Below are 55611 nucleotides of genomic sequence, written 5' to 3' on the forward strand. Positions count from 1 at the left end.
GAGCCAGGATCAAACTCTCCGATAGAAAGTTCAATCTAGCTTTAAAACTTGTTGTTTCCGTAGAAACAATTTCTTGCATGGCGTTTCGTTCAGTTTTCAAAGATCGATTTGTTTCTTTCAATGTCGTTTTCAGCGACTTTATTAATGTATCACATCAACTCAATCGAAGTCAACAACTTTTTTGTTTTGTTTCGTGTCGGCCGTTTTGTTATCGGCGACTTTTATAACTATACAGGTTGAACTATTATTTTGCAATAGGTTTTTTAAATTTAGTTGGTATCTTTTTTTAAGATCCTAATGTACTTTGCTACCTCAACTGTTGGCGCTGTTCTTTTATACATTCCAAGAAGAAGTCGATACCTCTCTTCCATCGCTCGTTTAACTATCTTCTCAATCCGATCATCATCAAGATTCATCAGCATCTCCTCCATCTCTCGCTTAAGAAGATACTCCATTTCCTTAACTTCTTTATCACTAAGTAGAAACCCAATCATACAATAACCTCCTTCCTCAAACCATTATGACCATACCTTCAAACCTTTATGTGTTGTAGAAGGAGACTTTGTACATAGTTGTCTAATACAGTGCATATGAATGGGACAAAGGAGGTGCGAGATGAATTTCTTTTGGGTATGGAGAGGGAAAAGAATTAAACAAACTATGGTTATTATAGCAGCTGCATTCTTTGCAGCACTCATTTTATTTGTTGAAGGAAGAGATCTTGCAGTCTTTACTTCGAACGATACCCCTCTAGCAATCGATCAGGTGAAGAGCGAAGGGAAACAGTTGGCGTTAACATTTGATATAAGCTGGGGAGAGACAAAGGCCATTCCGATACTAGAAGAATTAAAGAAGCATAACATTTCAGCTTCTTTCTTTCTTTCAGGAGCTTGGGCAGAACGCCACCCAGAGATAGTAGAACAAATTGTAAAGGATGGTCATGAAATTGGAAGTCTTGGTTATCGATACGAAAACTATACCTCGATGGAAGATATTGAAATGCGTAAAGATATTATTCGTGCTCAAGAAGCAATTAAGAAGGTATCTGGCGTACACACAGAATTGATTAGACCACCAAATGGGAATTTCAATAAACGGGTTTTAGAAGTATCAAATAAATTGAATTACACTGTTATCCATTGGAGCTTAGACTCTAACGACTGGAAAAATCCTGGGGCGTCTGACATCATTACGAATGTCGTAAAAGATGCAAATTCGGGAGACATCATTCTTCTCCACGCATCAGATTCGGCAAAACAAACAGATACCGCTCTTCCAGAACTAATTGCACAGTTGAAAAAGAAAGGCTATGATTTTGTCACGGTGAGTGAACTTATATCGAATGCCAATATTAATAGTAAAGAAGTAAAATAAAGCAGCTCTGCTATTCACGCAGAGCTGCTTTAAATATAAATCGTGTATTTACGTGTTTTTCGTTTCAGTAATTCGATGCAATGTGAGTACTTGCCACACATTACTAACTAACAATGGAACAAAGATTAGCCAGACCCATTTTTGATCATCGCTTTGAAGTCCTGGTATCCATTCTAAAATGGTTACTACTACAATGAAGAATAAAGCTGGAATAAAAGCATGCTTATTTGTTTCTTTCCTTTTGATATAAGCCGTAACAAGTCCGACTACTAATAGTAGTAGAGCCACACCGATATACCCAAGCAAACTGTCTCCAGGTTCAGCAAATACTACATACCTGAAATAAACTAAATCGAATAGTGCTACCGCTATAAGAACGACCTGAATGGTGTTCCAAAGTTTAACTGATTTGAAAATCCCAAGACCGAAACGGTGTATTGTTAAGTATGCAAAAAAACCCATCTGACTAATCAAACTAAAGATACTGGATACTCCAAGAAGCCAGAGCATAACGATCAAGAACGAAACAAATTCTCCATTCCTTAAATCATCCCAATACTGCGTCCACTCCATAGCAAGACCTGTTATCATTCCTGCCGTTGATCCAATCAGAAGGGTTGAAAAGAATAAGTAAACAAGATTTCTTGTCTTCACGATCAAGCCCCCGATGTTAATAATGATACTTCTCTGTAGAATTGTACCAATGCCTTTTACAAAATGCCACCCTTCCTTCAATCTCTGGGTATAATTTCGAAAAATCGCCTAATATTAAGGATAATACTATCTGAAAGGAGCATAAGCGATATGAGTCCACGATTCAAACTGCTTACTCTCGGATTAGCATTCCTTCTGGTAACAGCCGGGTGCGCTTCTGGAGCTGCAGAGGGTTCCGAAGCCAACTACGAAGAAACGAAAAAAATGCTTGTTGACCTTTTGAAAACAGATGATGGAAAAAAGGCAATTCAAGAAGTGATGTCGGATGAAAAAATGAAACAACAGCTAATAATGGAACAACCATTTGTAAAAGAAACGATTCAAAAAGTACTAACATCAGAAGAAGGAAAGAAATACTGGCAAGAGTTGCTGAAAGATCCTAAGTTTGTTGAGAACTTCGCAAAAAATATTCAAAGTGAAAACGAGAAGCTCTTCAAATCACTGATGGATGATCCGGATTTTCAAGAAAAGATGATGGACTTACTGCAAGACCCTGAGATGGAGAAGCAGTATCTTCAACTTCTGGAGAGTACGCAATCTAGAAAACAAATTAAAGAGCTCATGACCGAAACTTTTGATAGTCCACTGTTCAAAGCGAAAATTCAGGAGATGATAATGAAAGCAAGCCCTGAACAAAGTAAAGAATCTGAAGGCAGTGGCAAAGAGGGCGAAGAAGAAGAATCTAGTAAAGAAAAAAGCGGTAGCGAAGAATCTGGTGGTCAGGAATAAGTAACGAAAAAGGACATGCTAGAGAAAGCATGTCCTTTAGTGTTATTCCGTTTTTGAAATGATTTCTTTCGCGATCTCTAAATACTGCTTACCAATTGGATGATCTGTTTGGTAAATAGAAGGCGCAAAGTCCTCTTCGTTATAATCAGGTTGACCGAGAGGGAGCTTACCTAGTAGGTCTGTGGAAAGTTCAGAAGCTAACTTCTCACCACCGCCCTGGCCAAATACATATTCCTTCTCTCCTGTTACCTTACTTTCGAAGTAAGCCATGTTTTCGACTACACCTAGAACTTCATGCTTTGTTTTCAATGCCATAGCACCCGCTCTAGCAGCTACGAATGCTGCTGTTGCATGTGGAGTCGTAACGATGATCTCTTTTGAAGCAGGCAACATCGTGTGAACATCAAGCGCCACATCCCCTGTTCCTGGTGGAAGGTCTAGAAGGAGATAGTCTAGTTCTCCCCACTCAACTTCACTAAAGAAGTTATTCAGCATTTTCCCAAGCATTGGTCCACGCCAGATGACTGGTGCATTATCTTCAACGAAGAACGCCATCGACATAACCTTCACACCGAAACGCTCAACTGGGTAGATCTTCTCCTGCACGACCTTTGGACGAGTCTCGATCCCCATCATATCAGGAACACTAAATCCATAAATATCTGCGTCAATTACGCCGACCTTCTTACCTAGCTTTGCAAGTGATGTCGCAAGATTTACCGTTACTGTGGATTTTCCTACGCCACCTTTTCCACTTGCTACTGCGATAAATTGTGTTTTACTTTCAGGTGATAACAATGGTGGCAAGTCAGGGTTAGCTGATGCACCTTCTGGAAGCTCCTCATCTGCTAACTGTTCAAACCGCAATCCCACCGACTCCGCGCCAGCTTCTTTTAGGATATTTACTATTTCTTGCTGCACTTTCATTTGTTCAGCAGATTCTGTTTGAGCAAGTGCTACTTTGACACTTACATAGCCTTCCTTCGTTTTCACATCACGAATTGTAATACTTTTATGTAAGATAGGATCTTGCACCTTATTTAATAATTCAACGACCTGATCTTTCGTTAACATTCGGGCACCACCTTCTTTGAATTCGATTACATTGCTAGTATAACATATCAATTGAGGCATTTAGAGAGTGGCGCCTTCATGGCTATCATATAAAAAACCAGCGCCTACTCTTCAGGCACTGGTTCATTTGTTGAGTATCGAACGATTCCCTGGTAAATCGAAGCAGCCACTTTGTTTTGGTATGTTTCTGTCTTCAATAATTCACGCTCCGTCGGGTTCGATAAGAACCCCACTTCCACAAGTGACCCCGTGATATCTGCTTCTCTCAGTAAATAAATATTATCTAAGTTCTTCGCAAGACGGTTTGTATTCTCAAGGTTACGCTTGATTTCGGATTGAATAAATATAGAAAGTGCTTTACTATCTTCGTTTGCTGGATTATAAAAAGTCTGAGCACCGCTCCATTTTGCTGATGGTATAGCATTAAGATGTATACTTATAAACATATCATTGCTAGAATCATTGATCATCTCAACGCGCTTTCTAAGATCTTCTGCTTTACGATTACTTAGACCCTTCGTACCTTCAGATGCTAAGTCAGTATCTGTCTCCCTGGTCATGATGACGAGTGCACCAGCTTCCTGGAGGTAATCACGCAACTTAAGAGAGATGTCTAATGTAACATCTTTTTCAACCACGTTGTTCCCTACCGCTCCTCCATCAGGACCACCGTGCCCTGGATCGATCACGATGACTTGACCGGATAACGGCAAGTGCCAGGCATCCCATGAATGGTCAATCGCGAATTTGTAGTTAATAATGAAAAGCAAAACAAGAACGCCAGCTGCAACCCCTAGCCGTTTCCACCACTTCTTCATACTCTTCCAACACCGCCCTTCACTCTGTCCTACTTTATTTATATGGGACGAGTGGGGGAAATAGTATTGAATCGTTTAATGTTTACGAAGTTAGTGAAGACGAAGACGACGTCTCATTACACCTTTTTCATAGCCTTTTTTCCACCAGTTTGAAACAAACACATCACACGCGATCTGGAGTGACTCTTCATACCCCCTACTTGACCGCCAAAAAGTCCAATATTCAAATAGTGCTTCAATCAATGCTTTCTCTAATATAAAACACCGCTCCTGCACCTTTCTCATCGGTTCACCCTGAGATGAAAACTTACTATACTCGGCACCAAGCAAGTATGCTTCAATAGCAATGTCGATGCACACGTTCTCTACATCTCCTTTATATAAGATAGCTTCAGAAAAAAACGGAGAAAACATCTCCTTAATGTCTTCAGTTAGTTCAGACAGGGAAACCTCAGTCAAAATACGGCGCTCAAACTCAATTCGTTTGTGGCGCTGTCGTTCTTTAAATACTGTAATAACGTTATCCAAGTCATCCACCCTCTCACAACTCATTACTATTTAGTGTCCAACGAGCGTGAAAGAGTATTCGAAAATGATACTGGTAATTCATTCAGTATTTTTGGAATTATTACCTTTTGAAAAAAGAGATTGAATAAATGACCATACAAAAAACCTCCGGCTGTTGAAAGCCAGAGGTTTTGAATAAAAGCTATTAACGCTTTGAGAATTGTGGTGCACGACGTGCTGCTTTAAGACCGTATTTCTTACGTTCTTTCATACGAGCATCACGAGTTAGGAATCCAGCGCGCTTAAGAGTGCTGCGGAATTCTGGATCAGCTTCAAGTAGCGCACGAGCAATTCCGTGACGGATTGCGCCAGCTTGTCCAGTGAAGCCGCCACCTTTAACGTTTACGAAGATATCGTAAGTGCCTTCAGTGCCAGTTTCAACTAGTGGCTGCTTAGAAATTAGTTTAAGTGTTTCAAGGTCAAAATAATTGTCTAGTTCGCGACCGTTAACTACCATGCGTCCATCACCAGGTAGTAGACGTACGCGAGCTACAGAGTTTTTACGTCGGCCAGTGCCGTTGTATTGTACTTGTGCCAAAATGGGTCCCTCCTTCTATTATCCTCTTAGTTCGTATTTTTCAGGCTGTTGTGCTTGATGGTTGTGCTCGCTTCCAGCGTATACATGAAGCTTTTTAGCCATCTGGCGTCCAAGGCTATTCTTTGGAAGCATACCTTTGATCGCAAGTTCAAGCATTTGCTCAGAACGCTTAGTACGCATTTCAAGAGCAGTTCTTGATTTCAAACCACCTGGGTGTCCGCTGTGACGGTAGTACATCTTGTCAGTAAGCTTCTTACCAGTAAGTTCGATTTTCTCAGCGTTAAGGATGATCACGTGATCACCAGTGTCAACGTGAGGTGTAAATGTTGGTTTATTCTTTCCGCGTAGGATCGCTGCTACTTCACTTGCAAGACGGCCAAGTGTTTGACCTTCAGCATCAACGACATACCATTTGCGTTCTACTTCGTGGCCTTTTGCCATAAATGTCGTACGCATGAGTTTCCCTCCTAAAGTCATTCCATGTATTTTAAAAACTGCCTAAAATTAATTGTCGGTTGTCAGTTAGATTTCTAAATCCGGGGCTAGTGGATGTAGAAATACCAAAGAATATCTTATAATATTCAGAGCCAAATGTCAAGTCTCTTTAAAGTTTTAACTTCTTATTTACTATAATAGACTTTCCATAAATATAGCCCTTGAGGTGCAGCCGTTTTTCCAGCAGCATCGCGGTCTTTTGCTTCGAGTATCTCAACCACTTCATGGATATCCCGCTCGCCTCTTCCTATTTCTAATAGCGTACCTGTTAGAATTCGAACCATGTTGTATAAAAAGCCGTTGCCTTCAAACAGAAATGTGACTTCATTGTTCGCCATGTCGATATCAATCTTGTATAGCTCTCGAACTTTGTCTTTCACTTCAGATCTTGCAGAACAGAACGATGTGAAGTCATGCTTTCCTATAAGGAGTGCTGCGGCTTCTTTCATAGTTGAAATAGAAAGAGGGCGTGACTCATGTAAAACGAAATTCCTCCTAAAGACATCTGGGGTAACATTGTTATCAACCCGATAGACATACGTTTTGCGTTCGACCCCGTACCTAGCATGGAAGGTTGAAGGTACTTCTTCAGCACGTAGTGTTCTTACGTCATTCGGAAGCAATGCGTTCAATGCTTTCGGCCAGCGATCAAGAGGGATAGATAGGTCCGTATCAAAATGCACGACCTGCCCTGCTGCATGCACCCCAGCATCTGTTCTTCCTGAACCCGTTACATGTACTGCTCTTCCTTTGTGAAGCTTCTGTAGGGCACGCTGCAGTTCTTCCTGAACTGTACGCCCATTAGGCTGGATCTGATAGCCGTTATAAGCTGTACCATCGTATGAGATTGTCAATTTAATTCTATTCGTCATGGCAGCCTCCCTTAGCTCCTAAGAAGGATCAAGGCAATAGAGAGTACTAGAAGGAATACGAATAAGAGACTATCCTTTGCTTCCCATTTCAACAACCGGATACTCGTTCTTCCTTCCCCACCTCGATATCCTCTTGCTTCCATAGCCATTGCAAGGTCCTCTGCACGCTTGAACGCACTAACAAACAGCGGAACGAGTAAAGGGACAATGCTCTTTAATCGTTCTTTAATAGGTCCACTAGAGAACTGCGCGCCTCGTGCAGCCTGAGCCTTCATGATCTTTTCAGTTTCTTCAAGCAGCGTTGGAATAAACCTTAGCGCAATCGACATCATAAGAGCGAACTCATGTACAGGAAGACCGAATCGCTTAAACGGTCCAAGAAGTGTTTCCAGTCCCACTGTGATATCGATAGGCGTAGTTGTTAGTGTTAAAAGTGAGGTAATCATAATGAGAAATAAGAGTCTCATGGAGATAAACACCCCTTGTTCAACGCCTCCCTGATACACCTCAATGAATCCTAAATCAAAAAGCAGCGGTCCTTCTTTTGTTAGAAACACATGCAGAAAGAAAGTGAGAATAATGATAAGAAGAATTGGTTTCAATCCATTATATATAAATCGTATCGGAATGCGAGAAACTACGATCGCGCTTATTGTGAATGCACCTAGTAAAGCATAGGTGATCCAATTATTTGCAAGAAAAACGATAATGACAAATAAGAACGTTGTTAATAGTTTCGCTCTCGGATCCAAATTATGCACATATGACTTACCAGGTACATATTGACCGATAATAATATTTTGCATCATCAGCTCTCCTCCTCTCTAAGAAGGGAGACAGCAGCTTCGACTGTTTCTTCTAGCGTAAATACGCTGTGTGGTAATGTGGTGTTAAACCGATCTTCAAGACGCTTAATAAATTGCACCGTTTCAGGTATATCGAGGCTCAGTGCTTTAAGTGCGTTTGCATCACTGAACACTTCCATCGGTGTCCCTTGCAGTGCAACAGTACCTTTTTCCATAATAACGATGCGATCAGAGTAGCGGGCTGCATCTTCCATGCTGTGAGTCACTAGAATCGTTGTAAGCCCCTCTTCTTGATGCAAACGATAAAACAACTCCATTATCTCTTTTCTACCACGAGGGTCGAGTCCTGCAGTGGGTTCATCCAGGATGAGAATAGAGGGCTTCATCGCAAGTACGCCTGCTATCGCAACACGCCTCATTTGGCCACCACTTAAGTCAAACGGTGAGCGTTCTAGAAATGAGTGATCTAACCCAACAAGTTCAATCAACTCTGCAGCACGTTTCTTAGCCTCTTCTTCTGATACACCGAAATTCAATGGACCAAAGATAATATCCTTTTCGATCGTTTCTTCAAACAACTGGTGCTCAGGGTACTGAAAAACAACACCCACATGTTTTCTTAACTCTTTAAGGCGTTTTTCTTTCTCTCCAGATTTAATGTGAAACTCGCCAATTTCAATACTGCCCGCGGTGGGCTTCAACAACCCATTCAGATGCTGAATAAGAGTGGACTTACCAGAACCAGTATGACCGATTATCGTAAGAAACGTTCCTTCTTTTATAGAAAGATCTACATCCTTCAGTGCAGTTCTCTCGAACGGTGTGCCTTTACTATATAAATGTTCTAATTCTTTGATTGTAATGTCCATATCGCGTCTACCAGATCCTCCTGTGATAGTGTGAGCGAATCAAGAGGATATCCTCTTTCTTTCAACGCTCGGTGCATCTGTAAAGGGAATGGCAAATCAAGACCAATTTCCTCTAGCATCTCACCCTTTTGAAAGATAGTAGCCGGAAGCCCTTCATCGATTATCTCGCCTTTATTCATCACGATCATCCGATCAGCTTTTGCTGCTTCTTCGAGATCATGAGTAATCGAAATGACAGTCATCCCTTCTTCTTCTTTCAACTCTCTCATCGTTTCTAGTACTTCTTTTCTCCCCGCCGGGTCAAGCATCGAAGTTGCTTCATCCAAGATGACGATGGAAGGTCTTAACGCCACTATGCCTGCTATCGCCACTCTCTGCTTTTGTCCACCTGATAGTCGATGAGGTTCCTGGTCAACATACTCGTCCATCTTAACCCTTTTGATGCTTTCGGTAATGCGTTCGATCATCTCAACACGTGGAACGCCATTATTCTCAAGACCAAATGCTACATCATCCCTAACCGATGTTCCGACAAACTGATTATCTGGGTTCTGAAAAACAATACCGACTCTTCTTCTAATTTCCCAAATGCTTTTCTCGTCTCTACTATTGTATCCCTCGACAAGAATGTCGCCCTTTTCTGGCTGTAACAATCCATTCAGGTGTCTAGCGAGCGTCGATTTCCCTGAGCCGTTATGACCCACAATGGCAAGCCACTCACCCTTCTCAACGGTTAATGATACATCATTAAGCACATAGGGCTGTTCTTCTTGATATCGAAATGACACATTTTGAACGGATATTAAATCGCTCATATTCGTTCCTCCTGACTCTCTGTCTCTACTAGTATGCCCATCGTCACTTTCAAATCATAGCTATATGCTGGTGCGAAAAAATGGCGGATCCATAATCCCCCGCCACTTTTTCCTATCAGCATGGAAAAAGGAAACATATTTTCTATCTAATAAAATAGCATATATGACTATTATGATTGACAAAATCATAGTAAAAAAAGCCCGGCATCTGCCAGGCTTTCGTAATGGCAACCAGCATGCTACCACTTTTTTAAATCGTATTGATGCTAATAAAAAAAACGCACTAAAAAAGGGCATAGAATCAGTATCCATAGTCGAGATCCTGTCCCGCCCTTTTTATAAAGTGCGATTTAGACTAGCTCAATGATGACCATTTCAGCACCGTCACCGCGGCGTGGTCCAAGTTTACGGATACGAGTGTAACCGCCTTGGCGCTCTGCATAGCGAGTAGCGATATCGCTGAATAGTTTTTGAAGTGCATCTTGGCCAGATTCTTTATCCGCGATTTCGTTACGGACGAAAGAAGCTGCTTGACGGCGAGCGTGAAGATCACCGCGCTTACCAAGTGTAATCATTTTGTCGATGAAAGAACGAAGCTCTTTTGCTTTCGATTCTGTCGTTTCAATACGTTCATTAATGATCAAATCTGTAACAAGGTCACGGAATAACGCTTTACGCGTATCACTTGTACGACCTAACTTTTGGTATGCCATGAAGTATTCCCTCCTTTGTTGTTTCTTAGATCAACAACTTTGTATATCTATTCTTCGTTGCGTAGTCCAAGACCAAGCTCTTCAAGCTTTTCTTGTACTTCTTCTAATGATTTACGTCCAAGGTTACGAACTTTCATCATGTCTTCTTCAGACTTATGAGTAAGTTCCTGGACTGTATTAATGCCAGCACGTTTCAGGCAGTTATATGAGCGAACTGAGAGATCAAGCTCTTCGATTGTCATCTCAAGCACTTTCTCTTTTTGGTCCTCTTCTTTTTCGACCATGATTTCAGCATTTTGAGCCTGATCTGTTAAGCCGACAAAAATATTTAAATGTTCATTTAAAATTTTTGCCCCTAACGATACCGCTTCTTCAGGTCGTATGCTTCCATCTGTCCAAACGTCGAGGGTTAGTTTGTCATAGTTAGTTACCTGGCCGACACGAGTGTTCTCAACCTGGTAGTTTACACGAGAAACAGGAGTGAAGATAGAGTCAACTGGAATTACACCAATTGGCTGTTCATCATTCTTGTTTCCTTCTGCTTGTACGTAACCTCTTCCACGAATTGCAGTAATTCTCATATGGAAGCGAGCACTAGCAGAAAGGGTAGCAATATGAAGGTCAGGGTTTAAGATCTCCACGTCGCTGTCATGAGTAATATCTCCAGCTGTTACCGTTCCAGGGCCTTGCACATCAACTACTAATGTCTTCTCTTCTTCAGAGTAGATTTTCATTGCTAGCTTCTTAAGATTAAGAATAATAGTAGTTACATCTTCGTGTACACCTTCAATTGTAGAGAACTCATGGAGTACTCCTTCAATTTGTACGGATGTCACAGCGGCACCAGGAAGAGATGATAACAGGATACGACGTAGGGAATTCCCTAGTGTAGTTCCATATCCACGTTCTAATGGTTCTACAACAAACTTTCCGTATTTAGCATCCTCGTTGATAGCTACCGCTTCAATTTTTGGCTTTTCGATTTCGATCATCCAACAAACCCTCCTTCAAAACGTCGAACTTCGGTTAGACATTGTGTCTAACCGAATAATCCCTTTAGGCGGTTCCATTACCAACAACCTAATTATGATTCGTCAACCGTCAACAATTTATACATTATCATTATTGACATGTTCATCAATTGTATACCGATAGATTGAATCTTTCTATAAGAGATTTTTCAAAACCAGGCATTCACCCGAAGGGAACATCTACGTTTGAACTCTCTATTAATTATACTCTACGACGTTTTGGCGGACGGCAACCGTTATGAGGTACTGGAGTTACGTCACGAATGGAAGTAACCTCTAGACCTACAGCTTGAAGCGCACGAATAGCAGCTTCACGACCAGCACCAGGGCCTTTAACGGAAACTTCGATTGTCTTCATGCCGTGCTCTTGAGCTGTTTTACCAGCTGTCTCAGCAGCCATTTGAGCTGCGAATGGAGTAGACTTACGAGAACCTTTGAAGCCCATGTTCCCAGAAGTTGCCCATGATACAGCATTTCCGTGAGTGTCAGTAATAGTTACAATTGTATTATTAAAAGTAGAACGGATGTGAGCTATTCCACTCTCAATATTCTTTTTGACACGCTTTTTACGTGTATTAGCTTTACGTTGTTTAGCCATTTGTTAGTTTACCTCCCTTACTTCTTCTTGTTTGCTACTGTACGGCGAGGGCCTTTACGAGTACGAGAGTTGTTCTTCGTATGTTGGCCTCGGACAGGAAGACCGCGACGGTGGCGAATACCACGATATGAACCGATCTCGATTAGACGCTTAATGTTAAGGGAAATCTCACGACGAAGATCACCTTCAACCTTAATTTTGTCTACTTCTTCACGGATTTTTCCGAGTTCTTCTTCAGTCAAGTCGCGAACGCGAGTATCTTCAGATACACCAGCATCAACTAGGACTTGTTTAGCAGTAGTTTTACCGATTCCATATACGTAAGTTAACGCGATTACAATGCGTTTTTCGCGTGGAACATCAATACCAGCAATACGTGCCATGGGTTGCACCTCCTTATATATTAACCTTGTTTTTGCTTATGCTTAGGGTTATCGCAGATAACCATTACTTTACCTTTACGGCGAATAACTTTACATTTTTCACAAATTGGTTTTACTGATGGTCTTACCTTCATTGTTTTTACCCTCCTTGTATTCGGAGATTAACTTTTTTATTTATATCGATACGTGATTCTACCACGTGATAAGTCATATGGAGAAAGCTCAACAGTTACTTTGTCGCCTGGCAAAATACGAATGTAATGCATGCGTATCTTCCCGGATACGTGAGCAAGGATCTTATGACCGTTTTCGAGTTCTACTCTGAACATTGCATTCGGTAGAGGTTCGATAACTGTGCCTTCCATTTCAATAACATCTTCCTTAGCCATCTACTTGCTCTCCCTCCTTTAAATCAATGACGTATTCATTCATATACTTTGAGATCGCGAAACGCAGCTTGCCATTAGTGACACGGCCCGTTTCCTCAAGACTTCGCTTTACCTCAGGGGATACATAATTCGTTAGCTCCAGGTGTGCGAGGTTCTTTCGCTTTGGACGATCAAATTTTCGTTTGTCGCCATCTGCGATGAAAACATAACGATCATTTATTACTTCAACAATCACGCTATATTGTTCAGCGTCTCTTCCCCGTTTGTTCCGCACGATCCGACCGATCTCGGGCACGGTTTCCGACTCTTTCAAGAACCATCACCTTCACTTAGGCCTTTGTTAAAATTTCATATCCTTCTTCTGTAACAGTAAAAGTATGCTCAAAATGAGCGCAATTTTTACCGTCAGTTGTTACTACAGTCCAGTTATCTGAAAGTGTTCGAACATAACGAGAGCCCATATTCACCATCGGCTCTACTGCAAGTACCATGCCTTGCTTGAGCCTCGGTCCTTTTCCTGGAGGACCATAATGAGGAATTTGAGGATCTTCATGAAGGTCCTGACCTACACCATGACCAACATATTCCCGTACGATCGAGAACCCTTCAGCTTCCGCATACGTTTGAATTGCATGAGAGATATCGGAAAGTCTTTTCCCTACCTTAGCCTCAGCCAATCCTTTATATAACGATTCCTCGGTAACTTTTAACAACCGTTCGTCTTTTTCTGAGATAGTGCCAACAGGATAGGTCCAGGCTGAATCGCCATGATAACCTTTATATTTAGCACCAATATCGATGCTAATAATATCTCCCTCCGCCAACACGCGATCTCCTGGAATACCATGTACCAACTCTTCATTTACAGAAGCGCAGATACTTCCAGTAAATCCATTGTAACCCTTAAAGGAAGGAATTGCACCAAGCTGACGAATAAACCGATCGGCAATCGTATCCAGCTCTTTTGTCGTAACTCCAGGCTTAATGTGCTTCTGCAGTTCTTGATGCGTTAATGCGACAATTTTGCCTGCCTCTCGCATGATATCAAGTTCGCGAGGAGTCTTGCAAATAATCATTACGACAACCCTCCGAGGAGTTGGTCGATGTCTTCAAACACCACATTGATGTCTTTGTTGCCGTCAATGGTTTTTAAATAGCCTTTGCCTTCATAAAAGGTCAACAACGGTTGCTGTTGCTGCTTGTTGACTTCTAGGCGTGTGCGCACAGTTTCTTCTTTATCGTCATCTCTTTGATAAAGTTCTCCTCCGCACTTATCACAGACTCCTTCTTCCTTTGGAGGATTGAAGACTGCATGATAGGTAGCTCCACAGTTCTTACAAACACGACGCCCAGTCAATCTCTTCATGAGTTGATCTTCTTCAACAGCGATATTAACAACGTAATCCAACTGTCTATCCAAATCGGAGAGAATCGTCTCAAGAGCTTCTGCCTGCGCTACTGTTCTTGGGAAACCATCAAGGAGAAAACCTTTTCCGCAATCATCTTTTCCTAAACGGTCTCGTACTATACCAATCGTAACTTCATCGGGTACGAGATTTCCGGAATCCATGTACTCTTTTGCTTTTTTACCAAGAGGTGTTCCTTCTTTAATCGCTGCTCGGAACATATCTCCTGTTGAGATATGAGGGATGCCATACTTTTCGACAATCTTTTCTGCCTGGGTTCCTTTTCCGACACCCGGGAGCCCCATTAATACTAGATTCATCTAATCCCTCCATACGTCACCCAATCGAGGATGAAGGAGGGGAAGAAAGTTCTTCCCAGTTTATCCTCAAGATTTAATAAAGCCTTTATAATGACGTTTAATTAATTGACTTTCAATTTGCTTCATCGTATCAAGCGCTACCCCAACAACGATCAGCAAGCTTGTTCCGCCGATTTGCAGCGTTTGCGGCAGTCCTGCTACGGTTGTGAAAAATACCGGAATAATCGATACAACTGCAAGGAATAGAGCTCCTACAAATGTTAAACGATAGAGAATTTTAGTAATGTACGTTTCAGTAGCATTACCTGGACGAATACCAGGAATATATCCACCCTGCTTCTTAAGATTCTCTGCCATCTTCTCCGGATTCACCTGGACAAACGTATAGAAATACGTAAAGCCAATGATGAGTAACGCATACACGACCATGCCAATAGGCTGTGTGTAATCAAAGATTCTGACGATCCAATCTGTTACCGAATTACTTCCAAACAACCTTGCGACTGTTGGAGGAGTAATGATAAGTGATATTGCAAAGATAACTGGAATAACACCTGCTGCATTTACCTTAATCGGTAAGTGAGTTGATTGTCCGCCAACTTGTCTGCGGTTAACAGTACGTTTAGCATATTGGATTGGAATTTTGCGAAGGCCTTGTTGAACGAAGATAACAGCTACAACGATTGCTAATGCTGCAAGAGCAATGATCGCAAGTGTAACGATGTTAATGAACAACTCATCCTGCGCTCCTTCAAACATCTGAGCGTACAACTGGTTAAGACCAGGAGGAATTGCAGCTACAATTCCGGCAAAGATGATGATGGAGATTCCATTACCAACACCTTTAGCAGTAATCTGTTCACCTAACCACATCAAAAAAGCCGTTCCGGCTGTAAGAACAAGAGCAATATTAAGATACGTCAAGAAACCTGCATCTGTAATCAGCTGTCCTCCAACCATATTGTTGAAACCGATAGATAACGCGATACCCTGGATCAGTCCAAGGCCGATCGTTCCATATCTAGTAACCTGCGTAAGCTTTTTACGTCCAGCTTCTCCCTGTTTTGACCATTCGGTAAATTTAGGGACAACATCCATCTGTAAAAGCTGCACTATGATTGAAGCAGTGATGTACGGCATGATTCCCATGGCAAAGATGGAGAAGTTTTGCAACGCTCCACCGCCAAAGGTGTTGAGTACTCCGAAGAGACTCATTTGATCTTGAAATTGTAATACTTCTCTGTTCACACCAGGAACCGGTATGAATGTTCCGATTCGGAACACGACAAGCATGAGTAGGGTGAAAATGACTTTGTTTCTAATATCACCTACGCGCATAATGTTGGAGATTGCTTGGAACATTAGATCACCTCAGTATTTCCGCCTGCCGCTTCAATCGCTTCTTTTGCTGAAGCTGAAAACTTGTGGGCTTTCACGGTAAGCTTTTTATCTAGCTTACCATTACCTAGAATCTTAATTCCAGCTTTTTCTTTGCTGACAACGCCAGTTTCTAGAAGTAGTTCTGGGGAAACTTCAGTTCCATCTTCAAAACGGTTTAACGATTCAAGATTAACAATCGCGAACTCTTTACGGTTCATGTTTGTAAATCCACGCTTCGGTAGACGTTTGAAGATCGGAAGCTGTCCTCCCTCGAAACCTGGGCGTACTCCGCCGCCAGAACGAGACTTTTGACCTTTTTGACCGCGACCAGACGTTTTACCGTTACCTGTTGCAATACCGCGACCAAGTCTGTTGCGTTCTTTACGAGAACCTTCAGATGGTTTTAGTTCGTGTAGTTTCAATGTGAGCACCTCCTCAATGTATAGATTTTTTATGCATCGATTTCGTTAACAGTTACAAGGTGAGATACCTTGTTAACCATACCGCGAATTGCAGGGTTGTCTGTATGAACAACCGTTTGATGCATCTTGTTCAGTCCAAGAGTCTTTACCGTCACGCGTTGGTCTTGAGGGCGACCAATCACACTACGTGAGAGGGTGATTTCTAATTTCTTAGCCATCTGTTATCCCTCCCTTAACCTAATAGCTCTTCTACAGATTTTCCACGAAGCTTAGCAACGTCTTCCGCACGCTTGAGGTTTTCAAGGCCGTTTAGTGTTGCACGCACCATGTTAATCGGATTGTTAGATCCAAGAGACTTCGATAGAATGTCGCCTACACCAGCAAGTTCTAATACTGCACGGACAGGTCCACCAGCGATTACTCCAGTACCTTCAGAAGCTGGCTTCAATAGTACGTTACCTGCTCCAAAGTGACCTGTGATTTGGTGAGGAATTGTAGTTCCAACAACAGGAACAGTGATTAAGTTCTTCTTCGCGTCTTCGATAGCTTTGCGAATTGCTTCAGGAACTTCCTGCGCTTTACCAGTTCCGAAGCCAACGTGACCGTTTTTATCTCCGACTACTACGATTGCTGCAAAGCGGAAACGACGTCCACCCTTTACAACTTTCGCTACACGGTTAACGGTAACTACGCGTTCTTCAAGTTCTAGTTTGTTAGCATCAATGCTACGCATGGGTTAACCTCCTTTTTATTAAAATTTCAGTCCTGCTTCACGAGCTGCGTCTGCAAGAGCTTTAACACGTCCGTGGTATAAATACCCACCGCGGTCAAATACCACTTCTGTATGACCTGCTTCAACAGCACGCTTTGCGATTGATTCTCCGACTTTAGTAGCAGCTTCAGTGTTACCGCCGTTGTTAACGTCAATTCCTTGTTCCATGCTAGATGCTGATACCAAAGTTACGCCTTTGACATCATCAATAAGCTGAGCATAGATGTTCTTGTTTGAACGGAAAACGTTTAGACGAGGACGTTCAGCTGTGCCGGTTACGTTACGACGAACGCGAGCGTGTCTCTTTTGACGCGCTTTGTTTTTATCGGCTTTAGTGATCATGAAATGTCACTCCTTTCCGCTAGGTTTTTACCTATTTACCAGTTTTACCTTCTTTACGACGAACATATTCGCCTTCATAACGGATACCTTTGCCTTTATAAGGCTCTGGAAGACGTACTGAACGGATGTTTGCTGCAACAGCTCCAACACGCTCTTTATCGATACCTTTTACTTGAACCTTCGTGTTAGAAGGAACTTCAACCTCAATGCCTTCTTCTGGTACGATCTCAACTGGGTGAGAGTAACCAACGTTAAGCACTAGTTTTTGACCAGACTTGCTAGCACGCCAACCAACTCCGATGATTTCAAGATTCTTTTCAAAACCTTTAGTCACACCTTCAACCATGTTTGCGATCAGGCTGCGAGTTGTTCCGTGTAGAGCACGGTGCTCTTTATTTTCTGAAGGACGAGCAACAGTTAGCACGTTATCATCGATATTTACTTTAATATCGGAGTTGAACGTACGTGAAAGTTCACCTTTAGGTCCCTTTACTGTTACAACGTCGTCTTTAATATCAATTGTTACACCACTTGGGATTTCAATCGGTTTAAGTCCGACACGTGACATAATTACACCTCCATTCCGCTTTTAAGAATTACCAAACGTAAGCGAGTACTTCGCCGCCTACTTGCTGTTGACGAGCTTCTTTGTCCGTCATAATTCCTTTAGAAGTAGAAACAAGAGCGATTCCTAGGCCGCCAAGTACGCGAGGTACTTCGTCAGCTTTAGCATATACGCGAAGACCAGGTTTACTGATTCGCTTTAAGCCAGTGATAACGCGCTCGTTGTTAGAACCGTACTTAAGAAAGATACGGATGATGCCCTGCTTGTTGTCTTCAACGATTTCAACATCACGTACAAAACCTTCACGCTTGAGGATTTCAGCAATGTTTCTCTTTGAATTAGATGCAGGTAATTCTAGTTTTTCGTGACGCACTGTGTTTGCGTTACGAATACGTGTAAGCATATCTGCAATTGGATCAGTCATGACCATTAGTAATTACCTCCTTCCCTATCTCGGGTTTACCAGCTAGCCTTTTTAACGCCTGGGATTTGACCTTTGTATGCAAGTTCACGGAAACAAATACGGCAAAGCTTAAATTTGCGAATGACAGAGTGAGGACGTCCACAACGTTCACAACGTGTGTATTCCTGCACATTAAACTTTGCTTGGCGTTTTTGTTTCGCGATCATTGATTTTTTCGCCACAATTTTCCCTCCTTACTTACTTTTGAAATGGCATACCTAGTTGTGTCAACATTTCACGGCTCTCTTCGTCCGTTTTAGCTGTTGTTACGATAACGATGTCCATTCCGCGCACTTTGTTTACATTATCGTAATCAATTTCAGGGAAAATCAATTGTTCTTTGATGCCTAGTGTGTAGTTACCACGACCATCGAATGCTTTCTTAGAAACACCTCTGAAGTCACGTACACGTGGTAGTGATACAGATACAAGTTTGTCTAAGAAATCGTACATACGAGTGCCACGAAGAGTAACCTTCGCACCGATCGGCATACCTTCACGAAGTTTGAAACCAGCGATTGATTTCTTAGCTTTCGTGATAACAGGCTTCTGACCTGCAAGTAATTGAAGCTCTTCTACTGCTGTATCTAGAGCTTTAGGGTTCTGCACTGCGTCACCCACACCCATGTTGATTACAATTTTCTCAACTTTTGGCACTTCCATAACGGAAGAGTAATTAAATTTCTCCATAAGAGAAGGTTTCGTTTCATTTTGATACTTTTCTTGAAGACGGTTCATCGGATAGACCTCCTTTCGCTACAAACTACTTATCGAGTACTTCACCGGATTTTTTTGCGATACGAACTTTTTTGCCGTTTTCCTCTTTATAACCAACGCGAGTTGGCTCACCAGATTTAGGATCTAGTGCCATTACGTTAGAAACATGGACAGCTGCTTCTTGTTCAACGATTCCACCCTGTGGGTTAGCCTGTGATGGTTTGGAATGTTTCTTTACAAGATTAACACCTTCCACGATAACTCTATCTTTTTTCGGGTAAGCTTCAAGGATCACACCTTGCTTTCCTTTGTCCTTACCTGAAATCACTTTAACTTTATCACCTTTTTTAACGTGCATAACGTCCTGCGCACCTCCTTACAAGGCATCTATTTTCAAACGATTAAAGAACTTCTGGAGCTAGAGATACGATTTTCATGTACTGGTTGTCACGAAGTTCACGAGCAACCGGTCCGAAAATACGAGTTCCGCGTGGTCCTTTGTCATCACGGATTACTACCGCAGCGTTTTCGTCGAATTTGATGTAAGAACCATCTGGACGACGAACTCCGCTTTTACTGCGTACAATAACAGCTCTAACAACTTCACCCTTCTTAACAACGCCACCAGGTGTTGCCTGTTTCACCGAACACACAATTACGTCACCGATGTTAGCTGTCTTACGACCAGTACCACCGAGAACCTTAATGCATTGCAACACACGAGCACCAGAGTTGTCTGCAGATTTCAAACGAGATTCCTGTTGAATCATTTAGATAGACCTCCCTTCGGACATGAGTAAATGATCCGAGTTCATTTAGATAATTACTGCTTCTTCAACAACCTCAACAAGACGGAAACGCTTGTCTTTAGATAGTGGACGAGTTTCCATAATACGAACTACGTCGTTGATCTTTGCAGAGTTGTTTTCATCATGCGCTTTAAACTTCTTAGAGTATTTCACGCGTTTGCCGTATAGTGGGTGCATTTTATAAGTCTCGACCATAACAGTGATTGTTTTATCCATTTTGTCTGAGACAACACGACCAACGTATACTTTGCGATTATTGCGTTCGCTCATTTCGCAAACCTCCCCTCATATTAACCGTTTGTGATTCCTAACTCTCTTTCACGCAACACTGTGTTAGCGCGAGCGATTGATTTACGGACTTCACGAATGCGGGCTGGGTTTTCCAGTTGACCTGTAGCGAGTTGAAAGCGAAGATTGAAAAGCTCTTCTTTGAAAGACTTCGCTTTCTGTTCGATTTCAGCAGTGGTCAAGTTACGAATTTCCTCAGCTTTCATTTGTGTCACCACCCACTTCTTCGCGTTTTACGAACTTAGTTTTAACAGGAAGTTTATGAGAAGCAAGACGAAGAGCTTCGCGCGCTACTTCTTCAGAAACACCTGCGATTTCAAACATGATTTTCCCTGGCTTTACTACAGCTACCCATCCTTCAGGAGCACCTTTACCGGAACCCATTCGAACTTCTAGAGGTTTAGCAGTATAAGGCTTAGATGGGAAAATTTTGATCCATACTTTACCGCCACGTTTCATGTAACGAGTCATAGCGATACGAGCAGATTCGATTTGACGGTTAGTGATCCAGCTAGCATCTTGTGCTTGTAGACCGTATTCGCCGAAAGCAACTTCAGTGCCACCTTTAGCACGTCCGCGCATTTTTCCGCGATGTTCTCTGCGGTATTTAACACGTTTAGGTAACAACATGATTTATTTTCCCCCTTCCTCTTTTTGCGTTCCTTTCGTTGGAAGGACTTCACCACGGTAGATCCAAATCTTCACACCAAGCTTACCATACGTAGTATCTGCTTCTGCAGTACCATAGTCGATGTCAGCACGAAGTGTGTGAAGAGGCACAGTACCTTCACTGTATGATTCAGAACGAGCAATATCTGCACCATTTAGGCGTCCAGATACTTCAGTTTTAATACCTTTTGCACCAGCTCTCATCGCACGTTGAATTGTTTGCTTCATAGCACGACGGAATGAGATGCGGTTTTCAAGTTGACGAGCGATGTTTTCAGCAACTAGAGTTGCGTCGATGTCAGCTTGCTTGATTTCGAAAATGTTAACGTGAACTCGTTTGCCTGTTAGTTCTGTAAGAGACTTACGAAGAGACTCAACTTCAGAACCACCTTTACCGATCACCATACCAGGCTTAGCAGTTTTCACTGTTACGTTTACTCGGTTTGCTGCACGCTCGATTTCAACAGCTGAAACAGATGCATCTTTCAAGCGCTTTTGAATATATTCACGAATTTTAATATCTTCGTGTAAAAGGTCAGCGTAATCTTTGTCTGCGTACCATTTAGACTCCCAATCACGGATAACGCCAATTCGAAGTCCTACTGGATTAACTTTTTGACCCACTCGTTATCCCTCCTTCTTTTCTGATACCACTACTGTGATATGGCTAGTGCGCTTGTTAATACGGCTAGCACGACCCATAGCACGTGGGCGGAAACGTTTCATTGTTACTCCTTCGTCTACAAACACTTGAGCAACCGTAAGATCGTTCGGCTCTAGTTCAAGATTGTGTTCTGCGTTTGCAATAGCAGAATTAAGCACTTTCTCGACTACTGGAGAAGCAGCTTTGTTTGTGTTGCGAAGAATGGCAATAGCTTCACCAACTTGCTTTCCCCGAATGAGATCTACGACTAAGCGTGCTTTACGAGGAGCAATACGCACGTGTTTTGCAACAGCTTTAGCTTGCATTCGTTGTACCTCCCCTCAATTTAACGTCTAGTTTTTTTATCATCTGCAGCATGCCCGCGATAAGTGCGAGACGGAGCAAATTCACCAAGCTTGTGACCGACCATGTCTTCAGTTACATAAACCGGTACGTGCTTGCGTCCATCGTATACTGCGAAAGTATGTCCAATAAACTCTGGGAATACTGTTGAACGACGAGACCAAGTTTTAATAACTTTTTTGTCGTTCTTTTCATTTAAGTCTTCGACCTTCTTCATTAAATGATCGTCGACAAAAGGTCCTTTTTTCAAACTACGACCCATTTGTGAACCTCCCTTGTTGATTAAGCTACGGCCCCTTGGAACCGTAGGTTAATCGCATTATTTTTTCTTCTTCTTACGACGGCGTACGATGTACTTGTCGGTATCTTTGTTTTTCTTACGTGTTTTGAAACCAAGTGTTGGTTTGCCCCATGGTGACATTGGTGATTTACGTCCGATCGGCGCACGACCTTCACCACCACCGTGTGGGTGATCGACTGGGTTCATTACAGAACCACGAACTGTAGGACGGATACCCATCCAACGAGAGCGTCCAGCTTTACCAACGTTAATTAGTTCATGTTCAAGGTTACCAACTTGACCAATTGTAGCACGGCAAGTAGAAAGAATCATACGAGTTTCTCCTGAACGAAGACGCACAAGTACGTATTTACCCTCTTTACCTAGTAGCTGAGCTTCTGCACCAGCAGAACGTACTAGTTGTCCACCGCGACCTGGTTTAAGTTCGATGTTATGAATTGTTGTACCAACTGGAATGTTGATTAGTGGAAGAGCGTTTCCTACTTTAATGTCAGCTTCTGGGCCAGACATAATTTCAGTTCCTACTTTAAATCCTTTCGGAGCAAGAATGTAACGCTTTTCTCCATCAGCATAGTTGATTAGAGCGATGTTAGCAGAACGGTTTGGATCGTATTCGATTGTAGCAACGCGTCCTGGTATTCCATCTTTGTCTCGTTTAAAGTCGATAACACGGTATTTACGTTTATGACCGCCACCTTGGTGACGAACAGTCATACGACCTTGGCTGTTACGTCCGCCTTTCTTGTGAAGCGGCGTAAGCAACGATTTTTCCGGCTGGTCTGTAGTGATCTCAGCAAAGTCAGATACTGACATACCACGACGACCGTTAGTGGTCGGTTTATACTTTTTAATCGCCATTCTCATTTCCCTCCTTCACAATTGTTCTTAGCCTTCAAAGAAGTCCAATTCTTTGCTATCCGGTGTAAGCGTCACGATAGCTTTTTTACGACGTGGTGTGAATCCGCTGTGGCGGCCAACACGTTTCTTTTTACCCATATAATTCTGAGTGTTTACTCCAGCAACTTTAACTCCGAAGATTTCTTCTAGAGCACTCTTGATTTGAGTTTTGTTAGCACGAGTATCAACTTCGAACGTATATTTTTTGTCTGCCATTACGTCTGTAGTAGCTTCAGTAATAACGGGGCGCTTAATGATGTCACGAGCGTTCATTACGCTAGCACCTCCTCTACTTTTTCCAAAGCGTCTTTTGTCATAACTAGTTTATCAGCTTTAAGGACATCAAGGATATTGATTCCAGCTGAAGTTACAACAGTAACACCAGGAATATTACGTGCAGATAATGCAACTGCTTCGTTATAGTCACCTGTAACGATTAGTGTTTTGCTATCTGCTGAAAGATTTGAAAGTACTGATACCATTTCTTTTGTTTTTGGAGCATCAAAAGAAAGGCTGTCCACAGCTACAAAGTTTTCTTCTTGTACTTTAGAAGACAATGCGGACTTGATCGCCAAACGACGAACTTTTTTAGGTAGCTTGTAAGAATAGCTTCTTGGTGTTGGACCAAATACTACTCCACCGCCAACCCATTGTGGTGAACGGATTGAGCCCTGACGAGCACGACCTGTTCCTTTTTGGCGCCATGGTTTAGCTCCACCACCGCGTACTTCTGAACGATTTTTTACGTCATGGTTACCTTGACGCAAAGATGCTTGCTGCATGATTACCGCATCATACATAACACTTTCGTTTGGTTCGATTCCGAAGATCGCTTCAGCGAGTTCTACATCGCCGACCTGTGCTCCGGATTGGTTGAACATTGTTACTTTAGGCACTTGGATATCCTCCCTTCTTACTTAGCTTCTTGTGCTTTATTTGCACTTTGGATAGTCACATAGCTCTTCTTAGCTCCAGGTACGTTCCCTTTTACTAGAAGTAGATTACGTTCAGTATCAACTTTAACAATTTCAAGGTTTTGAACTGTTACACGTTCGCCACCCATACGTCCAGGTAGAAGTTTACCTTTCATTACGCGCATCGGATCGATTGGACCCATAGCACCAGGACGACGGTGGTAACGAGAACCGTGAGTCATTGGTCCGCGAGATTGGTTGTGGCGCTTGATCGCACCTTGGAAACCTTTCCCTTTAGACGTACCAGTTACATCAACTACGTCACCTTCGTTAAAGATATCAACTTTGACTTCCTGACCAATTTCGTAACTACCTTCAGCGTTACGAATTTCCTTCACGAAGCGCTTAGGTGTAGTGCTCGCTTTTGTAGCATGGCCTTCTTCAGGCTTGTTGTAACGAGACTTCTTTTTGTCAGCAAATCCGATCTGGATTGCTTCATATCCGTCTGTGTCAACAACTTTCTTTTGAAGAACAACGTTAGGTTCTGCTTCAACCACAGTTACCGGAATGATATCACCGTTGTCAGCAAAGATTTGAGTCATGCCTACTTTTCTTCCTAAGATTCCTTTGGTCATTAGTCACACCTCCTAAATGTGTTTTTATAAGATTTATATAGCGTTCTATTAAAGTTTAATTTCAATGTCAACGCCTGACGGTAGATCTAAACGCATTAGTGAATCAACCGTTTGTGGTGTTGGCTCAATGATGTCGATTAGACGCTTGTGCGTACGCATTTCGAATTGCTCACGAGCATCTTTGTACTTGTGAACCGCACGTAGAACTGTATAAACAGCTCTCTCCGTCGGCAACGGGATTGGTCCGGATACTTTTGCACCTGAACGTTTTGCTGTTTCTACGATTTTCTCAGCAGATTGATCTAGAATACGGTGATCATATGCTTTTAAACGAATACGAATCTTTTGTTTTGCCATTATTTCCCCTCCTTTTTCGCCCATATTTTAATAGACAGTTCTCCGTGAAAATAACCCCAACACACTCGCCATGGCAAAGGGGCCGGGTGTGTCAGCAACCTTCCACTTCATCGCTGTTTATGACCAACATTCTCATTATACTAAAACCGCACTAGATATGCAAGGCTTTTGTCTAGATGAATAATACGTCGATCGCACACTTTTAATATTATAACGGGCGACTTCGAAAAATGCAAGCTACTCTGGTATTTTCACAATATTTCATATAAAAAAGCACCCGGTGTTATCCGGGTGCTTTAAGGTTATCGATACTACTCGATGATTGTTGCAACAACGCCTGCGCCTACAGTACGTCCACCTTCACGGATAGAGAACTTCGTTCCATCTTCGATTGCGATCGGAGCGATAAGTTCAACTGTCATTTCGATGTTGTCTCCAGGCATAACCATTTCAACGCCTTCTGGAAGAGCGATTGTACCAGTTACGTCAGTTGTACGGAAGTAGAACTGAGGACGGTAGTTAGCGAAGAATGGAGTATGACGTCCACCTTCTTCTTTAGAAAGAACGTAAACTTCAGCTTTGAACTTAGTGTGAGCCTTAACAGTACCAGGCTTAACTAGTACTTGTCCACGCTGAATGTCATCACGAGATACACCACGAAGTAGTGCACCGATGTTGTCACCAGCTTCTGCATAGTCAAGAAGCTTACGGAACATTTCTACACCAGTAACTGTTGTTTTCTTGCTCTCTTCGTGAAGACCAAGAATTTCAATTTCGTCACCGACTTTAACTTGTCCACGCTCAACACGTCCAGTAGCAACTGTACCACGACCAGTGATTGAGAATACGTCCTCAACTGGCATCATGAATGGCTTGTCAGTGTCACGCTCTGGAGTTGGGATGTACTCATCTACAGCGTCCATAAGTTCGAAGATTTTCGCTTCGTACTCTTCGTCGCCTTCAAGAGCTTTAAGAGCTGAACCTTTGATTACTGGAACCTCGTCGCCATCGAAGTCGTACTCTGTAAGAAGATCACGAACTTCCATTTCAACTAGTTCTAGTAGTTCTTCGTCGTCAACCATGTCACACTTGTTCAAGAATACAACAAGCATAGGTACACCAACTTGACGAGAAAGAAGGATGTGCTCACGAGTTTGTGGCATTGGGCCGTCAGCAGCAGATACTACTAGGATTCCGCCGTCCATTTGTGCAGCACCAGTGATCATGTTTTTAACATAGTCAGCGTGACCTGGGCAGTCAACGTGTGCATAGTGACGGTTTTCAGTTTCGTACTCAACGTGTGCAGTTGAGATTGTGATTCCACGCTCGCGCTCTTCTGGAGCACCATCGATTTGGTCGTAAGCCATAGCAGTACCGCTACCAGAACGCTTATGAAGCACTGAAGTGATCGCAGCTGTTAGAGTAGTTTTACCATGGTCAACGTGTCCAACTGTACCAATGTTAACGTGGGGTTTCGAACGGTCGAATTTTTCTTTTGACATTAGTGTTTCCTCCTTTAATTACCAAAGAATTATCTATGCCAAGATAGGCGTATGAATCAAATAATTCTCGCCTATCTTAGATTACAACAAATCTTGATTTGCTACAATTATTCGCCTGTAGCTTTTTTAATAATTTCTGCAGAAATTGATTTAGGTACTTCTTCGTAGTGATCGAAGGACATCGTGTAAGTACCGCGTCCTTGAGTACGAGAACGAAGTGTAGTTGCATAACCAAACATTTCTGATAGTGGTACGAACGCGTTGATAACCTGTGCGTTTCCGCGAGCAGCCATACCTTCTACGCGTCCACGACGGCTTGTTACGTCGCCCATAATATCGCCCATGTATTCCTCTGGAACTACAACTTCAACCTTCATCATTGGTTCAAGTAGTGCTGGGTTACAATGATCTTTAGCTTTCTTAAGAGCCATTGAAGCAGCTACTTTAAATGCCATCTCGTTAGAGTCAACATCGTGGTAAGAACCATCCACAAGACGTGCTTTAACGTCGATTAGTGGGTAACCTGCAAGTAGACCGTTGTCCATTGCATCACGAAGTCCAGCTTCAACTGCCGGTACATATTCACGTGGAACTACACCACCGACAATTTTGTTTTCAAATTCAAAACCAGCGCCTTCTTCGTTTGGTTCGAACTCAACCCATACGTGACCGTATTGTCCACGACCACCAGATTGACGTACGAATTTACCTTCGACTTTAGCAGCCTTTTTAATAGACTCACGATAAGCAACCTGAGGAGCACCAACAGTCGCGTCAACTTTAAACTCACGACGAAGACGGTCAACGATGATATCAAGGTGAAGTTCACCCATACCAGAAATAATCGTCTGGCCAGTCTCTTCGTTTGTTTCAGTTTTGAACGTTGGATCTTCTTCAGCAAGCTTAGCAAGTGCTACTGCCATCTTATCTTGGTCACTCTTCGTTTTTGGTTCGATAGCAACCGAGATAACTGGATCTGGGAAGTCCATTGATTCAAGGATAACTGTATCCTTTTCATCACATAGAGTGTCACCAGTAGAAGTATCTTTCAAGCCAACTGCTGCTGCGATATCCCCTGCGTATACAGTAGAGATTTCTTCACGAGAGTTAGCGTGCATCTGAAGAATACGTCCTACACGTTCACGCTTGTCTTTAGTAGAGTTCTTAACATAAGAACCTGCAGATAGCGTTCCTGAGTAAACACGGAAGAATGTAAGTTTACCAACGTAAGGGTCTGTCATTACTTTAAATGCAAGTGCAGAGAAAGGACCATTATCGTCAGCAGAACGAAGTACTTCTTCTTCAGAATCTTTTAGATGACCTTTGATTGCAGGTACATCTAATGGAGAAGGAAGATAGTCAAGAACAGCATCAAGAACTAGTTGAACACCTTTGTTCTTAAATGCAGATCCGCATAGTACAGGGTAGAATTCAACGTTACAAGTTCCTTTACGGATTGCAGCCTTAATTTCTTCCTCTGTTAGCTCTTCACCTTCAAGGTATTTCATCATTAGATCCTCTTCAAGCTCTGCTACAGCTTCGATCAACTTCGTACGGTACTCTTCAGCTTGTTCCTTGTATTCAGCAGGAATTTCGCGAGCTTCAGTACGAGAACCTAGTTCATCAAGGTAGTAGAATGCCTGCATCGAAATAAGATCGATGATACCTTCGAATTCATCTTCAGCACCGATTGGTAGCTGAACAGGATGAGCGTTAGCTTGCAGACGTTCATTAAGTGTGCCTGTGGAATATAGGAAGTCCGCACCTAGTTTATCCATCTTGTTGATGAATACGATACGTGGAACCCCGTAGTTTGTAGCTTGACGCCAAACAGTTTCTGTTTGCGGTTCAACACCTGATTGGGCATCAAGTACCGCAACTGCTCCATCTAATACACGTAAAGAACGTTCAACTTCTACCGTGAAGTCTACGTGACCAGGCGTGTCAATGATGTTAACACGGTGGTCTTTCCACTGGGCAGTGGTAGCAGCAGAAGTGATCGTGATTCCACGCTCCTGCTCCTGCTCCATCCAGTCCATCTGAGAGCCACCTTCGTGAGTCTCACCGATTTTGTGGATACGCCCTGAATAGAAAAGAATACGCTCGGTTGTTGTAGTTTTACCAGCATCGATGTGTGCCATGATACCGATATTACGTGTATCTTTTAAGGAGAATTCTCTTGCCATTAGTATTTCTCCTTCCTTTTATAAAGATAGTAGTTTGATTTAACTGGTGATTACCAGCGGTAGTGAGCAAACGCTTTGTTTGCTTCTGCCATTTTGTGCATTTCTTCGCGCTTCTTAACAGAAGCACCAGTGTTGTTAGCTGCATCCATAATTTCGTATGCTAGTCTTTCTACCATTGTCTTTTCACCGCGAAGACGGGAATAGTTAACAAGGTAACGAAGTCCTAGAGTTGTACGACGGTCTGGACGAACCTCAACCGGTACCTGGTAGTTAGCACCACCAACACGACGAGCGCGTACTTCTAGTACTGGCATTACGTTCTTCAACGCTTGATCAAACACTTCCATAGCTTCCGTGTTTGTACGCTCCTGAATAAGATCGAATGCTTTGTAAAGAACTTGTTGAGCTTTACCTTTTTGACCATCTTTCATAAGACGGTTGATTAGGCGAGTTACAAGCTTGGATTTGTAAATTGGATCTGGTAATACGTCGCGACGTTCTACTGGACCTTTACGTGGCATGGGAAAACCCCCTTTCTGATTTGTTGTTAAAGAAGTTATTACTTCTTAGCTGCTTTCGGTCTCTTAGTACCGTATTTAGAACGACCTTGCATACGGTCGTTAACACCTGCAGTGTCAAGTGCACCACGTACGATGTGATAACGTACACCCGGTAAGTCTTTAACACGTCCTCCACGGATAAGCACTACACTGTGCTCTTGAAGGTTGTGACCGATACCAGGGATATAAGCAGTAACTTCGATTCCGTTAGTAAGACGAACACGAGCGTATTTACGCAATGCGGAGTTCGGCTTCTTTGGAGTCATTGTACCCACACGAGTACATACACCACGTTTTTGTGGAGATGAAAGATCTGTATGAGTCTTTTTAAAGCTATTATATCCTTTGTTCAATGCAGGAGAGTCAGATTTCTTTGACTTAGAAACACGTCCCTTGCGAACAAGTTGGTTAATAGTTGGCATTTTGTTTTCCTCCCTTCTTAAGTGATTAGCAAGCCCACACATCCAGGTGGTTCATGTATAGATAAAAGGAAAGTTTTTGTCGGACAGTTAATACTGAACCAGACAAAAACGGTTATGCTTTTATCGTAACTGTTGCCGCCCCTACTTCGATGCCGCATGCCTTGCCAAGTTTCTTCATTGAATCAACCCGGTGTATAGGAATGCTCTTCTCTTTAGCGAGAGCAACAACCTTAGAAGTAACCCTGCGATCAGCGTCGTCAGCAACAAATACTTCCTTCGCTTCCCCAATCTGGAGGGCCTTTAGAGTTTGTTTCGTCCCGATTATTAATTCCTCTGCCTGTGATACTTTTTCATAAGACAAGTATATATCCTCCAAAGCAACAGGATTATCGGGAGCACCTTGGATATAATATCACCCTGCACTCCCGATGTCAACACTTCCCTGTTTATTCTTGATTCACTAAAGCACTTTCGTCTTGCTCAAGATGTTCTGTTGCTTCTTGTGCTTCACCAGCAACATTGATCCTGCGGTAACGCTGCATACCAGTACCTGCCGGAACAAGTTTACCGATAATAACGTTCTCCTTAAGACCAAGAAGTTCGTCACGTTTACCTTTTATCGCAGCATCAGTTAGGACACGAGTTGTCTCCTGGAAGGATGCAGCTGATAGGAAGGATTCAGTTTCAAGAGATGCTTTCGTAATTCCGAGAAGAACCGGACGTCCTGTAGCAGGCAATCCGCCCTTAACAAGAACTCTTCTATTAACATCTTTGAATTGGTGGATGTCAACGAGTGATCCAGGAAGTACTTCAGTATCTCCTGCATCAATAACGCGAATCTTACGCATCATTTGACGAACCATTACCTCAACGTGCTTATCACCGATTTCAACACCCTGCATACGATAAACCTTCTGCACCTCTGCTAGGAGGTATTCTTGTACGCCGTCGATACCGCTGATCGTTAGAAGTTGCTTAGGATCAATTGAACCTTCAGTTAGAGCTTGGCCAGCCTGAACCACATCGCCTACTCCTACTTTTAGTCGTGCACCATAAGGGACTGGGTAATTACGTGTCTCGGTTTCACCTTGAACAACGATTTCTTTCTTGTCCTTAACTTCAGCCATATCGATGACAGTTCCGTCAAGTTCAGAAATAACAGCCTGACCTTTTGGATTACGAGCTTCAAATAGTTCTTGGATACGTGGTAGACCTTGAGTGATATCGTCTCCGGCAACCCCACCTGTGTGGAATGTACGCATCGTCAACTGTGTACCTGGCTCACCGATTGATTGTGCAGCGATGATTCCTACTGCTTCTCCAACCTCTACGCGAGTACCGGTTGCAAGGTTGCGACCGTAACATTTCTTACATACGCCGTGACGTGTGCTACATGTGAAGGCAGAGCGGATATAAACATCCTCGATACCAGCTTCAACAATTGCAGCAGCAATATCTTCAGTAATAAGAGAGTTCTTCTCTACAAGTACTTCATTTGTTTCAGGGTGTTTTACTTTCTTGAACGCTACACGTCCAACAAGTCGATCAAACAGCCCTTCAATCAATTCGTTTCCGTTCTTAATCGCACTAACCTCAAGTCCACGGTCTGTTCCACAGTCATCTTCGCGTACGATAACGTCCTGTGCAACATCAACAAGTCGACGTGTTAGGTAACCTGAGTCAGCCGTCTTAAGTGCTGTATCGGCAAGACCTTTACGAGCTCCGTGAGTGGAGATAAAGTATTCTAGTACCGTTAGACCTTCTCGGAAACTGGATTTGATTGGAAGTTCGATGATTTGTCCAGATGGATTGGCCATCAAACCACGCATACCAGCTAACTGTGTGAAGTTAGACGCGTTACCACGAGCTCCTGAATCACTCATCATAAAGATTGGGTTATCAGTTTCAAGAGTTTTCATTAGCTTCTCCTGGATGCGGTCTTTTGCTGCACTCCAGATTGAGATAACACGATCATAGCGTTCATCATCAGTGATAAGTCCACGACGGAACTGCTTGAGTACTTTTTCTACTTTTTCCTCAGCTTCAGCTACGATTTCTTGTTTCTCAGCAAGTACTACAACGTCAGATACACCAACTGTAATACCAGCTTTTGTTGAATATTTGAATCCAAGGTCCTTCATACGGTCTAGCATGCGTGATGTTTCCGTTACTTTGAAACGCTTGAATACTTCGGCAATGATCTTACCAAGTATGCCTTTCTTAAACGGAGTAATCATCTCACGCTTCGCGATTTCTTCTTTCACATTTACACCATGTGGAAGGAAGTACCTTTCTGGTGTTGCTATTTCAAGGTTAGTAGTCGTTGGTTCGTTAATGTACGGGAACGACTCTGGTAGGATCTCGTTAAAGATCAGCTTACCAACCGTTGTAACTAACAACTGTTTATTCTGCTCTTCAGTGAATGCAGATTTATTAAGAGAAGCAGCAGGGATTGCAACACGTGAATGAAGATGTACATATCCATTCTGGTATGCGATCAGCGCTTCGTTTGTATCTTTAAATACAGAACCTTCTCCAATTGCTCCTTCACGTTCCATAGTTAGGTAGTAGTTACCAAGAACCATATCCTGTGATGGCGTAACAACTGGTTTACCATCTTTCGGGTTAAGAATGTTCTGTGCTGCAAGCATCAAGATACGTGCTTCAGCTTGAGCCTCTGCAGAAAGTGGAACGTGAACTGCCATTTGGTCACCATCAAAGTCAGCGTTATATGCTGTACAAACGAGTGGGTGAAGGCGAATCGCGCGTCCTTCTACAAGAATCGGTTCAAACGCCTGGATACCAAGACGGTGAAGGGTAGGTGCTCGGTTAAGAAGAACTGGATGTTCTTTAATAACGTTTTCGAGTACGTCCCAAACTTCAGGATGAACCTTTTCAACTTTACGCTTAGCGCTCTTAATGTTGTGAGCAAGGCCTTTTGACACAAGCTCCTTCATCACGAATGGCTTGAATAGCTCAAGAGCCATTTCTTTTGGTAGACCACACTGATACATCTTTAAGTGTGGACCTACAACGATAACGGAACGACCTGAATAGTCAACACGCTTACCAAGAAGGTTTTGACGGAAACGTCCCTGCTTACCTTTAAGCATGTGAGAAAGAGACTTCAATGGACGGTTACCAGGACCTGTAACAGGTCGGCCACGACGACCATTGTCAATAAGTGCATCTACTGCTTCTTGCAACATGCGCTTTTCGTTTTGAACAATGATGCTTGGTGCGCCAAGATCTAATAGACGCTTCAAGCGATTGTTACGATTAATCACACGACGATATAGATCGTTAAGATCTGATGTCGCAAAACGGCCACCATCAAGCTGAACCATCGGGCGAAGTTCTGGAGGAATAACCGGTAGAACATCTAGGATCATCCATGCCGGGTTATTACCTGATCCACGGAACGCTTCAAGTACTTCAAGACGCTTGATAGCTCGCGTTCTACGCTGTCCTTGTGCTGTTTTAAGCTCTTCTTTCAAAACATCTACTTCTTTATCGAGGTCGATGTCAAACAACAATTTGCGGATTGCTTCCGCACCCATTTCTGCTGAGAAAGTCTTTCCGTACTTCTCGCGATACGCACGATATTCTTTCTCTGAAAGAAGTTGCTTCTTCTCTAGTGGCGTGTCCCCTGCTTCCGTGACAACGTAAGAAGCAAAGTAAATGACCTCTTCAAGTGCGCGTGGAGACATGTCAAGAACAAGTCCCATACGACTTGGAATCCCTTTAAAGTACCAGATGTGGGAGACAGGGGCAGCAAGCTCGATGTGCCCCATTCTCTCACGACGGACCTTTGCGCGTGTTACTTCAACTCCACAGCGGTCACAAACAACTCCTTTATAACGGATTCGTTTGTATTTCCCACAGTGACATTCCCAGTCCTTTGTAGGTCCGAAAATACGCTCACAGAAAAGTCCATCTTTCTCTGGCTTTAAGGTACGGTAGTTAATGGTTTCTGGCTTTTTCACTTCTCCTTTTGACCAGGAGCGAATTTTATTCGGTGACGCCAGACCGATTTTCATATACTCAAATTTATTGACATCTATCAAGGGGCCTACCTCCCTTTAGAATTCAGGTTTAACCCTTACTCACTCGCCTGATTTGACCCAACATTCAAGTTTAATTTCTCAGTAGATTGGTCTTCTTCATCGTCTAACTCTTTCATTTCGATCTCTTGCTCATCACTAGCTAGCATTTTCACGTCCATACCTAGTGATTGCAACTCTTTAATTAGAACTTTAAACGACTCTGGAATACCAGGCTCAGGAACATTTTCACCTTTTACGATTGCTTCGTAAGTTTTAACACGTCCAACAACGTCATCAGACTTAACAGTCAGAATTTCTTGTAGGGTATATGCAGCACCGTATGCTTCAAGTGCCCATACCTCCATCTCACCGAAACGCTGTCCACCGAATTGTGCTTTACCACCAAGCGGTTGCTGTGTAACGAGTGAATATGGCCCTGTAGAACGTGCGTGAAGTTTGTCATCAACCATGTGAGCAAGTTTGATCATATACATCACACCGACAGAGATACGGTTGTCGAATGGTTCACCTGTACGACCATCGTAAAGAACAGTTTTACCATCACGTGGCATTCCTGCTTCTTCAAGTGTTTCCCATACGTCTTCTTCACGAGCACCGTCAAATACTGGAGTTGCAACATGAATGCCTAGCGCTCGCGCAGCCATTCCGATATGCATCTCTAATACCTGTCCAATGTTCATACGTGAAGGAACACCAAGCGGGTTCAACATGATATCGATTGGCGTACCATCAGGTAGATACGGCATGTCTTCTTCAGGAAGAATCCTTGAGATAACACCCTTGTTACCATGACGACCAGCCATTTTATCTCCTTCATGAATCTTACGCTTCTGAACGATATACACACGAACTAGCTGATTAACTCCCGGAGGAAGCTCATCGCCATCTTCTCGGTTAAAGATTTTCACATCGAGTACGATGCCATCTCCGCCGTGAGGAACACGTAGTGAAGTATCGCGTACTTCACGTGCTTTTTCTCCAAAGATTGCGTGAAGAAGACGTTCTTCAGCTGTTAGCTCAGTAACACCCTTAGGTGTAACTTTACCAACGAGGATATCACCGTCTTTTACTTCAGCACCCATGCGAATAATTCCACGCTCATCAAGGTTGCGCAGTGCGTCTTCCCCAACGTTTGGAATGTCACGAGTAATCTCTTCAGGTCCAAGCTTCGTATCACGAGCTTCTGATTCATACTCTTCAATATGAATTGACGTATATACGTCATCTTTTACGAGGCGTTCGCTCATAATAATAGCATCCTCATAGTTGTAACCTTCCCAAGTCATGAATCCGACAAGGACGTTACGCCCGAGTGCCATTTCACCTTTTTCCATAGAAGGACCGTCACCAAGAATCTCACCTTTTACAACTCGGTCACCTTCATCTACGATAGGCTTTTGGTTATAACATGTTCCCTGGTTGGAACGAATGAATTTCAGTAGTCTATAGCGATCAAGGTCGCCTTTAACTTCCTGACCATCTACAACGGAGACACGACGAACATGAATTTCTGCAGCAGAAGCAAACTCAACGATACCGTCATGTTTACAAATCACAGCAGCTCCGGAATCTTTTCCGTTAACATGCTCCATACCTGTTCCGACGATTGGTGATTCAGGAACCATCAAAGGTACAGCCTGACGCTGCATGTTCGCTCCCATTAGTGCACGGTTGGAGTCATCGTTCTCTAGGAACGGAATACAAGCCGTTGCAGCCGAAACAACCTGTTTCGGGGATACGTCCATGTAATCGATCTTGTCACGGTTAATGATGATGTTCTCATCACGGAAACGCGCAACAATATCTTCTTCTTTAAATGATCCATCATCATTGAGCTTAGCGTTAGCCTGCGCCACAACATAGTTATCCTGTTCATCAGCAGTAAGGTAATCAATATACTCAGTTACCTTGCCTGTTTCAGGGTCAACTCTGCGGTAAGGTGTTTCGATAAACCCAAACTTATTAACTCGTGCATAGGAAGATAGAGAGTTAATTAGTCCGATGTTTGGTCCCTCTGGCGTTTCGATCGGACACATTCTTCCATAGTGGGAATAATGTACGTCACGAACTTCAAAGCCTGCACGCTCACGAGTTAAACCACCCGGTCCAAGTGCAGATAAACGACGCTTGTGCGTAAGCTCTGCTAGCGGGTTCGTCTGGTCCATAAACTGAGATAGCTGTGAGCTACCGAAGAACTCTTTAATCGATGCAATTACTGGACGGATGTTGATTAGCGCTTGTGGCGTAATCACATTTGTGTCCTGAATTGACATACGCTCTCTTACTACACGTTCCATTCTGGACAAACCGATACGGAATTGGTTTTGTAGTAGTTCACCAACAGAACGAAGGCGGCGGTTACCAAGATGGTCAATGTCATCTGTGTTACCTACCTGGTGAAGAAGGTTAAAGAAGTAATTGATAGAAGAAATGATATCTCCAGGCGTGATGTTCTTCACTCCAGAGTCAATTCCTCCATTACCCATAACATTAATCACACGTTCACCTTCTGGATCGTCAGGTGCATATATCTTAATAGATTGTAGTCCTATAGAATCATCTTCAATGACCCCGCCGTGAGGTTCAACGTTTTTGAATCCAACGTTGGTTTCAATAGCAGGTAGAATCTTATCTAGTAGGCGGCGGTCAAGAATCGCGCCTTCCTCTGCAATCACTTCGCCTGTTTCAGGGTCAACGAGCGTTTCTGCTAAACGTTGATTGAATAGACGGTTCTTGATATGAAGCTTTTTATTAATCTTGTAGCGTCCTACGTTAGCTAGATCATAACGCTTCGGATCAAAAAAGCGGGAATCAAGTAAGCTTTTTGCGTTATCAACAGTCGGTGGCTCACCAGGACGTAAGCGTTCATAGATTTCTAGAAGCGCTTTTTCTGTTCCGTCCGTGTTGTCCTTTTCCAGGGTATTGCGAAGATATTCATCTTCACCTAGGAGATCTATGATTTCTTGATCAGACCCAAACCCTAACGCTCTGAGCAATACCGTAATCGGTAGCTTTCTAGTACGGTCAATACGTACATAGACAATATCCTTGGCATCAGTTTCAAATTCCAGCCATGCTCCTCGGTTTGGAATGACAGTAGCTGTATATCCCTTTTTGCCGTTCTTATCAATCTTTTTGCTATAGTAGACACTTGGAGAACGCACAAGCTGAGATACGATGACTCGTTCTGCCCCATTAATAATAAAAGTACCTGTTTCAGTCATCAACGGGAAGTCACCCATGAATACTTCTTGTTCTTTAACTTCACCCGTCTCTTTATTGATTAGGCGCACTTTTACTCGTAAAGGTGCAGAGTATGTCACATCTCGCTCTTTGGTTTCTTCCACGGGATACTTTGGTTCACCTAGGCTATAGTCAACAAACTCTAGCACAAGATTACCAGTGAAATCTTCAATTGGAGAAATATCCTGGAACATTTCTCGTAAACCCTCATCAAGAAACCATTGATAAGAAGCCGTTTGAATCTCAATTAGATTTGGTAAATCTAATACTTCTTTGATTCGCGCGTAACTTCTTCTTTGGCGGTGGCGTCCATACTGAACTAGTTGGCCTGTCAAATGATTCACCCCTCAAATCCAGCGTATTTATTTTTTTTGCCTCTCGATTTCCACTATAATAGGGAATCTATCGTTGGACAAAAAAGAAAAAGGGCATAAATTAGTTTTTCCCCTTATCTATAAGCGATTATATTAGTTTTCCCAGACTCAAGTATAATATACCCCGTGTCTTTTAGACACGAAAAAGGCCCGGAAAATCCATCATTGGCATTATAATATATTAGCACAGCCTGTCTATGAAGTCAAAGGATAATATAATATTTTACTTGACTGCTTTGATAATATAGTATCCTTTCTTTTTAGAGACAGTTTCGACCTTTTGAAACATTTCTTCGAGCTTCGCAATAGCGGAAGGCGCACCTTGTTTTTTCTGAATAACGATCCAAAGGGATCCGTTCTCTTTCAAAACGTCGTGAGCTTCTTCAAAAATTCCATGAACTACTTGCTTGCCCGCTCGAATCGGTGGGTTTGTAATAACGCACGCAAACGTTCGGTCATTTACTGCACTAAGTTGATCACTCGGCATCACGGTAAGGTTAGACACGTTGTTGCGAGTCGCGTTCGACATCGCTAAATCTACTGCGCGTTCATTAACATCCAACATGTAAAACCGACGTTCTGGAAATTGAGATGCGAGCGATATTCCTATCGGCCCATATCCACAACCAACATCGACGATGTCGCCATCTACGTCCGGATCCACAAATGACTCTATTAGAAGTTTACTACCAAAATCAACTTCTTTTCTTGCAAAAACACCGGAATCCGTAGTGAATTGGAACTTCATACCTCGCAAAACTTCAGTTATGCGGTTAGGTTGACTTTTCACTTCTGGTTTCCTTGTATAATAATGCTCTCCCATCGCAATCCCTCATTTCATTGCCATCATCTACAAGCATATCCAGCTGTATTCTAATCATAACCTATAATTAATTTTAAACTACAAAAAGCTCGCTTTTAAAAGCGAGCTTTTTGTTTCAAACCAATTACTTAACTTCGATTGCAGCGCCAACTTCTTCAAGCTTAGATTTCATTTCGTCAGCTTCTTCTTTTGATACGCCTTCTTTAATCGGGCTTGGAGCACCGTCAACTAGTTCTTTAGCTTCTTTCAAGCCAAGACCAGTGATTTCGCGAACGACTTTGATGACTTTGATTTTGCTGCTTCCAGCACTTTCAAGTACTACATCAAATTCAGTTTGCTCTTCTGCAGCACCTTCAGCTGCACCGCCTGCTGCTGCTACTGGAGCAGCTGCAGTTACACCAAATTCTTCTTCGATAGCTTTAACTAGGTCGTTAAGCTCAAGAACTGTCATTTCTTTGATTGCTTCAATGATTTGCTCGTTACTCATGAGTAAATCCTCCTTAATAGTTGTTTTTTATTAACCGAATTGATAGGCCGTAAACTTACGCGCCTTGATCTTCTTTTTGATCGGCAACAGCTTTTGTAGCCAATGCCATGTTGCGCATAGGTGCTTGTAGCACAGATAGCAACATAGATAGTAGTCCGTCGCGGTTCGGTAGATCCGCAAGTTCCTTTATCTTCTCGTATGAAACAACGCTACCTTCGATTACACCAGTCTTGATTTCAAGAGCTTGATGATCTTTAGCAAAGTTGTTCAAGATTTTCGCAGGAGCAACAACATCTTCATTACTGAACGCGACTGCCGTAGGTCCGACAAGGTGTTCATTTAAATCAGTAAGTTCAAGCTCTTCTGCTGCGCGACGAGTCATAGTGTTTTTATAAACACGGAATTCAACATCCGCATCACGCAATTGCTTACGAAGTTCAGTAACTTCACCTACATCAAGTCCACGGTAGTCAACAAAAATTGTTGATTGGCTATCGCGAAGTTTGTCTGCAATTTCCGTAACTAACTTCTTTTTTTGTTCAACTGCACTGCTCATTGTTCCACCTCCTATAGAAATGTGTCTATACCGTTCCGGAGTATGAGGTCATATAAAAAGCCTTCACATCCGAAGACATGAAGGCATTAACGATCGCTTTGTATCGAAACACTTCACACCTCGGCAGGATATTAAGTGCTAAGCACCCCTGCTGTCTACGGTACAGAAAGTATTAACTTATCAAACAACATTTTAAAGTATATAAAATATAAACGCTAAAGTCAATAGCTAATTTTTATTAGCGGTAGCTAGAAGCGTTAACTTTTACACCAGGTCCCATTGTAGATGCTACAGAAACGTTCTTGATGTACGTTCCTTTAGCAGCTGCAGGCTTAACCTTAACAAGAGTTTCAACTAGAGTATTCAAGTTTTCAACTAGCTTGTCAGCTTCGAAAGATACTTTACCGATTGGTGCATGGACATTTCCAGCACGATCTACACGGTACTCTACTTTACCAGCTTTGATTTCGTTGACAGCTTTCTCAACATCAAATGTTACTGTTCCAGTTTTCGGGTTTGGCATTAAGCCTTTCGGTCCAAGAACACGACCAAGCTTACCAACTTCGCCCATCATGTCTGGAGTAGCTACGATTACATCAAACTCGAACCAACCTTGGTTGATTTGGTTGATGAACTCAGTATCTCCAACATAGTCAGCGCCTGCTGCTTCAGCTTCTTTCGCTTTTTCGCCTTTTGCGAATACAAGAACTCGTTGAGTTTTACCAGTTCCGTTTGGAAGTACAACCGCGCCACGAACCTGCTGGTCGTTTTTCTTCGGGTCTACTCCTAGACGGATAGCTGCTTCAACTGTTCCATCAAAGTTTCCAATAGAAGTCTTTTGAACAAGTTCTACTGCTTCTTGAGGCTCGTAGAAAGTTGTGCGATCAACTAGCTTTGCAGCCTCTTGGTATCTTTTACCTCTTTTTGCCATTTTGAGTTCCTCCTTGAATGTGGTTTAGCGGATTAACCTCCCACTATTTATGGTAACGAACTTAGCCGATACCATAATAAAAGTTGCGAACCTGTAAACTACAGGCAGGAATCCCTTTTAATCGCAACGGCTTGTGTAGCATTAGTCTTCGATCGTAATTCCCATGCTGCGTGCAGTTCCTTCAACCATACGCATTGCAGAATCAACATTCGCTGCGTTAAGATCTGGCATTTTTGTTTCAGCGATCTCACGCACTTTATCACGCTTTACAGTCGCAACTTTGTTGCGGTTAGGTTCACCAGAACCTGACTCGATACCTGCTGCTTTCTTTAGAAGAACTGCAGCTGGCGGAGTTTTTGTGATAAATGTAAATGAACGGTCTTCAAAAACCGTGATTTCTACTGGAATAATCATGCCAGCCTGGTCAGAAGTACGAGCATTGAACTCTTTACAGAATCCCATAATGTTCACTCCAGCTTGACCTAGTGCAGGTCCTACTGGCGGTGCAGGATTTGCCTTCCCAGCCGGGATTTGCAATTTAACAACTTTAATTACCTTTTTAGCCACGCGACACACCTCCTTAAGTCCGTGATGTGGTATTTGGGTGTCTTCACCCTCCCACCTTTTATATCAAATAATGTCTCGATTGGTATGAGACTCATGAAACATTAAAATTCTATCATTAATAAAAATGTTTTTCAAGAGCTTTTCTTCTAGATCTTTTCAACTTGTCCAAAATCGAGCTCTACTGGAGTCTCACGACCAAACATATTAACGTGAACTTTCACCTTACCTTTGTCAGCATCTATCCCTTCGATAGAACCAACAAAGTCAGCGAAAGGTCCTTCCTTAACCTTAACTTTTTCCTGCATCTCGAAATCAACGTCAGCCTTTGGTTGTTCCATCCCCATTTGCTTCAGAAGGTTTTCTACTTCTTCAGGAAGAAGCGCTGTTGGTTTCGAACCAGCACCAGCTGATCCTACGAAGCCAGTTACACCAGGAGTGTTACGGACTACGTACCAAGAATCATCAGTCATAACCATTTCAGCTATAACATAACCTGGGAAAACTTTCTTCAAAACAGTTTTCTTTTTACCGTTCTTGATTTCAGTTTCTTCCTCTACAGGTACAAGCACACGGAAGATCTTATCCGTCATGCCCATTGACTCAACTCTTTTTTCAAGGTTTGTCTTTACTTTGTTTTCATACCCAGAATACGTATGAACAACATACCATCTTTTTTCCATATATACAGGACTAGTCGTCCTTCCCTCCCCAACTCATTTACTCTATCATTCTAACCTGATAGTGAAAGATTTATAACGAATTAACCTAAAATGAGGCGGATAAGTGAAGAAATACCCTGGTCGATCAAAGCAAAGAATACCGCTACGAAAATAACCGTCGAAACAGTAACGATCGTATAGCGTGTTAGATCCTTGCGCGTAGGCCAACTCACTCGCTTCATTTCTCTTGTCACTTCACGTAAGAACTTACCAGAACGTTGAACAATACTTGCCATTACATGCTACCCCCAATTGTCTGGCGGAATAAACTCCCCCGAGAATCTTTATAATCGTTCATTCAACATGAACGCCCTTACTTTGTTTCACGATGCACAGTGTGCGCATCACAGTATTTACAATACTTATTCACTTCGATGCGGGCCGGGTTTGCCTGAGAGTTTTTCATAGTTGTGTAGTTACGGCTATTGCATTGGACACATGCTAGTGCTACTTTTTTACGCATAATGACACCTTCCTAAGCCACGCAGTTTGAAGTTTGAATATCAGCTAACCACATCCAATCACATGATGTGGCGATAGCTTCACCTTTTATTTTATATAAACCTATGCATTTATACAGCATTAAAAAAGACAAAAATAAAAAAACGTTCAGTGACGCTGTGACGTTCGTTGAAAAATCTAGCAAAAAGTACACATTAGTACATGTATCAATTTATCATAGCATGATTCAGAGTGTCAATAAAGCCTAGAAGGACCTCCCCAAAGAAAAAACAGGGGAAACAACTTCCCCTGCTTAAGACTTGTCCATATTAAAGGCTTACTTCGCGGAGCTCTAAGTAACGCTCAAGCTTGCGCTTAACACGTTGCAACGCATTATCAATGGACTTCACATGACGATTCAAATCAACGGAGATCTCCTGATAGGAACGACCATCAAGATAGAGCATCAAGACTTTTCTTTCTAAATCGCTCAAAATTTCTGACATTTTGAGTTCGATGTCATCGAATTCTTCTTGATTAATGATCAGTTCCTCAGGATCTGTGACCTTCGTGCCGCAAATAACATCCAGCAACGTCCGATCAGATTCTTCATCGTAGATTGGTTTATCTAACGATACGTAAGAATTCAGCGGAATATGCTTTTGTCTCGTTGCAGTCTTGATTGCAGTAATCATCTGCCGGGTGATGCACAGTTCGGCAAACGCTTTAAAAGATGAGAACTTGTCTCCTCTAAAATCACGAATAGCTTTGTAGAGACCGATCATTCCTTCTTGAATGATGTCTTCGCGGTCTGCTCCAATAAGAAAATATGACCTCGCTTTAGCGCGTACGAAATTTTTATACTTCGTAATCAGATGTTCCAACGCTCGACTATGACCCTCATGGACCATCACTACTAGCAATTCATCATCAAGTTGATCGAACGCTACTTCTTCCAGGTGTCTTTGGCCTGCTGTCAGCTGCTCATTATCTACCGTGCTTTCCTTGAGGTCTACTGTGCTCAATATGCGTTCCCCCCGACCAGTACGCTATATAGAAATATTATACAGGACATGTCGAAAAATCGTCAACCTACTATTTACCGCCTCTTCGCCATTTTTCAAATATTTCGCTAACTTCTTCAGACAAAAACAAGCCTGTTGAGCGATTTTCTCTATTAACCTTATCAACTCTTTTTTCGATTCCCTTTTCGATTCGCTGCATTTCATTGTATAGCTCCCGAGCTGACTTTCTTAATGCGCCTTGGCCAAAGATTGCCCACTGCTCAGTATAATCAGAGGTAGCCACATGAACTTGAGTGCGGATATCTTTAAGTTCCCTCGCAAGCTTTTCAATCCGTTCATCCGCTGTTTCGTTCTCTCTTGTATAAATGATTTCTACCCCATACAAACTATTTTTCTTCTCGACACCACGGGCGAGGTGAGCGTCAAATACGACGATCACCCTATACCCTGTGTATGCTTGATATTCAGCCATATATTCGATTAATAGCTCGCGGGCTTTACTAAAATCATTATCCTTTAATGTCCTAAGTTCAGGCCATGCGCCGATAATATTATAGCCATCAACAAGCAGCACATCCATGATTATTCTCCCAGGGGATGACGTTGTCGGTAAATTTCGTACATCATTAATCCAGCTGCTACTGAGGCATTAAGTGATGTTACTTTACCGGCCATTGGAAGGCTTACGAGAAAGTCACATTTATCTTTAATAAGGCGACCGATTCCTTTACCTTCACTACCAATAACAAGTCCAATCCCCATGTCGTATGACGCTTCTCGATAATCTTGTCCACCTTTAGCGTCTGTTCCTACAAACCAAATCCCTCTATCCTTCAGTTCATCCATCGTACGAGCAAGATTCGTCACTCTCGCTACTGGTACATATTCGAGCGCCCCGGTTGATGACTTTGCAACTGTCGATGTGAGGCCAACAGCTCTCCGCTTAGGTATAATCACACCATGTGCCCCAACTGAATCAGCCGTTCTCAAAATGGAACCAAGGTTGTGAGGGTCTTCGATTTCATCAAGAATTAGAAACAAAGGCTGCTCACCAGATTCCTCCGCCTTCTGAAAGAGATCTTCAAGATCTGCATATTCATATGCAGCAATCGAAGCAACTACGCCTTGATGATTTGATTCTCCTGAGAGTTGCTCTAACTTCTTCTTTGGCACAAATTGAACAAGAACATTTTGAGTCTTTGCTTTTTGTACAATAGGTTGAAGTGGCCCTTTTTGCGATCCTTCATTAATCCAGATTTTATTTATTTCATGACCTGACTTTAGTGCTTCTAACACTGCATTTCGGCCTACGATAAACTCTTTACCCATCAGTCTTCACTTCTTTCTTCGGTTGTTCCACAAATTTATAAAATTCTTCTAGTAGTTCATTCTGTCTTTCTTCATTTCCCTGTAAGTATAAGTATCCAAACAATGCTTCGAGAGCTGTAGAATACTTGTACGTGCTCACGGATGTATTCTTAGGAACAGTTCCTGATTTCGCGTTTCTCCCTCTACGGACAACTCCCTTTTCTTCTTCTGTGATCGCGTCCTTGTCCAAAAGATCGTGAAGAAAAGCCGCTTGAGCTTTGGCGGATACATACTTCGTAGCTGTTCGATGCAGCTGATTTGGTCTTATATGACCCAGCGATAGAAGCCGCTCCCTAACGTGGATTTCAATCACTGAGTCACCCATATAAGCAAGAGCTAATGAATTTAGCTGTTTAACATCAATTTCTTTCATTACTCGCTCCTCTTCCAGCGAACACCCTGTGGTGTATCTTCCAAAAGAATTCCTTGTTCCTTTAATTCATCACGGATTTCATCCGCTCTAGCGAAATTCCGTTGCTTTCTAGCTTCATTTCGTTCTTCTATCAGTTGATCGATATCCTCATCGAGGAGACCTTGTTCTTGTTCAAAGGAAAGACCTAGCACAGATCCGAAATCCTTAAAGCGTTCTAGGAAGAGCTCTATGACCTCTTTAGATGAATTCGATTCTTGAAGATAAAGGTTTGCTTCCCTAGATAGTTCGAATAAAATTGAGATGGCGTTTGCTGTATTAAAGTCATCGTCCATTTCTGAAACAAACCGGTCATGATAGGTTTGAATCTTTTGTTTCCACTCATCAACATCTTTACCAAGGTCAGCACTTTTTTCAAATCGATGCGTTAAATTCTCAACCGTATCTTTGATTCGCGTTAATCCTGTCTTAGCACTTTGAAGGAGCTCATGGTTAAAGTTAATCGGATTTCGATAGTGTACGGATAACATAAAGAACCGAATAGCCTCTGGGTCATGTTGTTTGATTAAATCATGTACAAGCACGAAGTTACCGAGTGATTTAGACATCTTTTCGTTGTTTATATTGATATACCCGTTATGAAGCCAATAATTCGCAAAAGCTTTTCCAGTTAATGCTTCAGTTTGCGCTACTTCGTTCTCATGGTGTGGAAAAGCAAGGTCTTTACCACCTGCATGAATATCAATGGTATCTCCAAGATATTTCTGCGCCATCGCTGAGCACTCGATATGCCATCCAGGGCGACCTGCTCCCCAAGGACTCTCCCAAGAAATTTCGCCTTCTTTCGCTTGTTTCCATAGCGTAAAGTCCAACGGGTCTTCTTTTTTCTCTCCTACAACAATACGGGAACCAAGCTTAAGTTCATCGATTGATTGATGAGAAAGCTTTCCATACCCTTCGAATTCTCTCGTTCGAAAATACACATCACCTTCAGATTCATAAGCGAATCCTTTTTCAATCAAAGCAGAGATGAAGTGGATGATCTCATCCATGTTTTCTGTGACCCTAGGATGCTCATCCGCTTTTAGTACTCCTAACGCACCAACATCTTCATGGTAAGCATCGATAAAGCGCTCAGCAACTTCTGCGACTTCTGTTCCTAGCTCATTTGCAGCACGAATCAACTTATCGTCTACATCCGTGAAGTTGGAAACATAACGCACATCGTATCCTCTGTATTCAAGATAACGACGAACAACATCGAATACGATTGCTGGGCGTGCATTTCCTATATGAATATAGTTGTATACGGTAGGACCACAAACATACATCCTTACCTTTCCTTCTTCAATTGGCTCAAAGGATTCTTTTTTCTGTGTTACTGTGTTATATAGTCGAATCGCCATCTTTTTCACTCCTCTTTCTTAGCTTCTCTATTTCTTCATGTAAAGCATGCATTTCTTTTTCCATCTGTTTAAATTTATCAGCGACTGGGTCAGGCATATTATGATGCTCAAGATCATGTGGCACCTTTACTCCATTTTGGATGACGACTTTCCCAGGTATACCGACAACTGTCGAATTTGACGGGACATTCTGCAATACAACTGATCCCGCTCCAACTTTGGAATTTTCTCCAATGGTAATGGAACCGAGAACTTTTGCTCCTGTCGCCACAAGCGTATTATCCTCTAAAGTAGGGTGACGCTTTCCTTTTTCTTTCCCCGTCCCTCCTAGGGTGACCCCCTGGAACAAGGTAACATTATTGCCTATTTCACACGTTTCTCCTATAACCACGCCCATACCGTGATCAATAAAGCAGCGTTCACCAATCGTCGCTCCAGGATGAATTTCAATTCCTGTAAAAAACCGACTAATCTGAGAAACGAATCGTGCCAAAAAGAAAAACTTCTTCTTCCAAAACCAATGAGCAAACCTATGTGACCAGATGGCATGAAGTCCTGCATAAGTTAAAATCACTTCAAAGTAACTTCTAGCAGCAGGATCTTGATCAAATACAACATCTATATCCTGTTTCATTGTCTTCCACACTGGATTCATCCCTCCCTTTTTTATTAACCTCAGCTTATTAAAAAAAGCGCCTCTGTGTGATTGAATCAATCACACAGAGACGCTTATCGCGTGGTTCCACTCTGTTTTATATCTCCTAATAGGAAATACCTTTCCCCATTAACGGCGGTTACCGCTCCTACATACTATCCTAGACAGGAGGTTCTGTAGAAGACTCAGAGGTGCATTTCAGTGAAGACATCCTTAAGCCGCTTTCAGCCACGTCGGCTCTCTCTAAAAAGAATGCGAATCACTTACTTCTCCTCATCATCGTTTAGTATTTAGTTATCGCTTAGGATTGACTTAATGCAATAACCTGATTCAATCGAGCCTTAACTGTTTCTCTACCTAACAACGAAATAGCATTTGGTAGCTCTGGACCATGCGTTTCGCCAGTCGTTGCTACACGGATTGGCATAAATAGCTTCTTCCCTTTATGGCCAGTAGCTTTTTGTGTTGCTTTAATAGCTGCCTTAATTTCACCTGGTTGAAAATCAGCAACCTCTTCAAGTTGATGAAGGAAGCCTTCCATTACTTCAGGAACTTGTTCTTCATTCAATACAGCTAATGCTTCTTCATTATAATTAATTTCTTGCTTAAAGAACAACTCTGTAAGCTCAACAATTTCTTTCCCATAATGAAGTTGCTCTTGATAAAGGGAGATTAGCTCTTGCGCCCATTGTTGTTGTTCAGCTGTCATTTCTTCAGGTAGTCGACCTGCTTCGATTAAGTGTGGAAGCGCAAGGTCTACTACACGCTCAAGGCTAGCAGCTTTAATATACTGGTTATTCATCCAGTAGAGCTTTTGTGAATCGAAAACTGCTGGTGATGTTGATAAACGTTCAGCATCGAAGATTTCGATAAGCTCTTCTTTCGTAAATACTTCCTCTTCGCCCTTCGGTGACCAGCCAAGTAGCGTGATAAAGTTAAATAACGCTTCAGGAAGGAAGCCTAAATCATGATATTGCTCGATGTATTGAACGATTGACTTATCACGTTTACTCAACTTCTTCTTCTGATCATTCACAATCAGCGTCATATGACCGAATTTAGGAGGCTCAAAACCGAATGCTTCATAAATCATTAACTGTTTTGGAGTGTTAGAGATATGATCGTCTCCACGTAGAACATGAGAGATTTTCATATAATGATCGTCTAACGCAACCGCGTAGTTGTATGTTGGAATTCCGTTCTTTTTGACAATAACGAAATCACCAATGCCGTTTGATTCAAAGGAAACACGATCTTTCACAATATCATCAAAGGAGAACTCTTTATCACGAGGTACCGCAAAACGAATGCTCGGCTGGCGTCCTTCAGCTTCTAGTTCATCACGTTTTTCTTGTGTTAGATGGCGACATTTACCAGAGTAACGAGGCATCTCTCCACGTGCACGTTGAGCTTCTCGCTCTGCTTCTAGCTCATCTTCTGTACAATAGCACTTGTACGCAAGATTTTTCTCAAGAAGTTCAGTCGTGTGCTTCGTATAGATATCAAGACGTTCCATCTGACGGTAAGGTCCATACTCACCCTCTTTGTCGATGCTTTCATCCCAATCCATACCTAGCCATTTTAAATAATCAAGTTGATTCTGTTCGCCACCCTCAACGTTTCGAGTTTGGTCTGTATCCTCGATTCTAATAATAAACTTACCGTTTTGGCTTCTTGCGAACAGATAGTTAAACAATGCAGTACGAGCATTACCTATATGTAAATACCCCGTTGGACTCGGTGCATAACGCACCCTAACTTCGTTTCCCATTTTATACACCACCATTAATTTTATCTTTAACTGTCTTATTATTTTACCATTAGAGTCAAATTATCGGTCAACTGGTTTGTAGTAATACAACTACTTCTGTTGCGATTCCCTCTCCTCGACCAGTGAACCCTAGTTTTTCTGAAGTTGTAGCTTTCACATTCACTTGATCAACATCCGCTTCAAGAAGTTCTGCAATCACTTCTCTCATCGCAGAGATGTGAGGTGCCATTTTGGGCATCTGTGCAATAATCGTACAATCTACGTTACCAAGAACATAGCCTTTTCCTTTTACAATCTTAAAAACGTGCCGCAGAAGTTCTTTCGAATCAGCATCTTTAAATGCTTCATCTGTATCAGGAAAATGCTTACCAATATCCCCTTCTCCGATAGCACCAAGACAGGCATCTGCGACCGAATGCAGTAAGACATCTGCATCTGAATGGCCTAGAAGACCTTTTTCAAAGGGAATTGTTATACCTCCAATAATACATGGACGCCCTTCAACAAGCTGGTGCACATCAAATCCATGTCCAATCCTCATTATGCTCCACTCTCCTTTTTCTCTCTTAAAATAGCTCTAGCGAAAATTAGATCTTCAGGAGTTGTTAGTTTCACATTCCAGTAGTCACCTGGAATAACCTTTACGGTCCGTCCGTTCATTTCTACGAGACTTGCATCATCTGTCCCAATGATATTATTTTCTTCAGCCCATCTATGAATGTCTTTTATGATAGAAAGACGAAAAGCCTGCGGAGTTTGAACTGCCCACAAGCTTGATCGATCGATGGTTTTATCAACCGTTAAATCACTGACCTGCTTTACGGTATCCTTAACCGGTACAGCGACGATCGCACCGTCATATGTAGATGCAGCTTGCGCTAATTTAAAAGCCACTTCAAGAGTGAAAAATGGTCGGGCTCCATCATGAATGAGAACGATCTTATCTCCATCTAGTGCTTTTAGACCTTCATATACACTTTGCTGCCGCTCTTTTCCACCTGTAACAACCTTTGTGACCTTTGTGAGCCCATACTCTTCGATCAACATATTGAAATCTTCATGTTCGCGTTCATTCACTGCTAAGACAATTTCCTCACAGTGTAAGTCACTCTGAAAAACCGATATCGTATGAACGATAATCGGCTTTTCATCAAGCATGATAAATTGTTTATTTTTCCCTGCATTCATTCGCTTCCCCTGGCCTGCTGCAGGTATAACAACAGAATACTTCAAACCTAGAACCCCCGTTACCTATCCCCTAGAGCGCTTTTTCTAGCAACTTGGGCTTGGCAAAAATCATACGCCCCGCAGATGTTTGCAATACGCTCGTCACAAGAACATCGATTGTCTTACCAATGTAGTCTCTTCCATCTTCTACTACAATCATTGTACCATCATCCAGGTAAGCCACTCCCTGGTTATACTCTTTGCCGTCCTTAATCACCTGAACATTAAGCTCTTCTCCCGGAAGAACAACTGGCTTAACTGCATTTGCGAGATCATTGATATTTAGAACTTGAACCTTTTGTAGTTCACATACTTTGTTAAGGTTGAAGTCATTTGTAACGACCATACCATTAACAAGTTTAGCAAGTTTCACGAGCTTACTGTCTACTTCTTGTATATCTTCAAAGTCACCTTCGTATATTTCAACATTAACGGCAAGCTCTTTTTGTATCTTGTTTAGAATATCTAGACCTCGACGTCCTCTATTTCTCTTCAGTACATCAGAAGAATCAGCTATATGTTGAAGTTCTTCAAGTACAAATTGAGGGATCACAAGGGTTCCTTCAAGGAAACCAGTCTGACAAATATCAGCGATTCGTCCGTCGATAATTACGCTAGTATCAAGAATCTTTAATTTCGATGAGCCAGAGTCAATGTCAGGTTCATCAGAATCTTTCTTCTTCTCTCTACCTCTGTTGTTATTGAATAGGTTAATAAGTTCATCTCGTTTCTTAAACCCAACCTGGAATCCAAAGTAACCACAGAGCACACTAATAAAGATAGGCAGAACGTTGCTAACGACTGGCAGCTTAATCTCAGCCAGAGGCATATTAATTAAAAATGCAACTATAAGTCCAATAATCAGCCCAATTGTCCCAAACAAAACATCACCAACAGGTGCTTTAACAACCTTCTCTTCAATAATGCGAATAAAGTCAACGATATAATCTGTTATCCAAAAAGTTGCTAGGAAAAATAGCACCGCTCCAATCACAGCACCTGCATAAGAGTTACTGAAAACGGATGGTATGTCCCCTATATTGAGTAATTGAATAAATTCTGGTAAATAAACTAAGCCCAGTGCTCCGCCTAAAATGATAAAAAATAACTGAATGATCCACTTTATCATTGACGTTTTCACCTCCTTCTATCATTATATACAATTTACTAAAATTGAAACGTTATTCTTGAAGTTTGCGAATTTTATAGTATGATAATAGGTTAGCTTTTATTCCAATAAATTAATTATAGAGTAGCACAGCCCCTATTGAATGTCTATTTGTTCGCCCTATATATGCCGGTCTACAAACAGTTGTTCTTGAATCCGTTTCAAGCCTGCCTTTATCTTTTTCGCGCGAATTTCTCCAATTCCTTCTACCTTATCCAACTCTTCGATAGAAGCTGTTGAGATATCATTAAGGTTCCCAAAGCTCGCAACGAGGTTTTCTATGATATTGGAAGGTAAACGAGGAATCTTATGTAGAATCCGGTACCCTCTCGGTTTAACAGCTTCGTTTTGTTCTTCGTAACCCAATATCTTCATAATTGAATGATCTTCAAGTAGATCATCACTCGTCAATTTCTTGAGTCTTTTCATAACATCTGCAGGTGTTTCATCAACATCTTTAACATAATCCCCGATGAGCCACCTAGCCTCAGCTTCAAGGTTTGTAACCAACTCTTCCATTTGCATACTGATTAAGCGGCCTTCTGTGCCAAGCTCATTAATATAATTTAATATCTCCTGCTTAATTCTGAGCACCATCTCTATTCTATGAATAACCTGCGCTACCTCTTGCAAGGTGGCAAGCTCTTCAAATTCAAGAGCACCAAGATCCGTAATTCCTTGATCTAACACTGATTTGTACTTTTCTAGCGTCTGCATCGCCTGGTTGGCTTTCGTTAAAATAACGCCGATCTCTTTCAATGAATAGCGAATGCTGCCTTGATAAAGGGTAATAACATTCCTTCTTTGAGATATTGAAATCACTAGATTGCCTGTTTGCTTGGCAACACGTTCTGCTGTTCGGTGGCGGATCCCGGTTTCCGTTGAGGGAATTGCTGTGTCAGGAATTAACTGCGTGTTCGCATAAAGGATTTTATTCGCCTCTTTATTAAGAATAATGGCGCCATCCATTTTTGCTAGTTCATAGAGGTACGCGGGGGTAAAGCGGCAGTCGATCGAAAACCCACCATCTACTAAATCTTGAACCTTTCCGTTATATCCAACAACGATGAGTCCTCCTGTTTTCGCTCGTAAAATATTATCTATACCATGCCTTAACATCGTACCTGGAGCAACAATCTTTAAGATGTCATTGATAACCTCCTGCTTTTTTTCTACCTCCATCAGTTACCCTCCCAATGCTTCGTTTAGTGCTTCATCTACGGTTTGGACACCTACAACCTGTATGCCTTTTGGAAATGTCCATCCTCCAATATTCTTCTGTGGAATAATTGCCCGCTCAAACCCAAGTTTAGCCGCTTCTTGCACGCGTTGTTCTATTCTAGATACTCGTCTTATTTCTCCTGTGAGGCCGATCTCTCCTACAACAATATCCGTAGCTCTCGTTGGTTTATCTCGGAAACTGGATGCAACAGAGACAGCGATTGCTAGATCGATTGCTGGCTCATCTAACCTTACCCCACCCGCTACGTTGAGGTAAGCATCTTGATTTTGAAGCAATAATCCAACCCTTTTCTCAAGAACCGCCATTAATAAGGAAACACGGTTATGATCGATTCCAGTCGCAGTTCTTCTAGGGTTACCAAAACTAGTTGGTGATATAAGTGCTTGAATTTCTACTAAAACTGTTCTTGTTCCTTCCATGGAAGCGACTACTGTTGAGCCGGCTGCTCCTGAAGACCGCTCTTCAAGAAAGATCTCAGAAGGATTAAGAACTTCTTCTAGTCCATCTTCTTTCATTTCAAAAACACCTATTTCATTCGTGGAGCCAAATCTATTTTTGACACCCCGAAGAATTCTAAATGTATGATGGCGTTCCCCTTCAAAATATAAAACGGCATCGACCATATGCTCAAGAAGACGCGGTCCTGCAATTGCTCCTTCTTTTGTTACGTGACCTACAATGAAAATAGCGATCCCTCGAGTTTTCGCAATCCTCATCAGCTGTGAGGTACATTCTCTAACCTGAGAAACGCTTCCTGGTGCAGATGTAACTTCCGATCGAAAGATAGTCTGAATTGAATCAATTATGACGAGTTGAGGCTCTATTTCATCTATCGCTTTACTAATATACTCTAAATCAGTCTCCGCTAATACAAATAGTTTTTCAGCGTCTACTCCTAAACGATCTGCTCGAAGCTTCGTTTGCTTCACCGACTCTTCACCAGATATATATAAAACTGGATGATCTCTGTCTGCGAGTTTTGAAGAAGTTTGTAGTAATAACGTTGACTTCCCTATCCCAGGGTCGCCCCCTACTAATGCGAGAGATCCAGGCACAATACCTCCACCCAGCACACGATCAAGCTCAACGATACCTGTTAATATTCGATCCTCTTTTTCCTTTTTAACGTTCCGAATCGATTCAGGCTTGCTTGTTGTTGTTGAATCACTGGACGTTACAAATCTCCTGCGATCATTCTCTGTTGGCACAAATTCTTCGACCATCGTATTCCACTGGTGACATCCTGGACATTTACCCATCCATTTAGGAGATTCATACCCACAATCCTGACACATAAATTTCGTCTTTTTCTTAGCCATGTTCTTCCTCACCTTCACTTTACCGAACACTTTTTCTTATATTATCATATCACAATTTTCAAGGTCATATGACCTTACTACGGTTGCTTATGTAGTGGAAAATATTGATCTATATCCTTTTCCCTTAAATGACTCGAAACATGCCTATCAAAATAAGAAAACCGGAAGACAGCAGCCTTCCGGTTCAATCATTTTACTTAGATGTCGCTCCAGACAACGTTTCAACAACAAAATCATCATTATTGTAGTCGATTTTCACACGCTGTCCTTTCTCAATGTTCCCTTTTAATAGCTCTTCAGAGAGACGATCTTCAATGTGACGTTGAAGTGCTCTTCTTAGTGGACGAGCTCCATAGTCTGGATCGTAGCCTTCTTCTGCAATCTTGTCGAGAGCAGGATCGGAAAGCTCAAAATCGATACCATGGTCTGAAAGACGAGTTTTAAGCTGGTTCGCCATGAGTACGATGATTTCTTTCAAGTGTTTCTTCTCAAGTGAGTGGAACACAATGATTTCATCGATACGGTTCAAGAATTCTGGACGGAACGTCTTCTTCAGCTCATCCATTACTTTACCTTTCATATCATTGTACTCTTCGCCTTCAGATCCTGTTGTAAAGCCAACGTACTTATTACGCTTCAATGTGCTGGCCCCTACGTTCGAAGTCATAATAACGACTGTATTACGGAAATCAACTACACGCCCTTTAGAATCTGTTAAACGTCCATCTTCTAACACTTGTAGAAGGATGTTAAATACATCTGGGTGTGCTTTTTCAATTTCATCTAGCAAGATAACGGAATATGGTTTACGTCTAACCTTTTCAGTAAGTTGACCACCTTCTTCATACCCAACATAGCCTGGAGGTGAACCTACTAGCCTTGACGTTGCATGTTTTTCCATGTACTCAGACATGTCGATCCTAATAACTGAATCTTCTTCACCAAATAGGGTTTCAGCTACTGCTCTCGCAAGTTCTGTTTTACCTACACCAGTAGGTCCTAAGAAAATGAATGATCCAATCGGTCGCTTTGGATCTTTAAGACCCGCTCGTGCTCTGCGTACTGCTTTTGAGATTGATTTAACAGCTTCTTCTTGACCGATCAAGCGATTATGAAGGATTTCTTCCATTTTCAACAAACGCTCTGTTTCCTGTTCTTCGAGTTTCGAAACAGGGATTCCAGTCCAGTTAGCTACGACAATCGCAATATCATCAGGGGAAACTTCCTGATTCTCTTTACCTTGCTTTTCTTTCCATTCTTTCTTCGTTTGCTCAAGCTCTTCTCTCAAGCGTTGCTCAGAATCTCGTAAAGATGCTGCTTTCTCAAACTCTTGACTCTGAACAGCTGCATCTTTCTCTTTCCTTACTTCCTCAAGTTTTTTATCTAGTTCTTTCAAGTTTGGAGGAGCTGTATAGGAACGCAGGCGTACTTTTGAAGCAGCCTCATCAATTAAGTCGATCGCTTTGTCCGGAAGGAAACGATCAGAAATATATCGATCAGAAAGTTTCACTGCAGCGTCGATCGCTTCGTCTGTAATCGTTACACGATGGTGCGCTTCATAACGATCTCGTAGACCTTTTAGAATTAGCGCTGATTCATCACTTGTAGGTTCGTTTACCTGAATCGGTTGGAAACGACGTTCTAACGCTGCGTCCTTCTCAATGTATTTTCTATACTCATCAAGCGTAGTGGCACCGATACATTGAAGCTCTCCACGTGCTAGAGCAGGTTTTAAGATGTTAGAAGCATCGATTGCACCTTCTGCTCCTCCTGCACCAATCAGCGTGTGAAGCTCATCAATAAAGAGAATGATGTTTCCAGCCTGGCGAATTTCATCCATCACTTTCTTTAAACGATCTTCGAATTCACCACGGTATTTTGTACCAGCTACTACTGTACCCATATCTAGCGTCATAACACGCTTATCACGAAGCGTTTCTGGTACTTCATTATTTATAATCTGTTGAGCAAGACCTTCAGCAATAGCGGTTTTACCTACACCTGGTTCACCGATAAGAACTGGGTTATTCTTTGTTCTACGGCTCAACACTTCGATTACACGTTCGATTTCCTTGCTTCGACCAATAACTGGGTCAAGACCACCATCACGTGCAATTACAGTAAGATCACGAG

Annotated in this window: 72 protein-coding genes and 2 other annotated features (1 of these 74 only partly in view); of the genes, 2 read left to right on the forward strand and 70 right to left on the reverse strand. The window is 42.3% G+C overall.

What is annotated here, in order from left to right; genetic code table 11:
• Positions 1 to 269 precede the first annotated feature (269 nt).
• The gene (locus LCM09_RS19130) at positions 270 to 494 is read right to left on the reverse strand and encodes a hypothetical protein (RefSeq protein WP_224885158.1); all 225 of its coding nucleotides are present in this window, start codon (positions 492 to 494) and stop codon (positions 270 to 272) included.
• Positions 495 to 615: 121 nt separating this feature from the next.
• On the opposite strand from LCM09_RS19130, the gene pdaB reads away from it, so the two are divergent.
• Positions 616 to 1374, forward strand: a complete 759-nt coding sequence (gene pdaB, locus LCM09_RS19135) for a polysaccharide deacetylase family sporulation protein PdaB (protein WP_224885159.1) — start codon at positions 616 to 618, stop codon at positions 1372 to 1374.
• A gap of 48 nt (positions 1375 to 1422) precedes the next feature.
• Here the strand turns inward: pdaB and LCM09_RS19140 are convergent, their stop codons facing one another.
• A complete protein-coding gene (locus LCM09_RS19140; protein WP_224885294.1) occupies positions 1423 to 2028 on the reverse strand; it encodes a KinB-signaling pathway activation protein in 606 nt (201 codons plus the stop codon).
• A gap of 150 nt (positions 2029 to 2178) precedes the next feature.
• Here LCM09_RS19140 and gerD point away from each other — a divergent pair, with 150 nt between their 5' ends.
• Positions 2179 to 2817 (forward strand): spore germination lipoprotein GerD, encoded by a 639-nt coding sequence (gene gerD / locus LCM09_RS19145; RefSeq protein WP_224885161.1) that lies wholly within the window; start codon positions 2179 to 2181, stop codon positions 2815 to 2817.
• A 42-nt stretch (positions 2818 to 2859) separates the two neighbouring features.
• Here the strand turns inward: gerD and LCM09_RS19150 are convergent, their stop codons facing one another.
• The 68 genes from LCM09_RS19150 to clpC all read right to left on the reverse strand — a co-directional run.
• Positions 2860 to 3891 carry an Mrp/NBP35 family ATP-binding protein gene (locus LCM09_RS19150; protein WP_224885163.1) on the reverse strand — a complete coding sequence of 344 codons (1032 nt, stop codon included), beginning with the start codon at positions 3889 to 3891 and terminating at the stop codon, positions 2860 to 2862.
• 104 nt (positions 3892 to 3995) lie between these two features.
• Positions 3996 to 4709 (reverse strand): N-acetylmuramoyl-L-alanine amidase CwlD, encoded by a 714-nt coding sequence (gene cwlD, locus LCM09_RS19155; RefSeq protein WP_224885165.1) that lies wholly within the window; start codon positions 4707 to 4709, stop codon positions 3996 to 3998.
• Between the two features lie 90 nt (positions 4710 to 4799).
• A complete protein-coding gene (locus tag LCM09_RS19160) occupies positions 4800 to 5237 on the reverse strand; it encodes a DUF2521 family protein (RefSeq protein ID WP_224885167.1) in 438 nt (145 codons plus the stop codon).
• A 184-nt stretch (positions 5238 to 5421) separates the two neighbouring features.
• On the reverse strand, positions 5422 to 5814 hold the full coding sequence (gene rpsI, locus LCM09_RS19165; protein WP_224885169.1) for a 30S ribosomal protein S9: 393 nt from the start codon (positions 5812 to 5814) through the stop codon (positions 5422 to 5424).
• A gap of 18 nt (positions 5815 to 5832) precedes the next feature.
• Complete coding sequence (gene rplM, locus LCM09_RS19170; protein ID WP_224885171.1) at positions 5833 to 6270, reverse strand: 50S ribosomal protein L13; 438 nt, start codon at positions 6268 to 6270, stop codon at positions 5833 to 5835.
• A gap of 164 nt (positions 6271 to 6434) precedes the next feature.
• Complete coding sequence (gene truA, locus LCM09_RS19175; RefSeq protein ID WP_224885172.1) at positions 6435 to 7181, reverse strand: tRNA pseudouridine(38-40) synthase TruA; 747 nt, start codon at positions 7179 to 7181, stop codon at positions 6435 to 6437.
• 11 nt (positions 7182 to 7192) lie between these two features.
• On the reverse strand, positions 7193 to 7990 hold the full coding sequence (locus LCM09_RS19180) for an energy-coupling factor transporter transmembrane component T family protein (RefSeq protein WP_224885174.1): 798 nt from the start codon (positions 7988 to 7990) through the stop codon (positions 7193 to 7195).
• Positions 7990 to 8856 carry an energy-coupling factor ABC transporter ATP-binding protein gene (locus tag LCM09_RS19185; protein WP_224885176.1) on the reverse strand — a complete coding sequence of 289 codons (867 nt, stop codon included), beginning with the start codon at positions 8854 to 8856 and terminating at the stop codon, positions 7990 to 7992. The genes LCM09_RS19180 and LCM09_RS19185 overlap by 1 nt, the downstream gene beginning before the upstream one ends.
• Complete coding sequence (locus LCM09_RS19190) at positions 8832 to 9671, reverse strand: energy-coupling factor ABC transporter ATP-binding protein (protein ID WP_224885178.1); 840 nt, start codon at positions 9669 to 9671, stop codon at positions 8832 to 8834. Before LCM09_RS19190 ends, LCM09_RS19185 begins: the two co-directional genes overlap by 25 nt.
• A 350-nt stretch (positions 9672 to 10021) precedes the next feature.
• Positions 10022 to 10384: a 50S ribosomal protein L17 gene (gene rplQ, locus LCM09_RS19195; RefSeq protein WP_224885180.1), complete on the reverse strand. Its 363-nt coding sequence runs from the start codon at positions 10382 to 10384 to the stop codon at positions 10022 to 10024.
• Positions 10385 to 10431: 47 nt separating this feature from the next.
• Positions 10432 to 11376 carry a DNA-directed RNA polymerase subunit alpha gene (locus LCM09_RS19200; RefSeq protein WP_224885182.1) on the reverse strand — a complete coding sequence of 315 codons (945 nt, stop codon included), beginning with the start codon at positions 11374 to 11376 and terminating at the stop codon, positions 10432 to 10434.
• Between the two features lie 241 nt (positions 11377 to 11617).
• Positions 11618 to 12013 carry a 30S ribosomal protein S11 gene (rpsK, locus tag LCM09_RS19205; RefSeq protein WP_224885184.1) on the reverse strand — a complete coding sequence of 132 codons (396 nt, stop codon included), beginning with the start codon at positions 12011 to 12013 and terminating at the stop codon, positions 11618 to 11620.
• Positions 12014 to 12030: 17 nt separating this feature from the next.
• Positions 12031 to 12396: a 30S ribosomal protein S13 gene (gene rpsM, locus LCM09_RS19210; RefSeq protein ID WP_224885186.1), complete on the reverse strand. Its 366-nt coding sequence runs from the start codon at positions 12394 to 12396 to the stop codon at positions 12031 to 12033.
• Between the two features lie 20 nt (positions 12397 to 12416).
• Complete coding sequence (rpmJ, locus tag LCM09_RS19215) at positions 12417 to 12530, reverse strand: 50S ribosomal protein L36 (protein ID WP_036787716.1); 114 nt, start codon at positions 12528 to 12530, stop codon at positions 12417 to 12419.
• Between the two features lie 36 nt (positions 12531 to 12566).
• Positions 12567 to 12785, reverse strand: coding sequence for a translation initiation factor IF-1 (gene infA / locus LCM09_RS19220; RefSeq protein ID WP_113808059.1), 219 nt, complete (start codon positions 12783 to 12785; stop codon positions 12567 to 12569).
• Complete coding sequence (locus LCM09_RS19225) at positions 12778 to 13098, reverse strand: KOW domain-containing RNA-binding protein (RefSeq protein WP_224885188.1); 321 nt, start codon at positions 13096 to 13098, stop codon at positions 12778 to 12780. The genes infA and LCM09_RS19225 overlap by 8 nt, the downstream gene beginning before the upstream one ends.
• Positions 13099 to 13114: 16 nt before the next feature.
• A complete protein-coding gene (map, locus tag LCM09_RS19230; RefSeq protein WP_224885190.1) occupies positions 13115 to 13861 on the reverse strand; it encodes a type I methionyl aminopeptidase in 747 nt (248 codons plus the stop codon).
• Positions 13861 to 14511 (reverse strand): adenylate kinase, encoded by a 651-nt coding sequence (locus LCM09_RS19235; protein WP_224885192.1) that lies wholly within the window; start codon positions 14509 to 14511, stop codon positions 13861 to 13863. The genes map and LCM09_RS19235 overlap by 1 nt, the downstream gene beginning before the upstream one ends.
• Before the next feature lie 66 nt (positions 14512 to 14577).
• On the reverse strand, positions 14578 to 15873 hold the full coding sequence (gene secY / locus LCM09_RS19240; RefSeq protein ID WP_224885195.1) for a preprotein translocase subunit SecY: 1296 nt from the start codon (positions 15871 to 15873) through the stop codon (positions 14578 to 14580).
• A complete protein-coding gene (rplO, locus tag LCM09_RS19245) occupies positions 15873 to 16313 on the reverse strand; it encodes a 50S ribosomal protein L15 (protein ID WP_224885197.1) in 441 nt (146 codons plus the stop codon). The genes secY and rplO overlap by 1 nt, the downstream gene beginning before the upstream one ends.
• 29 nt (positions 16314 to 16342) lie before the next feature.
• On the reverse strand, positions 16343 to 16531 hold the full coding sequence (gene rpmD, locus LCM09_RS19250; protein ID WP_224885199.1) for a 50S ribosomal protein L30: 189 nt from the start codon (positions 16529 to 16531) through the stop codon (positions 16343 to 16345).
• 14 nt (positions 16532 to 16545) lie between these two features.
• Complete coding sequence (gene rpsE / locus LCM09_RS19255; RefSeq protein ID WP_048313339.1) at positions 16546 to 17046, reverse strand: 30S ribosomal protein S5; 501 nt, start codon at positions 17044 to 17046, stop codon at positions 16546 to 16548.
• Between the two features lie 18 nt (positions 17047 to 17064).
• The gene (gene rplR, locus LCM09_RS19260; RefSeq protein ID WP_224885201.1) at positions 17065 to 17427 is read right to left on the reverse strand and encodes a 50S ribosomal protein L18; all 363 of its coding nucleotides are present in this window, start codon (positions 17425 to 17427) and stop codon (positions 17065 to 17067) included.
• A 31-nt stretch (positions 17428 to 17458) separates the two neighbouring features.
• Positions 17459 to 17995 carry a 50S ribosomal protein L6 gene (gene rplF / locus LCM09_RS19265; protein WP_224885203.1) on the reverse strand — a complete coding sequence of 179 codons (537 nt, stop codon included), beginning with the start codon at positions 17993 to 17995 and terminating at the stop codon, positions 17459 to 17461.
• Positions 17996 to 18023: 28 nt separating this feature from the next.
• Complete coding sequence (gene rpsH, locus LCM09_RS19270) at positions 18024 to 18422, reverse strand: 30S ribosomal protein S8 (RefSeq protein ID WP_224885205.1); 399 nt, start codon at positions 18420 to 18422, stop codon at positions 18024 to 18026.
• A 29-nt stretch (positions 18423 to 18451) separates the two neighbouring features.
• The gene (locus LCM09_RS19275; protein WP_224885207.1) at positions 18452 to 18637 is read right to left on the reverse strand and encodes a type Z 30S ribosomal protein S14; all 186 of its coding nucleotides are present in this window, start codon (positions 18635 to 18637) and stop codon (positions 18452 to 18454) included.
• 16 nt (positions 18638 to 18653) lie between these two features.
• Positions 18654 to 19193: a 50S ribosomal protein L5 gene (gene rplE, locus LCM09_RS19280; RefSeq protein WP_224885210.1), complete on the reverse strand. Its 540-nt coding sequence runs from the start codon at positions 19191 to 19193 to the stop codon at positions 18654 to 18656.
• A 25-nt stretch (positions 19194 to 19218) separates the two neighbouring features.
• Positions 19219 to 19530 (reverse strand): 50S ribosomal protein L24, encoded by a 312-nt coding sequence (gene rplX, locus LCM09_RS19285; protein WP_224885211.1) that lies wholly within the window; start codon positions 19528 to 19530, stop codon positions 19219 to 19221.
• 43 nt (positions 19531 to 19573) lie between these two features.
• Complete coding sequence (gene rplN / locus LCM09_RS19290; protein ID WP_224885213.1) at positions 19574 to 19942, reverse strand: 50S ribosomal protein L14; 369 nt, start codon at positions 19940 to 19942, stop codon at positions 19574 to 19576.
• Between the two features lie 45 nt (positions 19943 to 19987).
• The gene (gene rpsQ, locus LCM09_RS19295; protein ID WP_224885215.1) at positions 19988 to 20251 is read right to left on the reverse strand and encodes a 30S ribosomal protein S17; all 264 of its coding nucleotides are present in this window, start codon (positions 20249 to 20251) and stop codon (positions 19988 to 19990) included.
• A gap of 20 nt (positions 20252 to 20271) precedes the next feature.
• Positions 20272 to 20475: a 50S ribosomal protein L29 gene (gene rpmC / locus LCM09_RS19300; protein WP_048313330.1), complete on the reverse strand. Its 204-nt coding sequence runs from the start codon at positions 20473 to 20475 to the stop codon at positions 20272 to 20274.
• Complete coding sequence (gene rplP / locus LCM09_RS19305) at positions 20465 to 20899, reverse strand: 50S ribosomal protein L16 (protein WP_224885217.1); 435 nt, start codon at positions 20897 to 20899, stop codon at positions 20465 to 20467. Before rplP ends, rpmC begins: the two co-directional genes overlap by 11 nt.
• A gap of 3 nt (positions 20900 to 20902) precedes the next feature.
• Positions 20903 to 21562, reverse strand: coding sequence for a 30S ribosomal protein S3 (gene rpsC / locus LCM09_RS19310; protein ID WP_224885219.1), 660 nt, complete (start codon positions 21560 to 21562; stop codon positions 20903 to 20905).
• A 3-nt stretch (positions 21563 to 21565) separates the two neighbouring features.
• Positions 21566 to 21907, reverse strand: coding sequence for a 50S ribosomal protein L22 (gene rplV, locus LCM09_RS19315; RefSeq protein WP_224885222.1), 342 nt, complete (start codon positions 21905 to 21907; stop codon positions 21566 to 21568).
• Positions 21908 to 21927: 20 nt separating this feature from the next.
• Positions 21928 to 22206: a 30S ribosomal protein S19 gene (rpsS, locus tag LCM09_RS19320; RefSeq protein ID WP_224885224.1), complete on the reverse strand. Its 279-nt coding sequence runs from the start codon at positions 22204 to 22206 to the stop codon at positions 21928 to 21930.
• Between the two features lie 57 nt (positions 22207 to 22263).
• Positions 22264 to 23103 (reverse strand): 50S ribosomal protein L2, encoded by an 840-nt coding sequence (gene rplB, locus LCM09_RS19325; protein ID WP_224885226.1) that lies wholly within the window; start codon positions 23101 to 23103, stop codon positions 22264 to 22266.
• A 27-nt stretch (positions 23104 to 23130) separates the two neighbouring features.
• On the reverse strand, positions 23131 to 23415 hold the full coding sequence (gene rplW, locus LCM09_RS19330; protein WP_224885228.1) for a 50S ribosomal protein L23: 285 nt from the start codon (positions 23413 to 23415) through the stop codon (positions 23131 to 23133).
• Positions 23415 to 24038, reverse strand: a complete 624-nt coding sequence (rplD, locus tag LCM09_RS19335) for a 50S ribosomal protein L4 (RefSeq protein WP_224885230.1) — start codon at positions 24036 to 24038, stop codon at positions 23415 to 23417. The genes rplW and rplD overlap by 1 nt, the downstream gene beginning before the upstream one ends.
• Positions 24039 to 24055: 17 nt before the next feature.
• Complete coding sequence (rplC, locus tag LCM09_RS19340; RefSeq protein WP_224885232.1) at positions 24056 to 24691, reverse strand: 50S ribosomal protein L3; 636 nt, start codon at positions 24689 to 24691, stop codon at positions 24056 to 24058.
• Between the two features lie 48 nt (positions 24692 to 24739).
• Positions 24740 to 25048 carry a 30S ribosomal protein S10 gene (rpsJ, locus tag LCM09_RS19345; RefSeq protein ID WP_224885234.1) on the reverse strand — a complete coding sequence of 103 codons (309 nt, stop codon included), beginning with the start codon at positions 25046 to 25048 and terminating at the stop codon, positions 24740 to 24742.
• Positions 25049 to 25359: 311 nt separating this feature from the next.
• Positions 25360 to 26550, reverse strand: coding sequence for an elongation factor Tu (tuf, locus tag LCM09_RS19350; RefSeq protein WP_224885236.1), 1191 nt, complete (start codon positions 26548 to 26550; stop codon positions 25360 to 25362).
• A gap of 107 nt (positions 26551 to 26657) precedes the next feature.
• Entirely contained in the window at positions 26658 to 28736 is a 2079-nt protein-coding gene (fusA, locus tag LCM09_RS19355; RefSeq protein WP_224885238.1) for an elongation factor G, read from the reverse strand.
• Positions 28737 to 28786: 50 nt separating this feature from the next.
• Positions 28787 to 29257 carry a 30S ribosomal protein S7 gene (rpsG, locus tag LCM09_RS19360; RefSeq protein ID WP_224885240.1) on the reverse strand — a complete coding sequence of 157 codons (471 nt, stop codon included), beginning with the start codon at positions 29255 to 29257 and terminating at the stop codon, positions 28787 to 28789.
• 38 nt (positions 29258 to 29295) lie between these two features.
• Positions 29296 to 29718: a 30S ribosomal protein S12 gene (rpsL, locus tag LCM09_RS19365; protein ID WP_224885242.1), complete on the reverse strand. Its 423-nt coding sequence runs from the start codon at positions 29716 to 29718 to the stop codon at positions 29296 to 29298.
• A 112-nt stretch (positions 29719 to 29830) separates the two neighbouring features.
• Complete coding sequence (locus LCM09_RS19370; RefSeq protein WP_224885244.1) at positions 29831 to 30079, reverse strand: 50S ribosomal protein L7ae-like protein; 249 nt, start codon at positions 30077 to 30079, stop codon at positions 29831 to 29833.
• 85 nt (positions 30080 to 30164) lie between these two features.
• Positions 30165 to 33785, reverse strand: a complete 3621-nt coding sequence (gene rpoC / locus LCM09_RS19375; RefSeq protein ID WP_224885246.1) for a DNA-directed RNA polymerase subunit beta' — start codon at positions 33783 to 33785, stop codon at positions 30165 to 30167.
• Positions 33786 to 33820: 35 nt separating this feature from the next.
• Positions 33821 to 37363 (reverse strand): DNA-directed RNA polymerase subunit beta, encoded by a 3543-nt coding sequence (rpoB, locus tag LCM09_RS19380; RefSeq protein ID WP_224885248.1) that lies wholly within the window; start codon positions 37361 to 37363, stop codon positions 33821 to 33823.
• Between the two features lie 262 nt (positions 37364 to 37625).
• Positions 37626 to 38225 (reverse strand): class I SAM-dependent methyltransferase, encoded by a 600-nt coding sequence (locus tag LCM09_RS19385; protein ID WP_224885250.1) that lies wholly within the window; start codon positions 38223 to 38225, stop codon positions 37626 to 37628.
• Positions 38226 to 38349: 124 nt separating this feature from the next.
• Positions 38350 to 38712, reverse strand: coding sequence for a 50S ribosomal protein L7/L12 (gene rplL, locus LCM09_RS19390; RefSeq protein ID WP_224885252.1), 363 nt, complete (start codon positions 38710 to 38712; stop codon positions 38350 to 38352).
• Positions 38713 to 38767: 55 nt separating this feature from the next.
• On the reverse strand, positions 38768 to 39268 hold the full coding sequence (gene rplJ / locus LCM09_RS19395) for a 50S ribosomal protein L10 (RefSeq protein WP_224885254.1): 501 nt from the start codon (positions 39266 to 39268) through the stop codon (positions 38768 to 38770).
• A gap of 44 nt (positions 39269 to 39312) precedes the next feature.
• Positions 39313 to 39447, reverse strand: a sequence feature (ribosomal protein L10 leader region).
• A 59-nt stretch (positions 39448 to 39506) separates the two neighbouring features.
• Positions 39507 to 40199 carry a 50S ribosomal protein L1 gene (gene rplA / locus LCM09_RS19400; protein ID WP_224885255.1) on the reverse strand — a complete coding sequence of 231 codons (693 nt, stop codon included), beginning with the start codon at positions 40197 to 40199 and terminating at the stop codon, positions 39507 to 39509.
• Positions 40200 to 40340: 141 nt separating this feature from the next.
• Entirely contained in the window at positions 40341 to 40766 is a 426-nt protein-coding gene (gene rplK / locus LCM09_RS19405; protein ID WP_048313309.1) for a 50S ribosomal protein L11, read from the reverse strand.
• 146 nt (positions 40767 to 40912) lie between these two features.
• Positions 40913 to 41446: a transcription termination/antitermination protein NusG gene (gene nusG / locus LCM09_RS19410; protein ID WP_224885257.1), complete on the reverse strand. Its 534-nt coding sequence runs from the start codon at positions 41444 to 41446 to the stop codon at positions 40913 to 40915.
• An 80-nt stretch (positions 41447 to 41526) separates the two neighbouring features.
• Positions 41527 to 41721 carry a preprotein translocase subunit SecE gene (secE, locus tag LCM09_RS19415; protein ID WP_224885259.1) on the reverse strand — a complete coding sequence of 65 codons (195 nt, stop codon included), beginning with the start codon at positions 41719 to 41721 and terminating at the stop codon, positions 41527 to 41529.
• Positions 41722 to 41798: 77 nt separating this feature from the next.
• Positions 41799 to 41948, reverse strand: coding sequence for a 50S ribosomal protein L33 (rpmG, locus tag LCM09_RS19420; RefSeq protein WP_224885261.1), 150 nt, complete (start codon positions 41946 to 41948; stop codon positions 41799 to 41801).
• Positions 41949 to 42255: 307 nt separating this feature from the next.
• Positions 42256 to 42906, reverse strand: coding sequence for an RNA polymerase sporulation sigma factor SigH (gene sigH / locus LCM09_RS19425; RefSeq protein WP_263623095.1), 651 nt, complete (start codon positions 42904 to 42906; stop codon positions 42256 to 42258).
• Positions 42907 to 43021: 115 nt separating this feature from the next.
• Positions 43022 to 43531 carry an NYN domain-containing protein gene (locus LCM09_RS19430; protein ID WP_224885265.1) on the reverse strand — a complete coding sequence of 170 codons (510 nt, stop codon included), beginning with the start codon at positions 43529 to 43531 and terminating at the stop codon, positions 43022 to 43024.
• A gap of 2 nt (positions 43532 to 43533) precedes the next feature.
• On the reverse strand, positions 43534 to 44280 hold the full coding sequence (gene rlmB / locus LCM09_RS19435) for a 23S rRNA (guanosine(2251)-2'-O)-methyltransferase RlmB (protein WP_224885267.1): 747 nt from the start codon (positions 44278 to 44280) through the stop codon (positions 43534 to 43536).
• A complete protein-coding gene (locus tag LCM09_RS19440; RefSeq protein ID WP_224885269.1) occupies positions 44273 to 44692 on the reverse strand; it encodes a Mini-ribonuclease 3 in 420 nt (139 codons plus the stop codon). Before LCM09_RS19440 ends, rlmB begins: the two co-directional genes overlap by 8 nt.
• Positions 44692 to 46095, reverse strand: coding sequence for a cysteine--tRNA ligase (cysS, locus tag LCM09_RS19445; RefSeq protein WP_224885271.1), 1404 nt, complete (start codon positions 46093 to 46095; stop codon positions 44692 to 44694). The genes LCM09_RS19440 and cysS overlap by 1 nt, the downstream gene beginning before the upstream one ends.
• Positions 46076 to 46729, reverse strand: a complete 654-nt coding sequence (cysE, locus tag LCM09_RS19450; RefSeq protein ID WP_404800869.1) for a serine O-acetyltransferase — start codon at positions 46727 to 46729, stop codon at positions 46076 to 46078. The genes cysS and cysE overlap by 20 nt, the downstream gene beginning before the upstream one ends.
• Before the next feature lie 84 nt (positions 46730 to 46813).
• Positions 46814 to 47039, reverse strand: a binding site (T-box leader).
• A gap of 12 nt (positions 47040 to 47051) precedes the next feature.
• Positions 47052 to 48521 carry a glutamate--tRNA ligase gene (gltX, locus tag LCM09_RS19455; protein WP_224885275.1) on the reverse strand — a complete coding sequence of 490 codons (1470 nt, stop codon included), beginning with the start codon at positions 48519 to 48521 and terminating at the stop codon, positions 47052 to 47054.
• 67 nt (positions 48522 to 48588) lie between these two features.
• Positions 48589 to 49065, reverse strand: a complete 477-nt coding sequence (ispF, locus tag LCM09_RS19460) for a 2-C-methyl-D-erythritol 2,4-cyclodiphosphate synthase (RefSeq protein WP_224885296.1) — start codon at positions 49063 to 49065, stop codon at positions 48589 to 48591.
• Positions 49062 to 49754: a 2-C-methyl-D-erythritol 4-phosphate cytidylyltransferase gene (ispD, locus tag LCM09_RS19465; RefSeq protein WP_224885278.1), complete on the reverse strand. Its 693-nt coding sequence runs from the start codon at positions 49752 to 49754 to the stop codon at positions 49062 to 49064. The genes ispF and ispD overlap by 4 nt, the downstream gene beginning before the upstream one ends.
• 25 nt (positions 49755 to 49779) lie before the next feature.
• Positions 49780 to 50877: a PIN/TRAM domain-containing protein gene (locus LCM09_RS19470; protein WP_224885280.1), complete on the reverse strand. Its 1098-nt coding sequence runs from the start codon at positions 50875 to 50877 to the stop codon at positions 49780 to 49782.
• A gap of 159 nt (positions 50878 to 51036) precedes the next feature.
• The gene (gene disA, locus LCM09_RS19475; RefSeq protein WP_224885282.1) at positions 51037 to 52098 is read right to left on the reverse strand and encodes a DNA integrity scanning diadenylate cyclase DisA; all 1062 of its coding nucleotides are present in this window, start codon (positions 52096 to 52098) and stop codon (positions 51037 to 51039) included.
• Positions 52099 to 52101: 3 nt separating this feature from the next.
• Positions 52102 to 53478, reverse strand: coding sequence for a DNA repair protein RadA (gene radA / locus LCM09_RS19480; protein WP_224885284.1), 1377 nt, complete (start codon positions 53476 to 53478; stop codon positions 52102 to 52104).
• A 193-nt stretch (positions 53479 to 53671) separates the two neighbouring features.
• On the reverse strand, positions 53672 to 55611 hold the 3' portion of the coding sequence (clpC, locus tag LCM09_RS19485; protein WP_224885286.1) for an ATP-dependent protease ATP-binding subunit ClpC. Its footprint extends 502 nt past the window's final position; only the last 1940 of its 2442 coding nucleotides appear in the window; its start codon lies beyond the right edge, outside the window; the stop codon is at positions 53672 to 53674.

This window comes from Guptibacillus algicola, from assembly GCF_020171805.1.
Classification (GTDB): domain Bacteria; phylum Bacillota; class Bacilli; order Bacillales; family Guptibacillaceae; genus Guptibacillus; species Guptibacillus algicola.

What these genes read in the sequence shown, in the direction of transcription:
- rplA (WP_224885255.1), bottom strand. Translation starts at nt 40,199, where the DNA reads ATGGCAAAAAGAGGTAAAAGATACCAAGAGGCTGCAAAGCTAGTTGAT.
- rplE (WP_224885210.1), bottom strand. Translation starts at nt 19,193, where the DNA reads ATGAACCGTCTTCAAGAAAAGTATCAAAATGAAACGAAACCTTCTCTT.
- rplV (WP_224885222.1), bottom strand. Translation starts at nt 21,907, where the DNA reads ATGCAAGCTAAAGCTGTTGCAAAACACGTGCGTATTGCTCCTCGTAAA.
- LCM09_RS19200 (WP_224885182.1), bottom strand. Translation starts at nt 11,376, where the DNA reads ATGATCGAAATCGAAAAGCCAAAAATTGAAGCGGTAGCTATCAACGAG.
- LCM09_RS19235 (WP_224885192.1), bottom strand. Translation starts at nt 14,511, where the DNA reads ATGAATCTAGTATTAATGGGGCTCCCGGGTGTCGGAAAAGGAACCCAG.
- cysS (WP_224885271.1), bottom strand. Translation starts at nt 46,095, where the DNA reads ATGGCGATTCGACTATATAACACAGTAACACAGAAAAAAGAATCCTTT.
- rplN (WP_224885213.1), bottom strand. Translation starts at nt 19,942, where the DNA reads ATGATTCAACAGGAATCTCGTTTGAAATCTGCAGACAACTCTGGTGCT.
- disA (WP_224885282.1), bottom strand. Translation starts at nt 52,098, where the DNA reads ATGGAGGTAGAAAAAAAGCAGGAGGTTATCAATGACATCTTAAAGATT.
- rplP (WP_224885217.1), bottom strand. Translation starts at nt 20,899, where the DNA reads ATGTTGTTACCTAAACGTGTTAAATACCGCAGAGAACATCGCGGAAAA.
- truA (WP_224885172.1), bottom strand. Translation starts at nt 7,181, where the DNA reads ATGACGAATAGAATTAAATTGACAATCTCATACGATGGTACAGCTTAT.
- rplR (WP_224885201.1), bottom strand. Translation starts at nt 17,427, where the DNA reads ATGATCACTAAAGCCGATAAAAACAAAGCGCGTCAAAAGAGACACGCT.
- rplM (WP_224885171.1), bottom strand. Translation starts at nt 6,270, where the DNA reads ATGCGTACGACATTTATGGCAAAAGGCCACGAAGTAGAACGCAAATGG.
- LCM09_RS19190 (WP_224885178.1), bottom strand. Translation starts at nt 9,671, where the DNA reads ATGAGCGATTTAATATCCGTTCAAAATGTGTCATTTCGATATCAAGAA.
- rplC (WP_224885232.1), bottom strand. Translation starts at nt 24,691, where the DNA reads ATGACCAAAGGAATCTTAGGAAGAAAAGTAGGCATGACTCAAATCTTT.
- LCM09_RS19130 (WP_224885158.1), bottom strand. Translation starts at nt 494, where the DNA reads ATGATTGGGTTTCTACTTAGTGATAAAGAAGTTAAGGAAATGGAGTAT.
- LCM09_RS19440 (WP_224885269.1), bottom strand. Translation starts at nt 44,692, where the DNA reads ATGAAAGAAATTGATGTTAAACAGCTAAATTCATTAGCTCTTGCTTAT.
- rpsJ (WP_224885234.1), bottom strand. Translation starts at nt 25,048, where the DNA reads ATGGCAAAACAAAAGATTCGTATTCGTTTAAAAGCATATGATCACCGT.
- rpsK (WP_224885184.1), bottom strand. Translation starts at nt 12,013, where the DNA reads ATGGCTAAACAACGTAAAGCTAATACACGTAAAAAGCGTGTCAAAAAG.
- rplQ (WP_224885180.1), bottom strand. Translation starts at nt 10,384, where the DNA reads ATGGCATACCAAAAGTTAGGTCGTACAAGTGATACGCGTAAAGCGTTA.
- infA (WP_113808059.1), bottom strand. Translation starts at nt 12,785, where the DNA reads ATGGCTAAGGAAGATGTTATTGAAATGGAAGGCACAGTTATCGAACCT.
- rpsG (WP_224885240.1), bottom strand. Translation starts at nt 29,257, where the DNA reads ATGCCACGTAAAGGTCCAGTAGAACGTCGCGACGTATTACCAGATCCA.
- cwlD (WP_224885165.1), bottom strand. Translation starts at nt 4,709, where the DNA reads ATGAAGAAGTGGTGGAAACGGCTAGGGGTTGCAGCTGGCGTTCTTGTT.
- rpmG (WP_224885261.1), bottom strand. Translation starts at nt 41,948, where the DNA reads ATGCGTAAAAAAGTAGCACTAGCATGTGTCCAATGCAATAGCCGTAAC.
- LCM09_RS19150 (WP_224885163.1), bottom strand. Translation starts at nt 3,891, where the DNA reads ATGTTAACGAAAGATCAGGTCGTTGAATTATTAAATAAGGTGCAAGAT.
- rplW (WP_224885228.1), bottom strand. Translation starts at nt 23,415, where the DNA reads ATGAACGCTCGTGACATCATTAAGCGCCCCGTTATTACTGAAGCTACT.
- LCM09_RS19180 (WP_224885174.1), bottom strand. Translation starts at nt 7,990, where the DNA reads ATGATGCAAAATATTATTATCGGTCAATATGTACCTGGTAAGTCATAT.
- rpsH (WP_224885205.1), bottom strand. Translation starts at nt 18,422, where the DNA reads ATGGTCATGACTGATCCAATTGCAGATATGCTTACACGTATTCGTAAC.
- rplB (WP_224885226.1), bottom strand. Translation starts at nt 23,103, where the DNA reads ATGGCGATTAAAAAGTATAAACCGACCACTAACGGTCGTCGTGGTATG.
- LCM09_RS19470 (WP_224885280.1), bottom strand. Translation starts at nt 50,877, where the DNA reads ATGATAAAGTGGATCATTCAGTTATTTTTTATCATTTTAGGCGGAGCA.
- rplL (WP_224885252.1), bottom strand. Translation starts at nt 38,712, where the DNA reads ATGAGTAACGAGCAAATCATTGAAGCAATCAAAGAAATGACAGTTCTT.
- rpmC (WP_048313330.1), bottom strand. Translation starts at nt 20,475, where the DNA reads ATGAAAGCTGAGGAAATTCGTAACTTGACCACTGCTGAAATCGAACAG.
- rpsE (WP_048313339.1), bottom strand. Translation starts at nt 17,046, where the DNA reads ATGCGTAGCATTGATGCTAACAAACTAGAACTTGAAGAACGCGTAGTT.
- LCM09_RS19430 (WP_224885265.1), bottom strand. Translation starts at nt 43,531, where the DNA reads ATGGATGTGCTGCTTGTTGATGGCTATAATATTATCGGCGCATGGCCT.
- secE (WP_224885259.1), bottom strand. Translation starts at nt 41,721, where the DNA reads ATGGCAAGTATTGTTCAACGTTCTGGTAAGTTCTTACGTGAAGTGACA.
- secY (WP_224885195.1), bottom strand. Translation starts at nt 15,873, where the DNA reads ATGTTCCAAGCAATCTCCAACATTATGCGCGTAGGTGATATTAGAAAC.
- tuf (WP_224885236.1), bottom strand. Translation starts at nt 26,550, where the DNA reads ATGTCAAAAGAAAAATTCGACCGTTCGAAACCCCACGTTAACATTGGT.
- rpmD (WP_224885199.1), bottom strand. Translation starts at nt 16,531, where the DNA reads ATGGCTAAGAAATTAGAAATCACCCTCTCACGTAGTGTGATTGGTCGC.
- rplF (WP_224885203.1), bottom strand. Translation starts at nt 17,995, where the DNA reads ATGTCACGTGTCGGACTTAAACCGATTGAAATCCCAAGTGGTGTAACA.
- rlmB (WP_224885267.1), bottom strand. Translation starts at nt 44,280, where the DNA reads ATGGGTAAAGAGTTTATCGTAGGCCGAAATGCAGTGTTAGAAGCACTA.
- rpmJ (WP_036787716.1), bottom strand. Translation starts at nt 12,530, where the DNA reads ATGAAGGTAAGACCATCAGTAAAACCAATTTGTGAAAAATGTAAAGTT.
- gerD (WP_224885161.1), top strand. Translation starts at nt 2,179, where the DNA reads ATGAGTCCACGATTCAAACTGCTTACTCTCGGATTAGCATTCCTTCTG.
- fusA (WP_224885238.1), bottom strand. Translation starts at nt 28,736, where the DNA reads ATGGCAAGAGAATTCTCCTTAAAAGATACACGTAATATCGGTATCATG.
- rplJ (WP_224885254.1), bottom strand. Translation starts at nt 39,268, where the DNA reads ATGAGCAGTGCAGTTGAACAAAAAAAGAAGTTAGTTACGGAAATTGCA.
- rpsL (WP_224885242.1), bottom strand. Translation starts at nt 29,718, where the DNA reads ATGCCAACTATTAACCAACTTGTTCGCAAGGGACGTGTTTCTAAGTCA.
- rpsQ (WP_224885215.1), bottom strand. Translation starts at nt 20,251, where the DNA reads ATGAGCGAACGCAATAATCGCAAAGTATACGTTGGTCGTGTTGTCTCA.
- rplX (WP_224885211.1), bottom strand. Translation starts at nt 19,530, where the DNA reads ATGCACGTTAAAAAAGGTGATAAAGTTAAAGTGATTTCAGGTAAGGAC.
- pdaB (WP_224885159.1), top strand. Translation starts at nt 616, where the DNA reads ATGAATTTCTTTTGGGTATGGAGAGGGAAAAGAATTAAACAAACTATG.
- radA (WP_224885284.1), bottom strand. Translation starts at nt 53,478, where the DNA reads ATGGCTAAGAAAAAGACGAAATTTATGTGTCAGGATTGTGGGTATGAA.
- rpsS (WP_224885224.1), bottom strand. Translation starts at nt 22,206, where the DNA reads ATGGGTCGTAGTTTGAAAAAAGGACCTTTTGTCGACGATCATTTAATG.
- nusG (WP_224885257.1), bottom strand. Translation starts at nt 41,446, where the DNA reads ATGGAAAAAAGATGGTATGTTGTTCATACGTATTCTGGGTATGAAAAC.
- map (WP_224885190.1), bottom strand. Translation starts at nt 13,861, where the DNA reads ATGATTATTTGCAAGACTCCTCGCGAACTTGATATCATGCGAGAGGCA.
- LCM09_RS19185 (WP_224885176.1), bottom strand. Translation starts at nt 8,856, where the DNA reads ATGGACATTACAATCAAAGAATTAGAACATTTATATAGTAAAGGCACA.
- LCM09_RS19385 (WP_224885250.1), bottom strand. Translation starts at nt 38,225, where the DNA reads ATGGGAGAGCATTATTATACAAGGAAACCAGAAGTGAAAAGTCAACCT.
- gltX (WP_224885275.1), bottom strand. Translation starts at nt 48,521, where the DNA reads ATGGGAAACGAAGTTAGGGTGCGTTATGCACCGAGTCCAACGGGGTAT.
- cysE (WP_404800869.1), bottom strand. Translation starts at nt 46,729, where the DNA reads ATGAAACAGGATATAGATGTTGTATTTGATCAAGATCCTGCTGCTAGA.
- rpsM (WP_224885186.1), bottom strand. Translation starts at nt 12,396, where the DNA reads ATGGCACGTATTGCTGGTATTGATGTTCCACGCGAAAAACGCATTGTA.